Here is a 57,671-nt window from a genome sequence, read left to right as displayed (position 1 = left end):
GGTGTGGTACAATTCGAGCCACAATCCCTGACAGATTTATTGTCTACTCTAAAATCAGCATATAAAATTTATGATGTTTTGGTTGAAGCAGGGGCAACGTTAAGCACTAGTTTTTTACAGGACAATTTGGTGGATGAAGTGATTCAATATATTGCACCAATGTATTTAGGGCAAACAGCCCGAGCATTGAATCAACTGAATTATGAATCCATGCAACAACGATTTCAGTTGAAATTACTTGAGGTAAAACAAATTCATCAAGATATCCGCCTTCGATTACAACCTGTGCAGCATTGCTGTGCAAGCCATATAGAGCCATCATGACCGCAGAAGCCTCCGTATATCATAAACGTCGTCATGCAGCACGCACCACCGATGAATATTTGTTCCATCAACTGGTTCCTTATCTGGGAAACAAACGCCGCCTATTGCACCTTATTTTGGAGGCACTGGAGCAGACCGGTACCTTACAACATAAAAAAGGAAAACCAGCACCAATTTTTGCAGATTTTTTTGCGGGTAGTGGCGTTGTTTCACGATTGGCTCGTCAAAATGGTTATCGAGTCATTGCCAATGACTGGGAACCATATAGTCATGCCTTAAATCATGCGCTTTTAGCCTGTGTTGAAGCACCCGCATTTAAACAGCTTGGTGGTTATCAGGCAGCCATTGATTATTTAAATCGTTTGCCTCCGGTAAAAGGTTGGGTCACACATAATCTTTGCCCTCGGGACGATGATGTTTATGATCCAACCCGTGACAGGCTGTTCTTTAAGCGACGTAATGGTATGCGAATTGATGCGATTCGTCAGCAAATTGCTACATGGCAGACGCAAGGGGCGATTGATTCTGTTGAAATGAGTGCATTGTTGGCGCCATTACTGTACTCGGCAAGTTATGTTAGCAATACCAGCGGTGTATTTAAAAGTTTTCATCATGGTTGGGGTGGAAAAACCAAAGCAGCATTGGAACGAATAGATTCATTACTTTGGCTATCGCCGAATCGATTTTGTGATGTTGGGGATAAAAAAAAGTTACAGGCTGAAATGTGGTGTGTGGATGCCCAGCATCTAGCTGATCAAATGACAGGTTTTGAGGTGGATGTAGCATATCTGGATCCACCTTATAATCAACATGCTTATAGTTCAAATTATCATGTGTTGAATTCATTAACCTTATGGGATCAGGTCGATTTACCTTCTCCAGATACTAAAGGTTTTAAAAGCGGAATTGATCGTGCGTGGCGAAAACAGCGACCAAGTGCTTATAATTCATCTAAATATGCCAAAGAAGCTTATCAAAAATTATTGGCAACGATTAATGCACGTTTTATTCTCACCAGTTATAGTACAGACGGAAATATTTCGCCTACAGACTTGCTTGAAGCAAATCTGGAACGAGGACGAGTGACTTTGCTCACACAGGATGTTCCAAGATATAGAGTCAGTAAACAACGTCAATCCGATCGGGCTCGTGTACTGGAGTTTATAGTGATTACCGATACTCATGCCAAATCAGGTCCGCCTTTACGACAATTATTGGGGCAGCTTTATCATTTTGCGGAATTAGGTGGAGTAGATACTTCAGGTCCCAATACCCAATTAGCATTATGGTAATGCAAAAATATACGCTTATTCATGGCGTGATGTGGAGATGTGATGTTTACAGGAATTATTGAAAGTGTAGGCAAGGTACAAAGCATACAGAATATTGCAGGGGATATTCGCTTGCAAATTCAAAGTGATCTGGATATGTCAGATGTGCATCTGGGAGACTCTATCGCGACCAATGGCATTTGTTTGACAGTTATAGATTTTGGTCATCACTGGTATGCCGCAGATGTATCTAGAGAAAGTTTGAATCGAACGACTGTCGGACAATGGCAGGTAGGGCAAGCGGTAAATGTGGAAAAAGCCATGTTACCAACCACCCGTTTTGGCGGTCATATCGTCAGTGGTCATGTTGATGGTCTGGGAGAAATTACTCATGCCAGTCGTGATGCACGCTCCTTGTACTTTGAAGTTACTGCGCCTATGGAACTGGCAAAATATCTGGCAGAAAAAGGCTCTATTACTGTTGATGGCATTAGTCTGACCATTAACCATTTACGCGGCAATATTGTAAGTTTGAATTTGATTCCTCACACAGCGGATCGAACCAATATCGCAACATGGCAAATTGGTTCTAAAGTGAATCTGGAAGTTGATGTTTTAGCGAGATATATTGAACGGCTATTATTGGGGGATCGAGCCGCTGACATTGCCCAACCTTCAAAACTTAGTCTGGATTTTCTTGCTCAAAATGGATTTTTAAAATAATTTGAATCTTAAACCATTTAGATAGACAAAAGGCTAATTTCTGAAAAGCAACCGATTGCTTAAAGTGTGAGAAATAGGATCTTGCACTGGAAATTTTGCCATAATGAGACGACTCTTATATATCGTCGGTTTTGCTTTACTGCTGTTATTGGGCAGTTTGTTCCTGAGCTTGCGTTTTTCGGAAGCATTGCCCATCGCCTTTATCGGTGGTTGTTTGGGATGGGCTGTTGCAGAATTTAAACGGGAAACCAAACCTACAGAAAGAAGTAATTCTGATTCCAGATAATATTCAAATGTATCAATGTGCAGTATTTAGGCATTGTTGATATTTTCCGGCTTTAAATTGTTCCATCGCCAGATCTTTCTCTTTTTGTTGATCATATTTTTGAACCTGATGTGCCTGATCAACCAGAACCATAAGCATATCACGTTGTTTTCCTTCGGGACTTTTCTTTAAATGTTCGATCGATTGTGCTTTACTGATATCATTTTGGCGATCATACATAATATTAAATGCAGCGCCTTCATAACTTTTACAAAAATTTTGCCATTGTTCTTCAGCAGTTAACGTTTTCTTTTCACCACATGCAGCGAGTAGTAATGTTGTCACAAATATTGTTGTCAGGCTGAAACATTTATTGTATGTCATGGATGACTCCAAAAAATAAGAGATAGAAAAATACCGTGTATTGTAGATGATACAGTGCAAAAAGTATTTAATGATAAAAATTCTTAAAAACCTACTTTATTTGTAATCACATCAGGATATAAAGAATTAAAATTTTCTCAAAAAATTAAATCAGCCTAAACGTGATTGAATTATTACAGTTCAGCGAAAAGTATACCAAAAGATCAGAAACTGCATTCAATTTAAATTTGCATAGATGACCATGTATATGTCTGAAAAATAATAATTTAATTTTTAAAAATGACAAATGACGCAAGCGTCACGCCTTGATACAACTTGATGACTTTTTTTTGGATATAGTTAGCGTAAGATGAGATAAGCAGTCGATGCAATGCATCAGACACTATATTTAATTTGTAGTCCTCCATAACAAAGGAGATCAGGCATGATCCACAATGGCAATGCCATTACCGTCCAATTACTTGAGGATGGAATTGCAGAACTTTGCTTTGACCTACAAGGCGAGTCGGTTAATAAATTTAATCAGGCAACTTTACAAGATTTACAAACCGCTGTTGATGCAATTAAAAATAACAGCGAAATCAAGGGGCTGATAGTCACTAGTGGTAAACCTGTATTTATCGTTGGTGCAGACATTACTGAATTTGGTGATTTTTTCTCGGCCTCACCAGAAGTTATTGCTGAGAAAACTCAGGCAATACACCAGTTATTTAATGGTTTTGAAGATTTAGATATTCCAAAGGTCGTTGCTATTAATGGGCTGGCATTAGGCGGCGGTTTTGAAATTTGTCTGGCGTGTGAATATCGTGTCATGTCAACAACTGCACAAGTGGGCTTACCGGAAATTAAACTGGGAATTTTTCCGGGTTATGGTGGTACAGTTCGCCTAAGCCGTGTGATCGGAATTGATAATGCATTGGAATGGATTGGTACAGGTGCGCAACAAAAAGCTGATGCTGCATTAAAAGCAGGTGCAGTCGACGCAGTGGTTGCACCCGAACTGCTTAAAGATGCTGCAATTGATCTGGTGAAAAAAGCACTTGCCGGACAATTTAATTGGCAGGCCAAACGTCAAGAAAAAATTGATCCTGTAAAACTTAATCAAATTGAACAAATGATGGCATTTAATTCTGCCAAAGGCGTGATTTTTGCCAAAGCCAATCCAGCACAGTATCCTGCACCAAAATTAGCATTGGATGCCTTGCAGATTCACGTTAATCAAACTCGTGATGAAGCAGTAAAAACAGAGTCACAATTCTTTGCTCAAGTCGCTATAACACCTCAGGCTGAAGCTTTAATCGGTTTATTCCTGAATGATCAAATTGTTAAAAAAACGTCCAAAAAACATGAAAAAGGTGCACACCCTGTAAATCAGGCTGCGGTACTTGGCGCGGGTATCATGGGCGGTGGTATTGCCTATCAATCTGCGGTTAAAGGTACACCAATTATCATGAAAGATATTGGTAATCCACAGCTTGCTCTGGGGATGTCTGAAGCCAATAAATTATTGACCAAACAGGTTGAACGCAAAAAATTAACGCCTGTAAAAATGGGTGAAACACTGGCACGAATTCGACCATCTTTAAGTTATGAAGAATTTAAAGAAGTAGACATTGTCATTGAAGCCGTGACAGAGAATCCGAAAGTCAAGGAAATTGTACTGGCTGAAACAGAAAAGCATGTTCGTGATAACACAATTATTGCTTCAAATACCTCCACTATTTCAATTACTCGGTTGTCCAAAGCATTACAACGCCCGGAAAATTTTGTTGGTATGCATTTCTTTAACCCAGTACACATGATGCCATTGGTTGAAGTCATTCGTGGAGAAAAAACTTCTGAGGAAGCCATTGCAACAACAGTGGTATTAGCTCAGAAAATGGGTAAAACCCCAATTGTTGTGAATGATTGCCCAGGATTTTTAGTCAATCGGGTATTATTTCCTTATTTTGGTGCATTTGACCTGTTGTTAAAAGATGGTGCTGATTTTCAGCAAATCGATAAAGTCATGGAAAAGTTTGGCTGGCCAATGGGCCCTGCTTACTTAATTGATGTTGTTGGTATTGATACTGGCGTACATGGTGCAGAAGTGATGGCAGAAGGCTTTCCAGACCGAATGAAGCCAGATTTTAAGGGTGCCATAGAAATTATGTATGAAAATCAGCGTTTGGGGCAAAAAAATGACGTTGGTTTTTATAAATATGAACTGGATAAAAAAGGCAAAAAAGCCAAAGTTACCGACACAACGGCTTATGAACTTGTTGCTTCCGTTGCAACCACAGAAAAGCATGAATACGATCCACAAGAAATTATTGATCGTATGATGTTGGCACTTTGCAATGAAACTGTGCGTTGCCTTGAAGATCATATTGTTGCAACACCGGCTGAAGCAGATATGGCAATGATTATGGGTATTGGTTTCCCACCTTTCCGTGGTGGTCCATGTCGTTATATTGATCAAACAGGTGTGGCAGAATATGTTGCCCTTTGTGATAAATATGCACATTTGGGCAAAGCTTATCACGCGCCACAATCATTGCGTGACATGGCAACAAACAACAAAAAATTCTACGGTTAAGGAGCAACGTGAATGACTACTTTAAATCCACGTGACGTTGTGATTGTTGATGGCGTACGTACAGCCATGGGCAAATCCAGAAATGGTATGTTCCGTAATGTACGTGCCGATAGCATGTCAGCGGAATTGATTCGTGCGCTCGTTGTCCGTAACCAGTTTGATGTCAATGAAGTTGAAGATGTGATCTGGGGCTGCGTAAACCAGACACTGGAACAAGGCTGGAACATTGCTCGTAATGCCAGTTTATTGGCCGATTTACCCAAAACTGTTGCGGGTCAGACAGTAAATCGCCTATGTGGTTCTTCGATGCAAGCCCTTCATACCGCAGCCGCTCAAATTGCAACGAATCAAGGTGATGTTTTTATCATTGGTGGTGTTGAACACATGGGCCATGTCAGCATGATGCATGGTGTTGATATTAACCCAGAAGCATCAAAACATTATGCCAAAGCCTCTAATATGATGGGTTTGACTGCGGAAATGTTAGGACGTATGAATGGCATTACTCGTGATGAACAGGACAAATTTGGTATAGCATCGCATCAAAAAGCTTGGGCAGCAACGCAGGCAGGGCGATTTAACAACGAAATTGTCGGGATTAATGGCCATGATCAAAACGGCTTATTACAACGCTGTGATATTGATGAAGTCATTCGTCCTGATGCAAGTCTTGAGTCATTTCAGGCGCTACGTCCTGTATTCGATCCAAAGGGTGGAACAGTAACCGCAGCAACATCTTCAGCGCTATCTGATGGGGCTTCTGCCATGTTACTAATGTCTGCACAACGTGCCAAAGATCTAGGATTACAGCCTCGAGCAGTGATTCGTTCTATGGCTGTTGCAGGTTGTGATGCTGCAATTATGGGTTATGGCCCTGTACCAGCAACCCAAAAAGCTTTAAAACGTGCAGGTTTAAGCATAGCTGATATTCAAACTATTGAATTAAATGAAGCTTTTGCGGCACAAGGCTTGTCTGTGCTGAAAGGTCTGGGACTTTATGAAAAGCAGGACATTGTGAATTTAAATGGCGGTGCAATTGCTCTGGGTCATCCATTGGGTTGTTCAGGTGCACGTATTACCACCACATTGCTTAATATCATGGAACAACAAGGTACACAAATTGGTTTAGCGACCATGTGTATCGGTTTGGGTCAGGGTATTGCGACAGTGATTGAACGAATTTAAGTTATTTTTTATTAAATTCTAGCTGAATCAGGATTAAGGAAATTTATTTTTCTTAATCCTTTTTTATTTGTTTGCGAAATAAATTTGAATCATCAAACGATTATTAATGGTTACTTTTAAATAAAAATCATTTACATTAATTGCGTTTAATCATAGAATTCTCCATAATTTAACCTAAATTAACTTAATTTTTTACAAAGTAGATACATGATGAATAAAATATGTATTCCTTGTCTAGTAGGCGGTACTTTATTTTTTACGGGTTGTGCAACAACATCAATGCAAGTTTCTCCCGAAGTTTTGCAGCAAAGAGAAATATTAAAAACCGAACTAAAAACAAAATCAGTTGCTCTTCTTTCGGATAGTTGCCTGTTACGCAGTGAATTGGGAACAAGTCATGTTGCTGCACAACAATCCAGACAAACAGCAGAAAAATTGAGTGCTGAAGTAAAAGATCAATTTAATCAATATGGTGTGGATGTCATTGTAAATGCTCATCCATTTTTATGTGGTTATATGCCTGAGCAGCAGTTAAAAAAATATGACATCAAATATGATGTGGATGGAAAACGTCAAGAAATTAAATATCCTGTTTTAAATGACAGTGAGCTTGCTAATAATCAACAGCAAAATCTTGCTATTCTCCATCTTTATCAAGCAGTTAATCTTCAAAATGCCCAACAGTTGGAAAATGCACGTTACCCTAAAAAAGCAAAACCAATTGGCGAACTTAATTTGACCGATGATGAGCAGAATACTTTAAAAACTTTTGCCCAATCACCATATCTGGTTTTAGTGTCATCGGCAGGTGTTGATGTGTCTTTTGGTAAGAATTTTTTGATTACGGGGCTAAGTGCAGGTATTGCTGTTGCAACTTTAGGTGCGGGTTCACCTATGGCGGTTTTTTATATGCCAGCAGAAGGTCAAACTTATACTCTGAACATTGTAGATTTGGACAAAAAGAAAATTGTACATGGATGGTCGGAACATTTACCAAATAAAGTCTTTGCCAAAAACAACCATGATATTGGTGTGATTCATCCACTTTGGGGACTATTTGAAACTGCACCTATTAAAAAATAAAATTCAATGGCATGAATAAGGATGACTATCATTGTTCCATCCTTTTTCCTGAAATGTTTTGAAATGATTATGCGTGTAGATATCCGGTCATCGAATGCGTACCATCATATCAATGACATTAAGAAGTTTTGGAATCGGACGAAAAGAACATTATGCAAATGTAATGGAATTCTAAAGAATTCTTTCCACTTGTTTATTAAAGATGAGAAGTACTGCTTGGCAAGGTTTAGATTTAGCTATGGTCGTTCAAAACAACAGCTAAAACTTTGCAGTTTTGGATTGAAATTTAAACCTTATCTAGTACAGCGCCTAAAATTAACTTAATCTTCGAATTGATTTATGAATTAACTATATTCAGGATTTTTTGTGTAGTAAAAATGAGGATAAACAACATTGCCATGCTAAGCACAATGGTTAGTCCTGTAGATAAATCTAACCAGGCACTGCCCCACAAACCTACAGTGATACAAATTTCTGTACTAATAAAAGCCCATAACACCATTTGTTTTGGAGAGTGTGCCAATAATCGTGCAGTTAGTGCCGGAATCACCAATAATGCACCCATTAATAATGAACCGACCACTTTTAATGCCAATATTGTAAATAATGCCAATACACTCATAAAAATTAAACGTTGTATACCAGCATGAATACCTTCACTTTGTGCAATATCTTCTGCAATGGCAACTCGTAATTGTTTTGACCATGTTAATGCCAAAATTGTAGCGCCAAAGATTACAGTACATGCCAGCACGGGTAAACTTTGCCAGCTTACAGTAAGTAGATCGCCAAATAGATAGCTCAGTAATTCCGGGCGTAGTGCGGGTAAATTTTGAATAAGCAATAAACCGCTACATAATAATGTGGCTGAACATAGCGCCAGTAATGCATCACTGGGTAAGCGCTGATCATGTAAAAACCATAACAGCAGCACCAATAAAAATGCTAAAGCTGTTACACCTAACCATAGTGGTAAAGCCAGTAAACCCGCTACAGCTACGCCAAGTAATGTTCCATGTGCCATGGTGTCGGCAAAAAATGACATACGGCGCCATAACATCAGACAGCCTAATGGTGCCGTCAGAAAAGGTAAAATGCAGCCCATCACCCAAGCTGGACCCAATAGACTCAACCATTCAGACATTATTTTGGCTCCACTTCTGGGTGAATATGCGGGTGTGGCAGATGATCACAGGGTTCAGCATGATCACCATGAATGCAATGATCATGATGATGCTGATAGGGTACACGTTGTCCAAAAATAGCAACATATTCGGGATGTTGTTGAATATTTTCCGGTGTACCAGTACAACAAATATGATGGTTTAAACAAATTACCCGCTTTGTTCCCTGCATAACCCATTGCAAATCATGGGATACCATTAATACTGAGCAGCCCAGACGTTCGGGTAGAGTCCGTACATAAGTATAAAGCTCTTCTTCAGACTGAATATCTAGACCTTGCATAGGTTCATCCAGTACTAAAAGTTGCGGTTGACGTAATAACGCACGAGCCAGTAATACCCGCTGGCGTTCACCACCAGATAAGCGATGTAAATTATAATCTTGTAAACCTTCAATACCGGTATCCCGAATAATATTTTTCTTATAGGCGGGGTCACAGAACTCCAGTGACAAAAGATCTTTAACTCTTAATGGTAAACTGGTTGATGGATGAAATTTTTGCGGCACATACGCCAGTTTTAATCGTGGTTGATAAATGACTTTACCGGAAGGGGCTTTTTCAATGCCCAATAAGATTTTGATCAGGGTTGATTTTCCCGCACCATTAGGACCAATCAACGCGACAATTTCATTGGGCATAATACTTAGATCAATATTCTTTAAAACCTGCCGTTGGTCAAAGGTTATATTAACTTGTTGTAGTTGAACCAAAGGCGATGCAGCGTTTATTGACATTGCTGACAGGTTCCAGAGATTTCGATAATGCTATGCTTCGCTTTGAATTTGCCTTGTGCAGCAATTTGTTCTAATTCATGAAATAAATTATTGGCAGAGGTTTCTTTCACGGTATGGCATTTCTGGCAAATTAAGAATGCGGCTTGATGTCCTTCACGTGGATGGCAACAGGGAATAAATGCATTAATAGAAGTCAGTCGATGTACAAAACCATATTCCAGTAAAAAATCCAGTGTACGATATACTGTTGGTGGTGCTGCTGGACGTTCACTTTTACTTTTTAATTTTGCCAATAAGTCGTAGGCACCGATGGGTGCATTAGCAGCAAGAATTAAACTCAGGACTTCCTTACGTAAAGGTGTTAACCGCGCACCTTCCTGTGAACAAATTTGTTCAGCTTCCTGAATGCGATCATGAATACTATCATGATCATGCACACCATGTAGATGATCATCATGTGATGTATGTGAACATAGAGTCATGATCATTTATCCTTAGATTAAATCAAACGTAATTTTAGCATGTCAGTGGTTAAAAGACTGCACCAAAACAGATTTTCTTGATATAGTGTTACATTATAACATTGAAATTCTGGTGGGAATATATGCGTTTCTTGGTTGTGATGGTAATAATCGCAAGCTTTTCTCAGTTTGCACTGGCTAAAGGATTAGTAGTTTCCACACATCCTTTATATTTAATTGCTCAGGAAGTCACAAAAGGAGTAGAACAACCAGCTTTATTATTGACTCCTCAACAGTCTGGGCATGATATTCAGTTGACACCTAAAGGCAGACAAATGGTTCAGGATGCCGATCTGGTGATTTGGCTGGGAAAACAGCATGAAGCGCCCCTACAAAGTTTATTATCTCAAAAAAGCAATGCAATTGCTTTGTTAAATAGTTCAATTCTAAAAACCTTGCCACAACGGGATGTGAAAGGTCGTGCAATTGCCAATAGCATTGATACACATGTTTGGTTAGAACCCAACAATGCCATTCGTATTGGATTTTTTATTGCCGCATTAAGATCACAACAACAGCCACAATATAAGGCACAATATTGGCAGAATGCTCAAAACTTTGCAAAAGAAATGCTGGCAGTCAGCCGTGTGGTTAATAAAAATAGCCGACCAAAAAATTACTGGGCTTATCATGATGCCTATCAATATGTTGAACGTGCATTAAATTTACAATTCGCTGGTGCTTTAACAACAGACCCAGAAATTCCACCAACAATTGCGCAAATCCAGTATTTAATGGTGAATAAGCCTCAAAAAAATATGTGTATACTGGCAGAATATCATGCAGATGGTCATTTAATACAGCGTTTGGCACCTGTAACAACTGTTACAGTTGATGAGGCCATGGCCAATGAAAATAATTTTGTGATTGGTTGGAAAAAATTAATCAAAAGTATTCAGCAATGCCTACATTAATCAAAACGACACATTGTTCATTTATGTTTTACAACTGTAACCTAGTAAATTAGTCGAAAACGGCACAAATTAGGGAAAAAACACAACTTCAACTTCGGATAAAGATTGCATGTTGAGGGGTGTAACTCTATAATGCCTGCGATTAAAAACAATCCTTTCACAGTATATCTTTAAGTCAAGATTGGAAAAGATGGGACCTGAATGAGTAGACCTCATCGCTTAGTTGATCGCCGATTAGCAAAAGCTTTATTGATTTTACAGTCCATCATGATTCCAGTCGCAGCAGTATTGGCTTGGCTAATACATGATGCTGTTGCTGCAAAAAGTGCAGCTTTGGGGGCTTTGGTATATTTTTTGGCGAGCGCATATTTTGCTTGGCAGGCATTTAAATCTTCTGGGGCTCGAGCTTCCAGACAGATTTTAAGCAATATGTACCTTGGTCTGATCGGTAAGTTTGTGATCGTGGTTGTTGGTTTGATTTTGATTTTAAGCAGTGTTTCACCAGTTTCTATGGTGGCGGTGTTGGGCGGATTTATACTCGTTCAGGCCATGTCTTGGATTGCACCTTTTTGGTTGGCAAGACGTTAAGTCTGTATGTGTAATGTAATACCGTCAGGATTGAAAGATTTTCACAAAGAGCTGATGTCGTGCAGCACGAACATCAAATTTCTCTTTAATTAGTAATTTACATTGACCAGGTGTGATTTATGGCTGCTGAAGAACATGCCCTTACTTCGACAGAGTATATCAAGCATCACTTGACTAACTTGACCTATGGCAAAATGCCAGATGGTACATGGAAGTTGGCTGAGAATGCGACAGAAGCTCAACAGATGGGGTTCAACGCAATTCACTTGGATTCAATGGGTTGGTCAATTGGTCTTGGAATTATTTTCTGTTTGTTATTTTGGATAGTTGCTCGTGCTGCCAACTCTGGCGTACCAACAAAATTCCAATCAGCAATCGAAATGATTATCGAGTTTGTTGACTCTAGCGTACGCGATACATTCCATGGTAAATCACGTTTAATTGCACCACTTTCGTTAACCATCTTTGTATGGATTTTCTTGATGAACTTAATGGATCTAATCCCTGTGGACTGGATTCCTTATGTTGCTCAACAAGTGGGCGCAAGTGTATTTGGTATGGACCCTCATCACATCTACTTCAAGATCGTGCCATCTACAGATCCTAACATTACTTTGGGAATGTCATTGTCTGTATTTGTCCTAATCTTGTTTTACAGTTTTCGTGAGAAAGGCGTGGCTGGTTTTGTTGGCGAATTGGCGCTTAACCCATTTAACCCAAGTAACCCGGTTGCTAAGGCTTTATTGATTCCAGTGAATTTGATACTGGAATTGGTGACATTCCTTGCACGTCCAGTTTCACTGGCACTTCGACTATTTGGTAACATGTATGCAGGTGAGTTGATCTTTATTTTGATCGCTTTACTTCCATTCTGGATCCAATGGGCGTTGTCTGTGCCTTGGGCGATTTTCCATATTCTTGTAATTACATTGCAGGCCTTCATTTTCATGATGTTAACCATCGTGTATCTGAGCATGGCAAGCGAAAAACATTAATGGTAATGCCTGACTACGTGATGTAGTTGGGCACAAGTTTTAATTTAAAATGGTATAACCTAACCTTTGAGGAATTTTTCATGGAACTCACTTTAGGTCTAGTTGCAATTGCATCTGCTATCTTGATCGCTTTCGGTGCTTTAGGTACTGCGATTGGTTTTGGTCTATTGGGCGGTCGTTTCTTAGAAGCTGTTGCTCGTCAACCAGAATTGGCGCCACAACTTCAAACTCGTATGTTCTTGATTGCGGGTCTTCTTGATGCTGTACCTATGATCGGTGTTGGTATTGGCTTGTTCTTCATCTTCGCTAATCCATTTGTAGGTTAATCAGCTTAATTCCGAAATCCACCTTTTGAGGAATAGCTAATGAATATCAACCTCACATTGATTGGCCAAGCAATTGCATTTGCGATTTTTGTCGCATTTTGCATGAAGTTTGTCTGGCCACCACTAATCAATGCGATTAGTGAGCGTCAGCGTAAAATCGCTGATGGCTTAAATGCTGCTGAAAAAGCAAAAGCTGATCTTGCTGATGCACAATCACAAGTAAAGCAGGAAATTGATGCAGCAAAAGCACAAGCGGCACAATTGATCGAACAGGCAAACCGCCGTGCAGCTCAACTCGTGGAAGAAGCACGTGTTCAAGCGGCATCTGAAGGTGAGCGTATTCGTCAACAAGCTCAAGAAGCTGTTGATAATGAGATCAATCAAGCTCGCGAAGCCCTACGTCAACAAGTTGCTGCCTTGGCAGTGGAAGGTGCTGAAAAAATCCTTACTCAACAAGTTGATCAACAAGCTCATGCTGCCATGCTTGAACAGCTGGCTGCGAAACTTTAAGCGAGGCGAAATATGGCTGAACTCTTGACGTTGGCACGCCCTTACGCCAAAGCAGCATTTGCTTATGCTTCTGAGCAAGGTGCTATTGACACATGGTCAAAAGTGCTCGAATTGCTCAGTGCAACGGTGCAAGATGAAGCATTTTCCGCTTACATTCATCGCCCTGAGTTAACACCTAACGAAAAAGTAAAAGCTTTTGTTCAGGTGCTTGGTGCAGATCAAGCGACTGTCGCAACGTCAAACTTTTTGACTTTGCTTGCAGATAATGATCGCTTGGCTTTGTTACCAGAAATCTCAGCAGAGTATGAACTACTTAAAGCACAAAGTAACCAGACAGTTGACGTTGTGATTGAATCAGCATTTCCATTAACTGCTGATCAGGAACAAACATTGGCTAATCGTTTGAAACAACGTTTTGGCAGTGAGCAAGTCAATGTCACTGTTGAAGTTAAACCAGAGTTAATTGCTGGTGTGGTTATTCGTGCAGGCGATCAAGTGATAGATGATTCTGCGCTGAACAAGCTTGAAAAAATGCGGACTCGTCTTCTTGCGCAATAAAAGAAGACTGAACATATAAAGAATTGAGGTAATAGCGCAATGCAACAACTGAATCCAGCCGAGATCAGTGCGCTCATTAAACAGCGTATCAGCGATCTGGACACCAGCGCGACCGCAAAAAACGAAGGTACCATTGTTATGGTATCTGACGGTATCGTGCGTATTCACGGTCTTGCGGATGCAATGTACGGTGAAATGATCGAATTTGAAGGCGGCTTATACGGTATGGCACTGAACCTTGAACAGGATTCAGTAGGTGCCGTAGTGTTAGGTAACTACCTAGGTCTTCAAGAAGGTCAAAAAGCACACTGCACTGGTCGTGTATTAGAAGTACCCGTGGGCCCTGAATTGCTTGGTCGTGTCGTAGACGCACTAGGTAATCCTATTGATGGGAAAGGTCCTCTAAATGCAAAATTAACTGACAAGGTTGAGAAAGTTGCTCCTGGCGTAATTTGGCGTCAAGGTGTAGATCAACCAGTTCAGACTGGTTATAAATCAGTAGATACCATGATCCCTGTTGGTCGTGGTCAGCGTGAATTGATCATCGGTGACCGTCAGACTGGTAAAACAGCAATGGCAATCGATGCAATCATTGCACAAAAAAATTCTGGCATTAAATGTGTATACGTAGCGATTGGTCAAAAACAATCTACAATTGCTAACGTTGTACGCAAGCTGGAAGAAACTGGTGCAATGGCATACACTACAGTTGTCGCTGCTGCTGCTGCTGATCCTGCTGCAATGCAGTATCTAGCACCATACTCAGGTTGTACAATGGGTGAATACTTCCGTGATCGTGGTGAAGATGCGTTAATCATTTATGATGACTTGTCTAAACAAGCAGTTGCATATCGCCAGATTTCATTGCTTCTTCGTCGTCCACCAGGTCGTGAAGCATATCCGGGTGATGTATTCTATCTTCATTCCCGTTTACTTGAGCGTGCTTCTCGTGTATCTGCTGAATATGTTGAGAATTTCACAAATGGTGAAGTTAAAGGCCAGACAGGCTCTTTAACAGCATTACCAATTATTGAAACTCAAGCAGGTGACGTTTCTGCATTCGTACCAACCAACGTAATTTCGATTACTGATGGTCAGATCTTCCTTGAAACTTCACTATTCAATGCGGGTATCCGTCCTGCGGTTAACGCAGGTATTTCGGTATCACGTGTTGGTGGTGCAGCGCAAACTAAGATCATCAAAAAACTATCAGGTGGTATCCGTACTGCATTGGCGCAATATCGTGAATTGGCTGCGTTTGCCCAGTTTGCTTCTGATCTTGATGAAGCAACACGTAAACAACTTGAGCACGGTCAACGTGTGACTGAGTTGATGAAGCAAAAACAATATGCACCTTATTCTATTGCTGATCAGGCAGTATCAGTTTATGCATCTAACGAAGGCTACATGGCTGATGTTCCTGTGAACAAAATTGTAGACTTTGATGCGGCATTAATTGCTTACTTCCGCTCTGAAAAAGCTGCATTCATGCAAAAAATCGATGAAACTGGTGATTTCAACAAAGACATCGAAGCTGAAATTAAAGCAGGTATTGAGAGCTTCAAAGCGACTCAAGCTTACTAATCTTTTTATGAAAGACTGAGTTAAGTTTGAATCACGGATCAACCATCGAAAACCTGAGTGTTTATCAGGTTTTCGAGAATTAGGTTAAGCGTATGGCAAATTTAAAAGAAATTCGCGCCAAAGTAGCAAGTATCAAGTCCACGCAAAAAATTACGCGTGCGATGCAGATGGTTGCTGCTTCTAAAATGCGTCGTGCGCAAGAGCGCATGGCTCAAGGCCGTCCGTATGCCGAAAATATGCACCGTGTAATTGCTCATTTGGTACAAGCAAATCCTGAATATAAACACCGCTATATGGTCGAACGTCCTGTAAAACGTGTCGGCTATATTATTGTGTCATCCGATCGTGGATTGGCCGGTGGTTTGAATATTAACTTGTTCAAAAAAGTAGTTCAGCATGTACAACAACAAACTGAGCAGTCAATTGAAGTTCAATTTGCTTTAATTGGTCAAAAAGCGGTTTCGTTTTTTAAAAATTACGGCGGTAAAGTGCTGGGTGCAACCACACAATTGGGTGATGCACCAAATCTGGAACAACTTACAGGTTCTGTGCAGGTGATGTTGGACGCATTTGATAAAGGCGAAATTGATCGTGTTTATTTAGTGTCAAACAACTTTATTAATGCAATGACACAGAAACCAACTGTGCAACAACTTGTTCCATTGGCACAAGCTGATGAAAGCGAAAATCTACACCGTCAATACGGTTGGGATTATTTATATGAACCTGAAGCAGAAGATTTGCTAAACGGTTTATTGGTTCGCTATATCGAGTCTATGGTCTATCAGGGTGTAATTGAAAATATCGCCTGTGAACAGTCTGCCCGTATGGTTGCAATGAAAGCTGCAACAGATAACGCAGGTCAGCTGATTAAAGATCTACAACTCATCTATAACAAGCTGCGTCAAGCCGCGATTACTCAGGAAATTTCCGAGATCGTTGGCGGTGCCGCTGCCGTTTAACAGTATTTATTTGAATTGAGGAGACAGCAATATGAGTAGCGGTCGTATCATTCAGATCATCGGCGCGGTTATCGACGTCGAGTTTGAACGTAATAGCGTTCCAAAGATCTATGACGCACTTAATGTTGATGGCACTGAAACAACTTTAGAAGTTCAGCAACAACTTGGTGATGGTGTTGTCCGTACGATTGCCATGGGTTCTACAGAAGGTCTTAAACGTGGCCTTCAAGTAACCAATACAGGTGAGCCAATTTCTGTTCCTGTTGGTACAGCAACACTTGGTCGTATCATGGACGTTTTAGGTCGTCCACAAGATGAAGCTGGTCCAGTTGAAACTGCTGAACGCTGGGCGATTCACCGCCAAGCCCCTTCTTATGCAGAACAAGCGGGTTCTACTGATCTTTTGGAAACAGGGATTAAAGTTATTGACTTGCTTTGCCCATTTGCGAAAGGTGGTAAAGTGGGTCTGTTCGGTGGTGCCGGTGTTGGTAAAACCGTAAACATGATGGAATTGATTAACAACATCGCAAAAGCGCATTCAGGTTTATCTGTATTCGCTGGTGTTGGTGAGCGTACTCGTGAAGGGAACGACTTTTATCATGAAATGAAAGATTCCAACGTACTTGATAAAGTTGCGATGGTTTACGGTCAGATGAATGAGCCACCAGGTAACCGTTTACGTGTAGCGTTGACTGGTTTGACCATGGCAGAATATTTCCGTGATGAAAAAGACGAAAATGGTAAAGGCCGTGACGTACTTTTATTTGTGGATAACATCTATCGTTATACATTGGCAGGTACGGAAGTATCAGCATTATTGGGTCGTATGCCATCTGCAGTAGGTTACCAACCGACACTTGCAGAAGAAATGGGTGTTCTTCAGGAACGTATTACGTCAACTAAATCTGGTTCGATTACTTCTATTCAAGCGGTATATGTACCAGCCGATGACTTGACGGATCCATCTCCGGCAACAACATTTGCGCACTTAGATGCAACAGTTGTATTGAGCCGTGATATTGCATCTTCTGGTATTTACCCAGCGATTGACCCACTGGATTCTACTTCTCGTCAATTAGATCCTTTGGTTGTTGGTACTGAGCATTATGAAGTTGCTCGTTCTGTACAGAACGTATTACAACGTTATAAAGAGCTAAAAGACATTATCGCAATTTTGGGTATGGATGAATTAGCAGAAGAAGATAAACTGGTTGTTTACCGTGCACGTAAAATCCAGCGTTTCTTCTCTCAACCATTCCATGTAGCTGAAGTATTTACTGGTGCGCCTGGTAAATATGTACCACTTAAAGAAACAATTCGTGGCTTTAAAGGTATCTTGGCTGGTGAATACGATCACCTTCCTGAACAAGCGTTCTATATGGTGGGTAGTATCGACGAAGCAATTGCTAAGGCTGAGAAACTTTAATCTAACGAGGAACATTCCATGGCTTTGATGCAATGTACAATTGTTTGTAAAGATCGAATGATTTATACAGGAAAAGTACGTGTCATCATTGCCAGAGGCATAGAAGGTGAGGTGGGAATATACCCTAATCATATCCCTTTTATGACAATGCTTAAGGCTGGACCATTACGGTTTGTACTCGAAGATGGTCATGAAAAGATTGGTTTTATTTCAGGTGGATTTTTAGAAGTTCAACCTCAAATGGTCACAGTATTAGCAGATTCTTTTATGCATGTGAATAGTGTGCAAGAAGCGCTTAATCTTGCCAAAAATCAATCTGCCTAGCAGGGATGATCTAATTATTCAGGAGAGTTTTCTCATGTCATTAATGCAATGTGATGTCGTCAGTGTCAAAGAGTCTATTTACTCTGGGCAAATCAAGATGCTAATTGCAAAAGGCGCTGGTGGTGAATTAGGTATTATGCCTGGTCATGCGCCATTAGTGACTTTGTTGCAACCTGGACCGATTCGTGTTCAGCTTGAAAATGGCACAGAAGAAATTGTTTATATATCAGGTGGTGTGCTGGAAGTTCAGCCTCACGTGGTAACAGTTCTTGCAGATACAGCAATTCGTGCTGATAATCTGGATGAGGCTGCTATTCTTGAAGCACGTAAAAATGCTGAACAATTATTAGCTAATCAGAAAAATGAACTGGACTCTGCGGCTGCTTTAGCTGCTTTGGCAGAAACAGCAGCTCAGCTTGAAACCATCCGTAAAATTAAAAATCGTGCGTTATAAATTGACGTATGTAATCAAGCCACCATTATGAACTGCACCCCAAAAGTTGGACACCTAGTCTAATTTGAAGGGTGCTTTTCTATGGCTAAATATTCTCAAGAATTCAAACTTGAGGTTGTTCATCACTATCTATCCAGTAATGATGGATTAAAAAGAACAGCTAAACGCTATGGTGTTGACCATAATAATGTTAAAAAATGGCTATTTTTATATAATGAAATTGGCGAAGCTGGACTCAACTCTTCATCACGCTATAAAAGACATAGTCTTGATTTTAAATTCAAAGTGATTCAGTCTATTTTGAATGATGGTATGAGCTATTCCGAAGCCCTTGTTAAGTTTAAGCTTAATGGAACAGGAATGATTTCACACTGGTTAAAACAATATAAAGAACATGGTATAGATGGCTTAAAACCCAAGCCGAGGGGGCGACCTAATCCCATGCCAAAATCACAGTTTTCAAGAATCAAAGTGTCTCAAGAAGATCGTAATAAAACGCAGGAACAACTACTTGAAGAACTGGCGTATCTACGTGCTGAGAACGCTTATCTAAAAAAGCGGAGAGCCTTGATTCAGAAGCAGAAAGAACAGGAAAAAGTAGAACTGCAACGACTGCAAGATTCATATCTGAATTAAGGCAAACCTATTATTCATTCAGATCAGGGCTGGCAATATCAAATGCGATTTTATCAGCAACAGCTTCAACAACATGGGCTTACCCAAAGCATGTCACGTAAAGGTAATTGTTTGGATAATGCTTCAATGGAAAGCTTCTTTAGTATATTAAAATCTGAGTGTTTCTATGGTGAAGAATTTAAATCAATTGATGAACTGGAGCAAACTGTGAAAGAATATATTCACTATTACAACCATGAAAGAATCAAGGTTAAATTAAAAGGACTGAGTCCTGTACACTACAGAACTCAGTCCCTTAAAACCGCTTAATCAACTGTCCAACTTATTGGGGTCAGATCATCATGGTGGCTTTTTTATTGACTTTGAACTAAAAACTTATACGATTTCTTAAAAAGACAATAAACAAGTTATCTTATCGCGAGATCTAAGCATGAAAACCTTAAAGAAAGATGAAGATACCGCAGATTTATTCATGATGAATAGATTATAGTATTATTTACTCGAATAGAGCTGGTACTGATGTAATCAGGATTGTATGACATGGATCAAGATATGGATAATCGTGTGAATAAGGAGATAAAAATGAAAAGTATTGCACAGACAGTCATTAATAATTTGCAACAACCATGGGCTGGGCAGCTTCAAAGTGGAAAGCATCAATATTTTACTGATGAGCCAGAAGAGTTTGGCGGATGTGATACAGCACCAGCGCCTTATGATTATTTATTGGCCTCACTTGCAGCATGTACGATGATTACTTTAAGAATGTATGCTAAACATAAAAGTACAGATTATGGTAACTTTCAGATTGTACTTAATTTTTATAAAAATAATGATGGCAAGGAATGGATTTCTCGGGAGTTGCATTTTAAACAGGATTTGGATCAGTTAAATCAGAGTAAGATTCTGAATATTTGCCAAAAAACACCTGTGACTAAAACATTATTACGCGGAATAAAAATAGACACTCGTATTTTTATTGATCAATAGTCTTATTTAATCGATTATTTCTTTAATATAAATCTATAAAGATTTCCATAAAATTTGGGATGTTTATTTTTACAAATAAAAGATGATTTATATTTTTAAACTAGATTTTTAGATAAAAAGATAATAATGAATAACATATCTAATAAACGATAATTATTTATCAAAATAATTATAAATATGTATTTAAATGGTTATTAAATCGTAAAAATAACTTAACAAGGTTGTAACAAAAGCTCCTTATTATTTTTTGAGTTCAAACAACTTGGAAAAAGAGATGCGGTCCTGGGGTAATGAAAAGCGAAACAAGCCACACATTGAATTGATACCAATGATCGATGTCATGATGTTCTTATTGGTATTTTTTGTGTTGATCAGTCTGAATGTTATTCCATCACAAGGTTTGAAAACACAATTACCTTCAGCTACGACAGCACAGTTATTGAAGCCACAAAATAAGGCAATCATTACCATTAGTACTGATCAAATGCAATTAGATGGTCAGAATGTTAATTTTGACCAATTAATTTCTCAACTCAATGCACAGAAAAAAGATGGTGTACAAACATCAGTCATTATTAATAGTGACAAAGACGTTTCTGTTGAAAAATTGGTATCTGTAATGGATCAGTTGCGTTCTCATGGTTTCAATTCCATTTCACTTGCTGCACGGAAACTTTGATATGGATCTGGTCTATCGCAATAGGCATGTAATTAGTTATCTTCCTGCGATATTGATAGGTGCTTACTTATTAGTGCTTAGCCAAACAGAAATATTGCATGTTGATTCTAAATATGAAGATAAAGCTATAGAGATTAGTTTGGCTGAACCTATTCCAGAACCAACCCCACCTGAACCTCAGCCACAACCTGAACCACAACCCGTTGCAACTCCGGAACCTCCACCAGTTGAACCGGAAAATGCCATCGAGCAGGTTGATAAGCCTAGAGTGGAAAAGAAAGTTGAAGCCAAAAAGCTTGAACCTAAGAAAGTTGAAGCACAAAAAACTACATCAGTCAAAGAGCAAATCAAAACAGAAACTAAACAGGAACCGCAGCCACAGGCAAAAACTGAAGTAAAAGCAGAGCAAAAACCTGCACCTGAAGTCAAAAAACCTGAGCCTGCTAAACCTGCTGCTTCAGCAAATTCTGCTTCTGTAGAAGCTGCTTATTCAGCAAAAGTTCGTTCAACTGTTGAAGCACAAAAACGCTATCCAACAGGACGAGAAGCCTCACTTGAACGACCTGAAGGCAATGTGGAAGTCTGGCTCGAAATTGACCGTTCAGGTCGGGTATTAAACTCAGGGATCGCTAGCAAAGCTAAAAGTATGTTGTTGAACCGTGCAGCAACTAATAGCTTAAAAAGCATTAAACAGGTTGCACCATTCCCAGCAGATGCTTTTTCTGGTGCAAATAGCAAAAGATTTACAGCCACTTTAGTTTATCAAGCTCCTTAAAATTGGAAATATGAAATGAAATTTTTTGAAAAGAAACACTTATGTATATCTATTTTGTCCTTGATGTCAGCCATGACGGTCTATGCGGCAGATGATGACAGCATAGACGTTGGTACAATCAACGTAAAAGGACAATCTTTGGGCGGTGGTAAAATGGTGGTTGAAGATACACCAAAAGGTCGTTCAACTGTCACACAAGAAGCGCTTGAAAAACAACCAGGAATTGGTAACGCCCTAGACAAAATTAAAAATGTTCCAGGCTTACAAATGACCAGTACCGATTCGACAGGTATTTCTGGATTGAGTTACACCATGCGCGGTATGGATCCTAGTCAGATTGGCTTATCTGCCGATGGTATCCCAGTAAATGATTCGGGTAACTATGCTGTTTATCCAAACTTATTGGGCGACTCTGAAAACCTCGATTCGGTATTTGTAACTCAGGGTTCATCAGAAGCAGATGGTCCTCATATTGGTTCGAGTGGTGGTAATATCGGTTTGACCACTAAACGTCCAAATAAAAAAGCGGGCGGTATGGTGGAGCAAACCTTTGGCTCTAATGGTTTATCAAAATCATTTGTACGTTTGGAAACAGGTAAAATTGGTAATTTCAGTGCTTGGGTTTCTGCATCAAATACTGAAGCCGATAAGTGGAAAGGCGAAGGCGATCTAAAAAATAGAAAGTTTGAAATGGGTGCTTTATATGAAGCAGACAATGGAAATACCAGTAACCTGATTGTTAAGTATAATAAACAGGATAACTATAACTATAATACTATTTCTAAAGCAGATTATGATGCTGATCCAAATGCTTATGGTACAACAGGGCATAAAGCTGATTTTTCTACTGATCCATCCGCGAGCCGCTATTATAAGTTGGCGCGTAACCCCTTTGAAAACTTCACTGTAAGTTTCACCCAGAAATTTATTCTGGCAGATAATCTGAATTTAAGTTTCCAGCCTTACTATTACTGGGGTAATGGTGGTTCAGGTACAGGTCAATCTTATGTGCTTGCAAGTAATGATAAGTCTCTAGGAAATTATGATTTAACGGGTTTCCCAACATCATCATCAGCAGCGGTTAAATATTGGCGCCCATCATGGACACAAACATGGCGTCCAGGAATTACGACCAAACTCAACTGGGATATTAATGACCAACATGCAGCAACTTTAGGGTACTGGTATGAGCGGGCACGTCAACGTCAAACTCAGCCATATATTCCGTTAAATTCTGATAATAGTCCATCAACACTTTGGGCTGATGATGCAAGTAATTTATTAACTGATGCCAATGGCAAAGTTATTCAGGGTCGTAATCAATACACTGTTACACCTGCACAAAAAGTTTGGGTACAGGACACTTGGACGGTTAATCCCAATTTAACATTGGTTGGTGGCTTGGCATATCAATATGTAGAGCGTCAAGGTAATAATTTGGGTGCATTAGGTGTTGCAGCAGAAAAACGACAAGCAACTTATAAAGAATGGTTACCAAATTTTAGTGCAAAATATCAACTGAATAATGAAAATCAGTTGTTCTATAACATATCAAAAAATATGCGTACGCCACAGAACTATGTTTTGTATAACTCTGGTGATTCTATTAATTTGAATCCAGAGATTAGCTGGAATAATGAATTAGGCTATCGTTTCCAAACAAAAGATATGTTGTTGAGTGCAACATTGTTTTATTTAACTTATAAGGATCGTCAATTATCCAGTCGTACCATTGATGGTGATTATGAAATGATTAACGTTGGTAGTGTTGAAACCAAAGGGCTTGAATTAGAGTGGAGTGGTAACCTGCCTTATAACTTTAATTATTACTTATCTTATAGTTATACTGATGCAAAACAGAAAGATAATATCAGTGCTTATGGTGTATCACTGCCTACAGAAGGTAAACTGGTTCCGGGTACTTCCAAAAATGCTGTAACAGCAACCCTAGGCTATGACGATGGACGTTTTTATAGCAACTTTACTGGACGTTACCTCAGTTCATTTTATGGCGACATGACAAATAACGAAGAAATTGGTGGCCGTACTGTATTTGATCTTGCCGCAGGGTATCGTTTCCCATTGAATACTAAATCAGTAAGTGATGTGACACTTAAATTCGGTGTCAATAACGTATTTGACAAAGAATATATTGCGGCGATCAGCTCACCAATTACAGCAGGTAAGATTAATTATACCAATGCAAGTGGTGCATCAAGAACTCAAACCAATACAGCTTATTACACCATTGGTGAAGATCGTACTTACGTTGTTTCACTTTCTGCGAAATTTTGAGGAGAATCAAAATGAATGCTGATTTAGTCCATAATATTATTTTTTACATTATGTATGCTTCCCTGGTTCTGCTTTGCATCATTTTTGTAGAACGTGCGATTTACTTTGCGTATACATTAAAACAAAGCCGTATGATCAATGATGCCGTAGAAAAAAATACGCTAGGCACATTGTCTGAAAATCAGGAAAAAAATCCTGTGTATCAGATGATTGTACCTTTTCTTAAATCTACACCACGCTCTGAAAATGAACGTGCAGATCTTTTGGAAAAACAGTATTTACAAAGCAAAGGCTTGCTAAATCGTGGTATCTGGATTTTGGAAACCATCGTCACTGCTGCACCTTTGCTGGGATTGTTGGGAACAATTTTGGGTATTATTGATACGTTTAGTGCATTGGCTGCATCTGGTGTATCTGATCCAAGTAAAGTTTCCGCAGGAATGGGAACAGCACTTTATGCAACAGGATTAGGTATTGCGATTGCATTGGTTGCGCTGGTTGCAAATAACTTTCTTGGTAGTCGTATGGAAAAAATCACCGAGATGTTTAAAGTCCTACTCATCAATGTTGATAAAGGTCAACAAGCCACTTATAGCAATACTAAAACAAAGATGGCGGATGAAAAGCAATATGCTTAAGTTCTTCACTGTAGGGCGTAATTCATTGCGCCTTACATTATCTTGTTTGTTTGGGTTAAGCATCATTAACCCTGCGTTTGCCAAAGTTGAATCGCAGGGATTTGAGTTGGTTTATAACGCCCCAGTTGAAACCTCATTGCAAAATTCTGATTTGCGTAGTGCTGCACCTGTGTGGCGTGAAATGTTTGATCAGGCAAAATATAAAATCGATATCGCCCAATTTTATGTATATAGTCAGCCAGATTCTAGTCTGGATGATGTGATTGCTGCATTGGAACGGGCAGGACAACGTGGTGTACATATTCGGTTTTTGGTCGATAAAAAGGGCATTGGGATGTCAAATCCTGAAACCCTGAATAGAATCAAATCCATTCCGAATTTACAATTTCGAGTAATGGATTTTTCTAAAATTCAAAATGGCATTATCCATGCCAAATATTTTATTGTGGATGCAAAAGAAGCATTTGTTGGCAGTCAAAACTTTGACTGGCGGGCTTTGACACATATTCAAGAAACCGGATTACGTATTACTGATCTTACTACAGTACAACAGATTCAAAATATCTTTAGTCTGGACTGGAAAAACCAGCAGAAAATTGAACAGCAGCAAGACATTGTCAAAACAACGCAGCATGTACAATTACGGTCGCCACGTACAGGACAATATTTACTAGCAAGTCCATCTATTGTTACACCTGAAAATACCTATGAGACCGAAAAGGTGTTTCCCACATTATTGGCAGAGGCTAAAAGCAGTATAGATATTCAAGTGATGCAATATGCTCCACTACAATACAGTGAAAATGGTGTCAGGGAATTTTATGCTTTGATTGATAACAGTTTACGTGCCGCTGCTGCACGTGGCGTAAAAGTTAAACTCATGGTATCTAACTGGAATCTGAAACAACCGGATTTAGCATGGTTAAAAAGTTTGGCGCTGGTGCCGAATGTGCAAGTAAAGATTGTAACGATTCCGGAAAGTAAGGATGGATTTATTCCATTTGCTCGTGTGGTTCATAGCAAATATATGGTCATTGATCAAAATACTGCATGGGTTGGAACCTCCAATTGGCAAGGCGGATATTTTGATAATTCAAGAAATCTGGAAATTGTTTTGAACAATCCTGTACTTGCCAATCGTCTTCATCAATTGTATCAACAATTATGGCAAAGTACTTATGCTGAAACACTAAAAATTGATCAGCAATATCGTTATGTGAACCCGGGGAAAAAGGAATAAGCGCATGAAATCCGTATTACGCCAGTATCAATTACCAGTATTTACTGGTGTAGTACTGTTGATGACAGGTTGTCAGTCTGTTCATCATCATGAAACTAACAAACGTTATATTCTTTGGGATATTGTAAGTCAGCGTTGTGGTACGGTCCTAGATCGTAAGAAAGATTGTTTGGTTCATCAACCAGATTATGTGGTATTACGTGACATCAATGGTCCTGTGCAAACATTGATTATTCCAACAACAAAGATTACAGGTATTGAAGATCAGCAATTATTGTCTGCTTCAGCTAAAAATTATTTTGCAATTGCATGGCAATATCGACAAATTCTGGATCAGCAAAATCAAATTCCGATATCATCACAGTATTTGTCATTTTCTGTGAACTCTCCTTATGGACGAACACAGGATCAGTTGCATATACACGCTTCCTGTTTAAGACCTGATGTGTATCAAACTATACAAGATCATCGTGAAAGTATAAAAATAGGGCAATGGCAGCAATTGCCAGAAAAAATATTTGGCCATACCTATCTTGCACAAAAAATGCCATTTGAACAGATAATGACAAAAGATCCTTTTAAAGTGTTATCAACTCACGTGATGCAACAAGCCAATGACAGTATGGCACATTATGGAATTGCCATGGTTTCCATAGATCAGAAGAACGTAATTTTACTGGCTACTCGTGAAAACCAGACAGAGAATAATCTCGGATCCATTGAGGAAATTCAGGATACGCATTGTAAAATTACTCGAAAATCATTTTAAAATATTTTTAATGGTCTATTACATCTACAAATTTTGCCTGAAGAACCTGAGCCAGATCCACAGGTTTTAAGCTGATATCCAGTCCACGTTTTCCGCCACTAATATATATTTTCGATAAAGTTTCGGCACTGGCATCAATAATTGTGATTAATCTTTTTTTCTGCCCCAATGGACTGATTCCACCCACTAAATAACCGGTTAAACGTTCAGCATCCTTGATATCTGCCATAGTTATTTTTTTACAATTAAATGCCTGTGCAGCTTTTTTCAGATTAAGCTGATAAGCAACAGGTAATACGGTAACAAAATGTTGTTTACCATCTGTGACCAATAACGTTTTAAACGTTTCTGTGGGTTGTAATCCTAGTTTTTGCACAGCTTCCTGTCCAAAGTTATGATTATCCGGATTATGTTGATATTCGTGGATTGTGTATTCAATTTTTTTTGATTTTAATAATTTACATGCAGGTGTCATGGTCAGAATCCTTGAATATAATCAATCATTTTAACGATTAAATGCCTGAATTGAAAAATAATAAATAAATTTGTTGTTGAGATGATTTTTTATTTGATAAATATTTTCAATTGTGTAACATAAATAGCGATTTTTTAAACAGATAAGTGACATGATGAAACAATTAAAACAATGGATGGCAGTTGCAACCTTAATGACTGGCGCAAGTCTGGCACAGGCACATTCTCCATTTGCTGCACCTCAAACCTATATCGTAGATGGAGACACGGCCGTTGTAATTGCTGGTTTTGCGGAATCACCTTTTGCCTCAGAGTTTGCATTAAGCGGCTTTGATTTTTCGGTTGTACAGCCTACAGGTGAAGTTGTAACACTGGAAGCCAAAGGATCCAAATATTTGACGGCTGCGGATGTTGAAACCAAAGCTGAAGGAACCTACAAGGTGATTGCCAATCGTGAAAATAAACTGGAATATGCTTTGGTGAATAAACAATGGCTGCGTATTATGGACAGTCACGGCCAAGCTTTACCGCCTTTGGCCGAGCGTAGCTTTATTACACCTGAAGAACTTACTGCAAAACATAATAAAATCACCAGTATTCGTCATGAGCAATTGGTGTCTTACTTTAGTAAGGCAAAATTGACAGACCAGGTACTTAAACCGACAGCAAAAGGTTTGGAAGTTAACTTTTCCCAGCATCCAAATCAGTTACAGGCACAGCAGGCTGTAACTTTAACTGTCACGATCGATGGAAAAGTACAGTCAGGGTTTTCAGTTGTTGCATCTCGACAACTGACCAAAGTTGACGAACAGGAAATTGTTATTAAGACAACAACCAATGCACAAGGGCAAATTCAGTTGAACTTCCCTCAGGCAGGACAATATTTTATTGAAGTAAATGCTCCGGAAATTGCAAAAGGTACTAAGCCTGCTGCACAGAATTTCCGTCAGAATATTGCAGTACAAGTAAATTAAACTTACCTGAATCGGGTGGATTAACAATATTATCCACCTTGATCTGGTATCTGATTTTTAATGGTAACTTACTTTGCTGGTTACCATTGCGTGCTGAGAAAAAATATTGCGCTATTAAGTTAGAGTTTTTAGCAATAAATAAAATCTAAATAAAGTTTTTGTATTGATTGATTAACATCAAACCTTAAAAATTTGCTGAGATTGGATGCGTTCTATTCCGGCATCAAGCATATTTTGCCATGCAAGGTTTAAAGAACCATTCAGATCAATTGCACGACAGGCATCTTCAATGACATAGGTTTTAAATCCCAGTTTGATTGCATCCAAAGCAGTCCATGCCACACAAAAATCAGTCGCCAGTCCGGTAATATATACAGTATGAATCTCCCGTTCTTTTAAATAACCAGCTAAACCCGTGGAGGTTTTTTGATCTGCTTCCATGAATGCCGAGTAACTGTCAATATGTTGATGAAATCCTTTACGAATAATTAATTGTGCAGTGGGTAGGCTTAAATCAGGGTGTAATTGTGCATCATAACTATTTTGAATACAGTGAGCAGGCCATAAAATCTGTGTGCCGTAATCTAGTGTAATCTGATCAAAGGGTTGATGATCGGTATGGTTACTGGCAAAGGAAATGTGATTTTCAGGGTGCCAATCCTGTGTAATGATAATATTGTTAAAGTAGAGTGCCAAATGATTGATTACAGGCACAACTTCATCACCATTGGCTACAGCCAAATTGCCATCTGGACAGAATCCATTTTGAACATCGACAACAATTAAAGCACTGTATTGATCTGGTTGCATAGATTTAAGTCTCTTTTTTACTTAAAATTAGCATAAAACATTTGTTGGTCATGCACATTAATTTTTTATAAATGCAAAAATTTATCATTTAGAATAACTTATATTAAAATAGTAATTTTAAATAAAAATTAAGAAACTGCTTGAAATTAATACAAGCTGATTATATTATGTTCTCAGACAGTGAAGTTGTCTGTAATCTCTCTTTATGATTTAAGTTTTCATAGCTTACCCGCCCTCGGGTAAGCTTTTTTTTGTCTATAATTGCATGAAAGTAACTAAAAATAATACGATATAAATCTTTATTGAAATGTCTTATATTGTAGAAAATACCAATTTAAAAGCAAAACCAAAAAACAATGTGCCAACCATTAGAATGCCTGTAACAGAAACTAGCGTATACTGTCGAAAGAAATGAGCCAGATGACTGCCTGCAAAAATCAAACTGCTTAAATAAGTGAAACTACATATTTGTAGAATCAGGCCAAGAATAAAAAAACTTAGCGCAGGATAGGCATAATTTGGATCTACAAATTGAATAAAAAAAGACAAAAAGAATAAAATGGCTTTTGGGTTGAGCAAGCTGATACTTAAAGCTTTTTGAAAAAAATGATCGGTAGGCTGATCGACTGATGTATCTTGTACTTGATGATGATGACGTGTTTTCCAGGTCAACAGCCCAGCCTTGAACAATTGAATACCTAACCAGCCAAGATATAATGCGCCAATGATTTTTAGCATGATAAATAATGCAGGCACAGCTTTTAATAATGATGCTGCGCCAATCACTGTGAGTAGCATTAGAATGGTATCACCCACCAATACTCCTGTGGCGGCTTGATAACCAGATTTTTGTCCATAACGTGATGCTGTTGACATCACATACAGAGAATTGGGACCGGGCAGTAAAATAATTAGAATCGTGCCAATGACATAGGCGCTTAAATGGATAATACCAAACATGGATAAATCTAGACCCGAAAATGAATTCGATACTTTTATAAAATCAATGAAAAAGGAAAGCAGGCTTAGGATTACAGTACGAAATCTTGCCAGCTACTAAGTTGATTATCCCAGTATTGTAATTGAGATTGCTGTAGTAGCGGTAAACTAATCCAGTGATCTTTCCCAGATTTATCATTATAACCGGAACTGATTAATAAAGCTTGTTCATTAATTTCCATGATCCAGCCCTGTATAATTTGTCCATCAGCCAAAATAATTTTTTGTTGATTACCAGATTCGGCAAATTCAATTAGACGTTGTTCCAGACACATGACTGACTCATTATTTTAAATAAGGATAGGGATTAACCGCACCACGTCCCTTACCACTTAGATAAAGCCCATAGTGCAAATGTGGGTGAGTATGTCTGGCATTACCTGTATTGCCAACATACCCAATCAGGTCACCTTTGCGTACAATATTACCTTCTTCCAGACCGCGTTTATGTTTTGAAAGATGAGCATAATAGTGCCATGAGCCTGCCGGACCGATAATCCAGATCACTTTACCACCCAGATTATTGTCTTTTAAGCTAGCGACTACACCATTGGTTGTACTATAAACCTTTGTGCCTTTTTCCGCCATAATATCAATCCCTTCATGACGGCGTCCATGACTGCGTGCAGCTCCCCATGTATCGGTCAATTGGGAACGATTGACGCCTTGTACCGGAACTGGTAGGCGAGAAGCTAAAGTCTGCTGCTGTAAATTTTTTAGCTGTTGTTGCGGCAGAATTGGTTTTTTGACAGTTTTACTGGCGCAACCAGATAAAATCAGAAGTACGGTGATGCATAATAATATTGCAAAATTACGTATGGACAGTGATTGAGTACAGGTATTCAAACTAAAAATATCCTTATTTGTTTTGTAGGGATTGAATGACTTTTTGCATAGCCGTTGGAATACCCAAATGCGCCATCTTTTGTACTGAGAAAAATTCGGCATGGAATAAATCTGCCAAAGCTTGATAATCCTGTGTTTGTAAGGAAAATTTATGACAATTTAATATCCATGTAAAGTGGGTAAATTGATGTTTAATGGTTGTTTGCATATTGGATTCAAGTTGCCATTGTTGTTGCCATTGTACAAATTGCTGTGCATCTTCGATGATAGGTAAACTGTATAAACCACCCCATAACCCTTCATTTTCCCGTTTTTGCCAAAGCCATTGTCCTTCATAATCTAGAATAAGAACATCTGCTGTTTTAATAGGTACGGTCTTTTTGGCTTTTTTTTCAGGATAATCCAGTACATTACCTTGCTGATAGGCCTGACAGTGTTGCTGCATTGGGCAGTACAAACATAATGGTTTTTTAGGTGTGCAAACCGTTGCACCTAAATCCATAATGGCTTGTGTATAATCGGCATGGCGATCTGCTGGAACCAGAGCAGTTGCCAGTTGCCACAGTTGCTTTTCCTGTGCAGGCTTGGCTAAGTCACCAGCAATTGCAAAATAACGTGAAAGCACCCGTTTGACATTGCCATCCAGAATAACACCAAACTTTCCCAGACCCAAAGACATCAATGCCCCAGCTGTAGATGGGCCAATGCCCGAAAGTGCCATCCAACCATCCAGAGTGGATGGAAAATCACCCAGTTGAATCACTTGTTGAGCTGCTTTATGCAGATTTCGAGCGCGAGCATAATAACCTAGTCCTGCCCAATAAGGTGCAACATCTTCCCAGTTTGCATGTGCCAGTGTTTTTACATCAGGAAAACGTTGAATAAAACGGGCGTAGTATTGTAAAACGGTTTTGACTTGAGTTTGCTGGAGCATAATTTCAGAAACCCAGACTTTATAAGGGTCATTCTTGATTTGCCACGGTAAATCATGTCGACCATGAACATCAAACCAATTTAAAAGATTGCTGGCAAAAATTTGGGACGCTGGCATTACTGGCTGTGCAAATATAAAAAGTAAAATTGGGGTAAGCATAGCAGTTTATCTAGGGAAAACCTAACGTTTGAAGCGGATTCAGGTTTCGACGATTCCCGCTAGATCATACATATCTTGATGCTGAAAGTGCTGATGTGCATTATGTGCTGTTTCTTCAATTGTACAATTGGCTGTACTCAGTGGATCTGGATACAACCAGCGAGCGATTTGTTCGGCGACTGCAGAATTACATTGTAACTCCATGTGATTTAAGCCATAAAAAATTGCTTTATTTGCCTCAGGAATATTGAGATTTAATTTGGGATTCGGATGTTCACCTAGTGCGCTAGGTATACTGACCAAATAGTCTCCAATTAGGGACAACGCTTTGGATTGTCCGGGATACATTGCGATACTGCCTGCAATGAGAAAGCAATTGACTTTGGAGGGAATCGGTGCAGGTTTACGGGAATCCTCCTTCCCTCCTGTACGAATACTGGCATACTCCCAGTCATCATCCCGAACACTGCCAAAGCGTAAGTCCAGAATACCATCACTACGGATCGTGGTTAGTTGTCCCAAACGATTAAGCATAGGTAAACGTCCTAAGCGATCTTGCAACATATAACCCAGACGTTCCAGTACAGCACCCTGATGAGGGGAGCCAATACACACAATATTTTTAACCTTATTCATCCATTGCATCAGATCCTGTTTGCCATAAAATAGAGCACTGCGACAAACCAGACCACCCATGGAATGACCAATTAAGTCGATGCTGCTGATACGGGGATGGCGTAAAATCAAATCTTCCAATAATAAAGATAAGGATTTTCCATTAGCAGAAATCCGCCGTCCTGAGTTGTAATTGAGATAGAGCATCAGATTACAATCACGTTGGGCCAGTAGTTTTTCACCGATTCCACCAAAATTTCCTTGTGTCCATGATAAATGGCTCATACATAAGCCATGCACCATAATAATCACTCGTCCTGCAAGTTCTCCATGTTGTGGTTGACCATAATGATCATAAAAAATCATGGGTAGTGCTAAAGGATTTTGTTGTTGAATTAAGAAATTTCCCATCACACCATTTAATGCACCAACCAATGCATGTTGTGTTGGGCTAAGCGGTTTATGTTTCAAATTGGGTAGATGTTGATTGACCAGACGTAATGCTGGTGCAATAAGTTGCTGGCCGGAGGTTTGAATGATGCGATAACCTTGGCGAAAAGTTTTTTGTGCCAATGCATTATTGACCAACCACTGACTTCTTTGCTGATTGAATCCTAAATTCTTCAACAACATTTCACGATGAATCAATTGTACAACATCGTGTATTCCAAGTAAATTCACGGTAACCAGTTGGGCGAGGCCTTCAAATATATCCGCCTGATTAGGTGGTGTTAAATCCCAACGACAATAGGTTTCATGCAATGGTGTCAGAGTTGGCATACGGTTATCCTCACTTTGAAGCGTAGGATCGAGCTGGATAAAAATTGTTATATTGAAGATATTTTATTCAGCCTAAAGATACAAGATGTTAATCGTCCTGTTGACCATAATTCATGATCGATAATAAACGGATAGGAACCTTGACCAACTTTTCAGGACCGTGTGGAATATCTCCTTCAAACGTTAAACTGTCCCCAGGCTGCATGTGAAATAATTCATGGCCATGTCGATAAACAATTTCTCCTTCAAGTAAATGTAGGAATTCAATACCTGAATGTGCAAATGTAGGAAACTCTTCACTGGCATCATCCATAGATACCAAATAGGCTTCAAAAGATTTTTTTGGACCTCTGGAATGGGTAAGTAGGTGGTAGGTATGGCCTTTTTCTGTACCACGGCGAACGACTTCCATACCTTCGCCAGATTTAACCAACATGGCTTCACTTTCTTGCTGATCATATTGGTTAAACAAGGTGGACATTGGAATGCCTAATACTTCACATAAACGACTTAAAGTATCTAAACTGGTGGAAACCTGTGCATTCTCGATTTTACTCAGCATCCCCTGACTAATGCCTGAAATATTTGCAACTTCAGATAATTTTAATCCTTGTTCTTGCCTTTGGCGTTTAATTTGAATGCCAATGTATTGTTCAAGTTTTAAACCTGATTTGGTTTGTTTCATTCTAGGTCGTCCTCCGCACCAAATTGGGTCTGTTATCTTGCTCGTGCGCTACTATAACAGCCTAAAATCAGACATTAGCATATATTCACCATAAGAAAAAAATATATCTAACAGTATTTTAAAGCGAAGTAAGTAAAAACATAAAAATATGCTATTGCGGAAAACAAGTTGGCAAGGGAATTGCATTCTTATTAGTAAATAAAGTTTCTTGTCAGGAAATTAACTCTTCTCCCCGTATAAAGAGTTCGAATCTTGATTAAGTCATCCAAATGACAGCGCAGGAGTACAGCTTTCATGTTGCAAGAAGTCAAGTCATCTATCCTTGAGCTTAATCCATTAGCCTCAGCGACTAGATACCGAAAAGAAGTACAACAGGTGATTGAGCAATATAACCTAAAATATGTACTGGCTCAATTCGTTGATATCCATGGCGCAGCAAAAACCAAATCGGTACCGATCTCTGGTCTGGAGGCGATCGAAAAAGCAGGTGTTGGCTTTGCCGGTTTTGCTATTTCTGGTATGGGCATGCAACCACACGGACCGGATTTTATGGTTAGAGGTGATCTATCTACCCTCATGCCAGTACCATGGCAACCTGGTTATGGTCGAGTGGTTTGTGAGGGCTATGTTAATGGTGAGCCACATCCTTATGACAGCCGTTATGTGCTACGCAAGCAAGTTGAACGACTGGCACAGCGAGGTTGGACATTGAACACTGGACTGGAACCAGAATTTAGCCTGTTTCGCCGTGGAGAAGATGGCAAACTAATTATGGTGGATGATTCTGACACACTGGATAAACCTTGTTATGACTATAAAGGCTTATCCCGTTCACGTAAATTTCTGGAAAATTTAACGGAAGCATTAATTCCGGTAGGTTTTGATATCTATCAGATTGACCATGAAGATGCTAATGGTCAATTCGAAATTAACTATACTTACAGCGATGCGATGAATTCCGCTGATATGTTTACCTTCTTCCGTATGGCGGCCGGGGAAATTGCCAACGATCTGGGCATGATCTGTTCTTTTATGCCGAAACCGGATCCAAAACGTGCTGGTAATGGCATGCATTTTCACCTTTCAATTGCCAGTGAGGAAAACAAAAATCTGTTTCATGATGCAAGTGATTCGAGTGGCATGGGCTTATCACAACTGGCTTATCATTTTATTGCCGGTTTATTGGAACATGGTCCGGCACTGTGTGCTTTCTGCGCACCAACAGTCAATTCCTACAAACGTCTGGTCGTTGGACGCTCATTATCCGGTGCAACGTGGGCGCCGGCATTTATTGCCTATGGTGGTAACAACCGCTCAGCTATGGTTCGAATTCCGTATGGCCGTATCGAATTACGTTTGCCGGATGCTGGCTGTAATCCCTATTTGGTTTCTGCCGCCATCATTGCCGCAGGTCTGGATGGAATCGAACGTCAATTGACACCACCGGCAGCTTGTAATGAAAACCTTTACAGTCTGGGACTGGAAGAAATTGCAGCAAGAGGTATTGCGACTTTACCTCAATCTTTAAAAGAAGCTGTGGATGCATTAAAAGCAGATTTATTGTTTCGTGATCAATTGGGCCATCACATCATTGATGAGTTTATTGAGCAAAAAAGTATGGAATGGGTGGAATACAGCCGACATGTGTCCGACTGGGAAATTCAGCGTTATACCGAATTCTTTTAACAAAGTTTATTTCAAGATCAATAGATCAAAACATAATGACAGGAGCAAAACCATGTGCGGAATTGTTGGCTTATATCTTAAAAACCCTGCACTTGAAAGCAAAATCGGGGAGTTGTTTGAACCGATGTTGGAAGCGATGACCGGTCGTGGTCCGGACAGTGCCGGCTTTGCCATTTATGGTGATGAAGTACAGTCCGGTTGGGTGAAACTGACTTTACAAAGTAGCGATGAGAATTTTAATTGGCAAGGCTTTGCCGAAAAACTTCAGGCACAACTGGATAGTGGCTTTGACTGGTTTCAAAATGCGACAGCAGCCGTTATCAAAGCACAAGCAGATGAAGCAGTCGTTCGCCAGTTAATTAGTGAAATTGCTCCAGAGCTTAAAATTATGAGTGTTGGACAAAGCATCGAAATCCTTAAAGGTATGGGGTTGCCAGCGGAAATTTCTGAACGCTTCGGTCTGGCGAAAATGAAAGGTAGCCATATCATCGGCCATACCCGTATGGCAACAGAAAGTGCAGTGACCATGGAAGGTAGCCATCCATTTTCTACTGGTGCAGATCTATGTCTGGTACACAATGGCTCACTGTCTAACCATGCCCGTTTACGTCAGGAACTTAAACGTGAAGGTATTCAGTTTGAAACCGAAAATGACACCGAAGTTGCAGCAGGTTATCTGACTTGGCGTTTACAGCAAGGCGATACTCTTGCTCAGGCACTGAACCATGCATTAGATGATTTAGATGGCTTTTTTACCTTTGCCATTGGTACTCGCGATGGTTTTGCAGTTATTCGTGATCCAATTGCCTGCAAACCTGCGGTATTGGCTGAAACTGATGACTATGTTGCTATGGCATCGGAATATCAGGCATTGGCTAAACTTCCAAATATTGAAAATGCCAAAGTATGGGAACCGGAACCTGCCACTTTATATGTTTGGGAACGGCCTTCCGCAGCATAAACGCTATTAATTCATTGCATATTAAGGAGTATCACATGACAGGTTTAGCATTGGCAGAACAATTGGAACAACAACACGGTTTAAAACAACATTATGATCTGGCCACAGACAGCATTCGGGAGCTTAATCAGGCATTACATACTCCTGATCTTGCTGCACAACTTCCACATTGCACCATCAGCAACCCTGATGGTCAGCACAATATCGCAGTAGGTTTAAATGCTGCGATCAATATCGACATACAAGGTCATGCTGGTTACTACTGTGCAGGTATGAATCAGCAAGCCGATATCGTGGTGCATGGTAATGTTGGTGTTGGGGTTGCGGAAAACATGATGTCAGGCTCAGTTCGAATCAAAGGGAATGCCTCACAAGCCGCAGGTGCAACAGCACATGGTGGTCTGCTGGTCATCGAAGGTGATGCTGGCGCCCGTTGTGGAATTTCTATGAAAGGCGTAGATATTGTGGTGGGTGGTAGCATTGGTCACATGAGCTGCTTTATGGGACAAGCCGGGCGATTGGTGGTATGTGGTGATGCTGGTGATGCATTGGGCGATTCACTTTATGAAGTTCGTATCTACGTCAAAGGCAATGTGAAATCACTGGGTTCGGATTGTATTGAAAAAGAAATGCGGGAAGAACATATTCAGGAACTTCAGCAACTACTGGACCAGGCAGGTTTTGCCGAAGATGCTGCCAGCTTTAAACGCTATGGCTCGGCTCGCCAGTTGTATAACTTCAAAGTAGATAATGCATCTGCCTACTAAATTGATTACCTGACGAGGGAGCAAACATAATGACACAATCTACAACACATATTGATCCGGTTTTACGTGAGTCAGCAACCTTTGACCGTCTGACCATTCAAGAAATTCAGCGTGCCGCAGCCACAGGGATTTATGACATCCGTGGGGGCGGAACCAAACGCAAATTGCCACACTTTGATGATTTGCTATTATTAGGTGCCAGCATGTCGCGCTACCCACTGGAAGGTTATCGGGAAAAATGTGGAACCGAAGTAGTTTTAGGTACTCGCTTTGCCAAAAAACCGATCCACTTGAAAATTCCTGTCACCATTGCCGGGATGAGTTTCGGTGCATTATCCGCCAATGCCAAGGAAGCACTTGGCCGTGGTGCCAGTGTAGTTGGAACATCTACCACCACAGGTGATGGTGGCATGACTCCGGAAGAACGCGGTCATTCCTCTACATTAGTCTATCAATACCTGCCTTCACGCTATGGCATGAACCCGGATGATTTACGTAAAGCCGATGCCATTGAGGTGGTATTGGGACAAGGTGCCAAACCAGGTGGCGGTGGTATGTTATTGGGTATGAAAGTCACTGAACGTGTTGCTGGCATGCGTACTCTCCCTGTTGGTGTGGATCAGCGCAGTGCTTGTCGGCATCCGGATTGGACGGGTCCTGATGATCTGGCGATTAAAATTGCAGAACTTCGAGAAATTACTGACTGGGAAAAACCAATTTACGTTAAGATCGGTGCTAGCCGCCCATATTATGATGTCAAACTGGCGATCAAAGCCGGGGCAGATGTCATTGTACTGGATGGGATGCAAGGTGGAACAGCTGCAACTCAGGAAGTATTTATTGAGCATGTTGGAATTCCGATTTTATCTGCCATTCCACAGGCGATACAGGCTTTGCAGGAAATGGGAATGCATCGTAAGGTACAACTTATTGTATCCGGTGGGATACGAACCGGTGCTGATGTTGCCAAAGCCATGGCATTAGGTGCTGATGCTGTTGCCATTGGGACTGCTGCACTGATTGCACTGGGAGATAACCATCCTCGTTTAGATGATGAATTGAAAAAAATCGGTTCAGCGGCAGGATACTATGATGACTGGCAAAACGGCCGTGATCCGGCAGGGATTACCACACAGGATCCAGAGTTATCCAGTCATCTGGATCCAATCGAAGGTGGACGACATATTGCCAATTATTTGCGGGTAATGGTTTTGGAGGCACAAACTATGGCACGTGCCTGTGGTAAATCACATTTACACAATCTGGATCCTGAGGATTTGGTGGCATTGACGGTAGAGTCTGCGGCGATGGCCCGGGTTCCTCTTGCTGGAACCAATTGGGTACCGGGACAACTCACTTATTAATTAAAAAAGCGTGTAGGCATAAATCATGTGCTACACGCTTAAAATTTAGATCAGTTATTTTCTTCAAGGATGACTTTATTGCTTGATATGGCATAATATTGCACATCATGTACTGATCAATTTCTGCATCAGTAAATTTTTTGCATGATTTATTGTCTTATTGCAATCAATAAACACAAATTCTTTATTCTCAATGAATTTGTATTGACCGGATCTATCTCATCCTGATCAGTTATGTCTAAACTTTCAACGTATTTTGCCCAACAGCAATTTTGCTTTTCAATTGAATATATTGAAAAACAGAATGCCAAGCCAGAATTGGTTCATCACATTGCCGGTTATCCTGCATGTCTGGCAGTTGCTGATCGTGTACATAGCGATGAAGATCGGGCACCATTGGATATTGCCAAAGATATTGTCCAGTCTGATCTGCTTTTGCATTATTCTGGTAAAGGCCGAGATATAAAAGAGTTAAAAATTTTTTTATTGCAAGCACAACAACGACAACATTTCGATGTCCTGATGCTGACAGGAGATAAATTAAAACAACATCATTTTGGTCTGGATGATCCTACTTTACGCAGTCGCTATCTGGAATCGGTAAATAGTGTGCAGTACGCCAAGAATTATGATCAGCGATTTCATATTGGGGTGGCCTTTAATCCATTTAAATACACCCATAGCGAGCGACAAGCCCAGTATTTAAAATTACATAAAAAAATTCAGGTTGGAGCTGATTTTATCGTTTGTCAGTTAGGATTCGACATTGAGCAATTAAAAAGGCTGATGCAATATCGACAACAGCAAGGTTGGCAAACGCCTGTTATGGCTTGTGTGATGCCATTATCGTATCAACGGGCAAAATTTTTAATTGAACATAAAGTTGCTGGTATTGTGATTGCAACTGATTTATTCGAACAGTTAAAGCAGGAATTTCAACAAGATCCTCAAATTGCAGAGCAACGTATGTATCAACGGGCAGCTTTGCATATATTAATTTGTAAAGCTTTGGGATTTGCAGGAATTCATTTATCAGGGTGTGAGAAAAAAACGCAGATCACAAAGTTGGAACAGGCAATACAGCAATATAAAAATTTGACTTTGCAACAATGCTGGCAAAAATATTTGAACTTGAATCAAGTGAATGGACAATCTGGTCAGATCCCTGAAAATGGTGCCAAAGAAACTGCAAGTGCTGCTCAGATTACCAAATATTATTTTTTATCTAGATTACATGCGGTATTTTTTCACTCTAAATTGGCGATGCGTTTTGGATATTGGTTGTTTTCTGCAAAATTTTGGAAAAAATCTCAGGCTCAGCGTACATTATTAATTTTGGAACATGCCAGTAAACATGCTTTGGTGGGTTGTGAAAGTTGTGGACAATGTCGTTTGGATCAGACGCTGTATATTTGTCCAGAAACGTGTCCAAAAGGTTTGGCGAATGGCCCATGTGGTGGTACAACGCTAGATCGTTGTGAATTTAATGATCGGGAATGTATTCATAGTCAAAAATTCAGAATTGCTGAACAAGTACAACAATTAAATATTCTGAAAGATCAGATTATCCCAACGGTTTCAATTGAATCCAGAGGGCAAAGCTCATGGTTAAACTGGTTTCAATCACAACAATGTTCCAAAGAGCTAACACGCCAGAAATCTTCCGTTTCCTCAGATCATTTACAGTAAATTTTGTCAGGTTGCATTGTTTTGGCAATAACGATCACCAGTCAGAAGCTATCAAGAAAATGCTGTTGTGGTGCATTGTTTATATATGCTGAAATGGTTTTATGATCAGATTTTTTTATAATAACCAAATGACCTTATTTTCCCCTTTTACTGAGGAAAATAAGGTACTTCATCATGTATTAATTATTATAGGCTCGTTCGTTATGATCAGATAAATCCAACCCTTGTTGCTCTTCTTCAATGCTGACACGTAAACCAATGGTTTTATCAATAATTTTCATAATGATCCATGTCATGACACCACAATATACAACCGTCAAAAGAATACCTGCGACTTGAGCAATAAATTGTGTACCAAATGATAAACCTTCGACCAAACCACCAAGAGCAGGTGCAGCAAAAATGCCTGTTAAAATTGCACCCACCATTCCACCGACGCCATGCAAGGCAAACACATCCAAAGAATCATCTATACCAAATTTACGTTTTAATTCGGTTACGGCGAAGAAACAGCAGATTCCTGTAATGAATCCAACGGCAATGGCGCCAAATGGTCCAACAAATGCTGCGGCTGGTGTAATGCCAACCAAACCAGCAATTGCACCGGAAGCAAGTCCAAGTGAAGTCACATGTCCAGTACGAATTTTTTCAATCACCATCCAACCAAAAATACCTGCACAGGTTGCCAGCATTGTTGTCAGTAAAACCAGTCCGGCAGTCGTATTTGCGGCCAATGCTGAACCGACATTAAAGCCAAACCAGCCTGCCCACAGTAAGGCCGCTCCAACCATCGTGTAGACCAGATTGTGTGGTGGCATTGGTGTTGTCGGCCAGCCTTTACGTTTTCCAATTACGATTGCACCGACTAATGCAGCTACACCAGAATTAATATGAACAGCCGTGCCACCAGCAAAATCCAGTACACCCCAAGTATGCATGATGGCACCGGGACCGCCCCAAACCATGTGTGCCAATGGGCCATATACCAAAATTAACCAAAGTGCGCCAAACATTACTGCTGCACCGAATTTGATTCTTTCGGCAAAACCACCCAGTGCAATACAAGGTGTAATCATGGCGAATGTTAGACCAAAAGCAATCAGGACATAGTCCGGTACACCACCAGTTAATGATTGTTCAGTGATTCCGGCAAGAAAAGCTTTGTTTAATCCACCAATAAAACTATTTAAATTGGTTACACCTTCTACCATATTAGTACTATCAGCAGTCAAACTATAAACAAAACTGACCCATAAAATCGCAACCACACCCGAAACAGCAAAAAATTGGGTAAAAATAGACAGCACATTCTTCGTACGTACCATTCCGCCATAAAACAGTGCCAGTCCTGGAATAAACATAATCAGCACTAAAATTGCGGATATCATAATCCACACCGTTGATGCTGGATCAAAAGGTGTTTCCTCTGCAAATGCCAATGCAGGAGAGAAAAACAGCGTGGCAAGCATTAATTTTTTCAACAGATTGGAGATCATATATAACTCCCTGGATAAACAAATGATCTTGATCAACAGTTCACTTGGTTTAAAATAAAAGGATTGATATATTCTTTAAAAGAATATTAATTTCCTTAAGATTAAGCAAAAGCTATACCAAAATTGCTAAAAAATAATCAAAATCAAAAATACGTAAAATTGATGAATGTAATTTCATAATAAATCACGATAAAATTTCAGATATTAAACAGTTGATTAACAGGATTTCTTGCAAAAAGTCTTTATACTGTCTTTTACTTAACGCAGCAAAAATTCCCTTTAATCCAGCTAGGCTGTGATTGATTAAATACAAAGGAACATAAATCACGTGTCGCAATATACTGCTCAATCACTTGAAGTTTTATCAGGTCTGGATCCCGTTCGGCGTCGTCCCGGTATGTACACGGATACAAGTCGCCCAAATCATCTGGCACAGGAAGTGATTGATAATGCAGTAGATGAAGCACTTGCTGGACATGCCAATAAAATTCAGGTGACGGTCCATGCGGATGGTTCACTGTCAGTAGAAGATAATGGACGGGGCATGCCGGTAGATATTCACCCAGAATATGGTCAAAGCGGCATTGAAATTATTTTGACCAAATTACATGCTGGCGGTAAATTCAGTGATAAAAATTACGAGTTTTCAGGTGGTTTGCATGGTGTTGGTATTTCGGTAGTAAATGCATTATCTACCCGTGTTGAAGTCACAGTACAACGTGATGGAAACCTCTACAAAATGCTTTTTGCTGATGGTGAGCCTATTCAATCGATGCAAATTCTGGAAGGAAAAGCACCAAAAAGAGCCACTGGTACAACTGTTCGCTTCTGGCCTAATCCCAAATATTTTGATACAGCTAAATTTGCATTAAAAGCTTTAAAACATAATTTAAAAGCCAAAGCAGTTTTAGCAGCCGGTTTACACATTGATTATTTAGATGAAATTAATCATGAAAAAATCCAGTGGCAATTTGAAAATGGATTATTGGATTATCTAAAAGATGAATTACAAGATCGGGAGATTCTGCCAGAAATCCCATTTGTAACTCAGGGAAAAATTGATAAATCCAGTGCAGAGTTTGCAATTTGCTGGAATGTTGAAGGTGGCGAACAAATTCAGGAAAGTTATGTCAATCTAATTCCAACAGCTCAAGGTGGAACACATGTAAATGGTCTACGTTCCGGAATTACTGAGGCCCTTAGGGAGTTTTGTGAATTACATAATCTGTTACCACGTAATTTAAAATTGTCACCTGAAGATGTTTGGGATGGTGTGAACTTTATTCTTTCTCTGAAATTTCAAGAACCACAATTTTCCGGGCAAACCAAAGAACGTCTATCTAGTCGTGAGGCCGCAGCAATCGTACAGAATATTACCAAAGATGCTTTTGCGCTATGGTTGAACCAATATCCTGAAATTGCAACACAACTGGCTGAAATGGCGATTAGTAAAGCCGGCCGCCGTTTAAAAGCTGCTAAAAAAGTTGAGCGTAAAAAAATTACATCAGGGCCGGCGTTACCCGGAAAATTAGCTGATTGTGCAGGTTTGACTCGCGAAGATTCAGAATTATTTATTGTCGAAGGTGACTCTGCCGGTGGGAGTGCCAAACAGGCTCGAGACAAGAATTTCCAAGCCATTATGCCGATTCGAGGTAAAATTTTAAATACATGGGAAGTCTCTTCGGATGAAGTACTGGCTTCACAGGAAGTACATGACATTGCCATCGCTATAGGCGTAGATCCGGGAAGTGATGACTTATCCGAATTACGCTATGGTAAAATTTGTATTCTGGCCGATGCCGATTCTGATGGCTTACATATTGCTACCTTACTTTGTGCGCTATTTGTTCGGCATTTTCCGGCATTGGTTGCCGATGGGCATTTATACGTGGCAATGCCACCCTTATATCGCATCGATATTGGCAAAGATGTCCACTATGCACTGGATGATGATGAACTTGAGGCTATTCTGAAGAAAGTTAAGGGAAATAAAAATCCACAAATTACCCGGTTTAAAGGATTGGGTGAAATGAATGCAAGCCAGCTCAGAGAAACAACCATGGATCCAGACACACGTCGTTTGGTACAGCTTGATCTGGATGATGTACAATTTACGGCAGGTCTTCTTGATAAATTACTGGCAAAAAAACGTGCCTCAGATCGTAAGCAATGGTTAGAACAAAAAGGTAATTTAGCTGACATTGCAGTTTAATCTACAATGTCTCAGTTCAAAGATATAAGACTAAGATGTCACAGTCTAAGTATAAAATTTGTGATATTGCACAAAATTACTTGGTGTGACCTTTGTCTAATGTTTAAATACAAAAAATCCATGCGCTTGTTTTCTATTATTTGTATATAAAAATAGTATTTTAATTTCTATTCATACTAGGAGAGTTTATGAAAAAACTAGTACTTTTATGGATAAGTACTTTCTTCCTTGCCAGCCTTTCTTTTATCATTGCTGCCAAATTTGTTCTGATTCCTTTATGGTTTGCTAACGTTTTTGTTTCGGTATATCTGATTCGTTTGCGTAAAAAAATTAATAATTACTTTTGTATGTTTTTATATAGCTTCAGTGCTATTTTTTTGGCCTCTTATTTTTTTGATCATTTTCAGCCTTTAAAATATAAAATTCTTTTATCAATGATTGCTGCTTTGCAAGCAATTTTATTTATTTGGGCATATTATTATTTAGCAAAATATATTTTAAGACTAAAGTTCAGGCGAGCAGTTCTACTCACTTTACCCAATACAGCAAGCACTATTGTTGCTGCACTGATATTTGCCTGTGTTTTTCAATATGGTTCTGGATTTAATAATTTTTTGGATTATGCGCTAGAGCAATTATCAACGGGTTTGGCTTTAGTAAGTTTATTATATGGTATTCATAAATATAAGGAAATTAAATGGTATGATTATATCATTCTTCTGGGATTTGTTGTTTTTCAGTTCATTGCTGTAAAAAGTGTGGTTTTGCAAAATGCTTTTTTCTTACCTTTCGCAGCATTATATTTCTGTATCCGATATAATTTTATTCGTTTTTCTTTCGTCCTTGGCTTATTAACATTAGGTTGCTCAATCGTTGTGGCAGTACCCATTATGAATCCAATTTGGTTCGATGAGCAAATTAACAATAATCCTATATTAGGCGATTTTCGGGTAAGGTATATATCTTTAGTTATTATTTTTATATTTTTTAGTGAATTACAGCAGATTAGCAAAAGTTTATATTTATATGTCGCTAATATTGCATATAAGGATTTACTTACAGATTTAAAAAATCGCCATTATATGAAGAAAAAAATTCTAAACTCTGATTATAATCCTAAAAATGGTGCGATCTTATTGATCGATATTGATGATTTCAAAAAAATTAATGACACTCATGGACATTATACTGGAGATATGGTGATTCAACATATTTCCAAAATCTTAAAATCCTGTATCTGTTCTCCAAATATCATCTTTCGTTGGGGCGGAGAAGAATTTCTAATTCTACTTAATCAGGTTGAAGATCAGCGATTAAAGCAAATTTGTCATCAAATTGTGCAAAAAATCCAGCAAACGCCATATTATGATCAAGATATTACTATTGATTGCACCATTAGTGTGGGTGTTGCAAGATTTGAGCAATTACATCTGAAAAATTATGCAGTAATCATTGATGAAGCGGATAAAATGCTGTATCAGGTCAAATCATCAGGAAAGAATAATTTTAAATTATCAGAAACTATGTATAGATAATAGTTTAAAAAAATATTATTTTTCATAAACTTAAGTAACGATGTTTTAGGTGTATCTTTGAATATATCGGAATCAAATAAACTTAAAATCTTCTATCTTAATAATTGGCATAAAAATTGTATTTAAGAAAGTATAGTCAATTCAAGGCTTTTAAGACTATTTTTTGTGATGAAATGATTGATTTTTTAAAAGCTAATCATTAAATCAGGAGAAGTTTATCATTTGTAGCCCACCTACTGCACAGTTTGCGGTAGGTGTTTTTTTATGTAGATGGTGAATTCATTAACCTGTCATGGTCTGCTACTATAGTCTTTAGAAATCAACTATTGATGAGGTATAGATGACCATAAAACTGATTGCTGTCGATATGGATGGCACTTTTCTAGATGATGATAAACAGTACAATAAAAGAAGATTTCTAACACAATATCAACAGCTTAAATTAAGAAATATACATTTTGTTGCGGCAAGTGGTAATCCTTATTATACATTACGACAATATTTCCCTGAAATTGCAGATGAAATTGCTTATGTTGCAGAAAATGGTGCTTATGTTGTCAATGGCCAAACAGAAGTGGCTTTTAAGCATTTTTCTTCTGAGATTGTGATGCAGGTTTTACAATCTTTATTGCCTGCTTATGAATCAGCTTTAATTTTATGTGGAAAGAAGTGGGGCACAATTAGTCAGGCTGCATCATCACAAGCTTTATCTAAAATTCAGAAATATTTTAAACAATTAGATTGTATTGCGGATTTATATCAAGTTAAGGATCCGATTTGTAAAATTACCTTGAACACCGAAGTCTGTGATCCTGTAGCGTTACAGCAATTTTTGTCTAAGCAAGATTATATCCAAAAACAACAGGTTAAAATGGTGTCTAGTGGTTTTGGTTTTATTGATTTGATTATTCCTGGACAACATAAAGCACAAGGTTTACAGATATTGCAACAGAAGTGGAAGGTGTCAAATGAGCAAATGTTGGCAATTGGGGATAATCATAATGATATCGAGATGATTCAAGCTGCAAAATATGGTTTTGCCATGGAAAATGCAGTTCCTGCGCTAAAAGCCATAGCAAAATACCATACTGCCAGTAATGCACAGCAAGGTGTGTTGGATGTTTTGGATTTATTACTCAATGCCGAGCCACCCTTTGATCACCATTCATCATTAGTTTAAAACGATTAAATTTTTTATGAAGTTTTAATTATTGTGGATTTTTTGAACCATTGAAAAACAGCGCATATATATCTACTTCTCTGATCAAAAGAGGCTGAAGGATTTTTAAAGATCCTTTAGCCTCTTTTTAATCATATTAATTATTTTGAGATGCTGCTTGTGGCGTACTGGCTGCTACACCTAGAATTTGTTGAATATGAGCATTTTGAGTGGCAATTTGTTGTTGTAGACCCATTAATTTATCTTGAAGCTGCTGTAATTTTACCTGATCTAGATTTTTGGCATCATCCATTGCTGCAAGCATAAGATCAGAATATTCAAATGCAGCATTACTGGTGGTAATCAGAGTCTGGCGCAGATCAGAAACTTCTTTACTTTTGAGCGTCAACGCATTAAAGCCTTTTTGACTTTCCTGAGCAATGGATTTTCCTTCTGCGACAACAGTTTTGATCAGGGCTTTATCCTGTTTTTTCATCGCATCCTGAACTTTGTTCTGATATGCAGCTTGTGTTGCTTCCTGTGTTCGGCTGTATTGCTGAACAGTATCCAGATCTGATTGAATATCTGCTTTATTGTTAGTGGATAAAGTAACTACAGGATTTGCAGCAACATTTTGTGAGGCAGCATGAGTTTGTGTGTTTTTATTTTGATCTGGTTTTGAGCATGCAGTCAGCGTGGTCAAAATTGTTAGTGTAGTGATTAGGGCGAGTTTGTACATAAAGATTTCATCGGCTGTAATTTTCCGGCATTTAGTATATCGATAAGCTTAATGTTATCAGTATGAATATTATGTAGTAATTTGTTCTAATCAAAAATTAGTTCAGGAAATTGATTTCCCTGAACTAAAGCATGTTATTTATTTAGCAAGTTCAGCTTCGATCGCAGCAAATAGACGAGGATCATCTGCTGCAATATCTGGTGCAAAACGGGCAACAACTTTTCCCTGTTTGTTTATCAGGAATTTTTCAAAATTCCAAAGTACTTCTGGCGGCTCGTTGGGTGTAAGCCCATATTCAATCAGATCCTGACGCCAAGGTCCTTCACCAATACGTTCTGGTTGTGCTGAAATTAATGCCTGATACAGGGGATGTTTGTCATCACCAGCAACTGAAATTTTGGAAAATAAGGGAAAAGTTACATCATAAGTTGATGAGCAAAATTTCTGGATCTCATCATCGCTTCCTGGTTCCTGTTGCAAGAAATTATTTGCTGGAAAACCGAGAATTTCCAAGCCTAGATCATGCTTTTCTTTATAAAGTTTTTCTAGACCTTCATATTGGGGGGTTAATCCACATTTTGAAGCAACATTAACAATCAGTAGCACTTTAGATGGGTAAGCAGCAAGATTGGTCTCTTTACCATCAATGGTTTTAATAGAAATTTGAGTAATTTCTGTCATTTTCAATCCTCTTGCTTATTAAGGCTTTTTATCCGCAGCAACAGGTGCGGAAGCGGCTTGTGGTGGTGCAATTTTACTATGAATATCTTGACTGATAGTCATAAGCTCCTGTTGTGTTGTGACGATTTTTTGTTGTAAAGCCTGTAACGCTTTTTCATCTGGTTTATCTGCCAACATTTTTTCGCTCATTTCCACGCCCAATTGACTACTTTGTGTCATTTTTTCACGTAGTTGTTTTGCTTCACTGCTGATTAAGCTAAGTTTGTTAAATTCAGAGTTACTTTGGCTAACAAATGCTTTGAATTCAGGAAGTAATTTTTTCAATGCTGCTTTGTCTTGTTTTTGAACTGCTGCATTCATTCGTTTTTCAAGATCAGCAGCTTTTTGCTCCTGTGCGGTACCAAATTGTTGAATTTGTACGATATCTGATTTTAATGCAGCATTTGGATCAGTGCTATTGGCTGTCGCAATAGTATTGCTTTGATTTGCTGGAATAACAGCAGATGCTTCAGCACTTGCGGGAGAAATTGCTTTGTCGCCAGATTTAACTTCTGAAACAGGTTTTGAACATGCAGTTAAACCTGTTAAGGCACTTACTAAAGCGACAATCGCTAACTTTTTCATAAAATTGTCCAGAATTGATGTTGTCTGATCAGAATAAAATTAAATGATGAAATCATTTGATAAGTTATACGCTACTATAACGGATCATTACAGTAAAAATCGAATGCTGTTTTGCTAATTTTTTATGATAAATACGTTAACCATGGTGTTTTTTCTTTCATTTTATGGAAAAGTTTCAGTATTTTCTATTCGATAGATTCAAGAATGGAATATTGCCGATTAAAAATCGTATTCTGAGAAAAATATTAGGTAATTATACAAATTTTAGCTAAAATTCTTTGCTTCAAAAATATACTTTGTCTAGGGAAAATCAGTAATGAGTAATCGTGAAAGTTTGAATACGCCAATGTCATGGGGAATTTACTTATTACCGGTACTCACGATCTTGATTTGGGCAATTAATATTGTTGTCACCCGTTATGCTGTAGATTTCATTGCACCAATTAGTATTAGTTTTTATCGTTGGTTGATTGCATGGCTAGTTTTAACGCCTTTTTTGTTTTTTAAGGTGGTGAGACAATGGCATGACATTAAACCATTATTAGGCCAACTGGCGATATTGGGTTTATTGGGAATGGTGTGCTATCAGGGATTGGCCTATAGTGCTGCACATTTTACCACTGCAACCAATATGGGTATTATTAATGGTTGCTTACCGGTTTTTTCTATTCTATTTAGTGTGTTTTTTCTAAAAATTATTCCTAGTCGCCTGGCTGTAGTGGGAACTATTCTGTCAATTTTTGGTTTAATTTATCTCATTACGCAAGGAAATTTTCAGCAATTGCTAAATGGTCAGCATTTGAAAGGCGATTTGCTGATGATTCTGGCGATTGGTTTATATGCATTTTATGGCATTTTTCTACAACGTTGGAAAATTAAGCTGGCTTTGCCGTTGATGCTATATTTGCAAATTTGTTTTGCTGTGGTATTCCATGTGCCATTGTTGATGTATACCGGTTTAGATGCTTTGAATAGCCAAAATATATGGTCAGTTTTGTATGCAGCATTATTACCATCGATTGTTGCGCCATTTGTCTGGATGATTTGTATCCAAAAATTGGGTTCCAACAGTACCAGTATTTATATGAATCTTATTCCTGTTTTTACGGCGATTATTGCATGGGTTTTCTTGGGGGAAAGTTGGACTGTATATCATACAATTGGTGGAATTATGGTGCTGCTTGGCGTATTTTTGGCGCAGCGCAGATAAAAAATTGATCAAGCCTGGTTTAGATTTCATGAAATAATACGCAGGCCTGATATATGCTAGCTAGTGTGGATTATTAATCCCTTTGGCAAAAGTGAAAATCAATAAAATCGAGCATAATACTAAAGGCAGTATACTTAATAGCAGCACATTACCATTAAAATGATCCACGATGATTCCACCTAATCCTGAACCCAAAGCAATTAAAATCAAAAAAGTGAATGTAATCATTGGCATTCCTTTTTCTACGTCTTCAGGTGCATGAATAAACATCCAGATATTGACCGCTGTTGGGATAATCCCCCATGCAAATCCCCAAATTGCTGTTAGCAAAATTGCACCTGCAATATGTATGGCGAAAAAAGGTAAACCAAGAAAACCAATCGCCATGGCAATCGCACTGAAAGCAAAAGTATATCGGATATTGATTTGTCCCATATATCCTGCAAAAGCATTGCCAAGAATGCCTGATGCCCCATAAATCAGCAGTAAACTACTAATGAAACCATCAGAAAAACCAAGTTGAAATTTAAAAAATGGTGCAAAATAACTATACGCAGCAAAATGTGCCAGTCCTATAAAGATAAAAATAATCCAGCCTTTACGCGCAATAGGATGGCGAATTAAAGCAGGTAATTCTTTTAATTTTAATGCGGAAGACGGTTTTAATTGTGGTAAGTAACGTAACTGGATGAAAAAAAGTACAACGCCCATCACCGTAATGACCATAAAGGCTGTACGCCAACTGGCGTAATGCGATAACCATGTACCTATAGGAACACCTAGAACACTGGCTAGGGTTACTCCTGATGCTACCAAGGCAGTGGCTTTTGCAATAGGTAAATTTGCTGGAGCAACCCGACCACTTAATGCAACTGCTGTTGCCCAAAAACCGCCAATAGCAATTCCCAGAATAAAACGGGCAACCAGAACCAAAGCAAAATTAGACGCAAGTGCTGTAAGCAGATTGGCAATAACCATCATTAAAGTCAGTATTAATAACAAATAACGCCGATCTAATGATTTTGCGGACAGGGGAATGAGCAATGAGGCAAACATTCCGGTAATTGCCGTAATGGTAACGGTCCAGCCGGCTGTACCAATAGAAATCCGAAAATCCTGAGCAATTTCATTTAATACACCAACAGCTAGAAACTCTCCCGTGACTAAGGCAAAAGCACTTAAAGTGATAGAGAGAATTGCCAACCAGCTACCCTGATGGGGAACGGAATCTATGCATTGATTTTGATCAGAACAAATAGAATCTGGTGGGGACATAATCTACCTATAAGTAAAATGATTGTGATGGTGCATTCTTTTTATATCGAACGCTATAAAAATATTATGTTATGCTAACGCTGTCAATTATTTTTATAGTGAATGTTATAAAAATGGTTGTGATGATCAGATTTTTTGCAAAATTTTTGATATTTCCCTTTGTGAAGAAGGACAGTCAGGAGAATTTCTCTATCAGAGGATGAGGTCTGGTTATGTTGTTATACTGCAAGATAGGAATAGGTTGAACAATGACAAAAGCCAAACGTGGTCGCCCAAAGTGTTTTGATGAGCAAAAAGCACTTGAACAGGCCATGCTATTATTCTGGCAATATGGCTATGAAGCAACATCTATCAGTGATTTAACGCAGGCTTTGGGAATCACTGCACCAAGTCTATATTGTACTTTTGGTGATAAGACTCAGTTATTTTATCGCTGTCTGGAATATTATCTTGCACATGAGGCCTGTTCATTTACCGTTATTTTTCAACAGGCCAAAACAGCAAAAATTGCCATAGAAATTTATTTGCATGAAAATATTAAACATTTCAATGTGGCGCACAAACCTAAAGGTTGTATGTTCATTACTGCGGCAATCAACTGTCCGGTAGAAAATCAGGATATACAAAATACAGTACAGCACTATCGCCTTAATACCAGAACACAGATGCTAAAACGACTGCAACAGGGAATCACCGAGGGGGATTTGCCTCATGATGCACCTATACAATTAATGGTCGATTTTTATTGTACGTTGTTACAGGGACTCACCTTGCAGGCTCGAGATGGTGCCGAAACACAACAATTACAGGCTGTGGTTGACCAAGCAATAAAACATTGGGATATTTTTTTGCAATAAAGCAATGACTCTTTATGTCAGGCACGAATCAGTTGACCTGTAACCGCATCGAGAATACGGCTAGGTTCAGGACTATGACCTAAATTACCAGATAAAATGCTGATTTGCCCAGAAAAATAATTTGCGACTTGTTGTGCGGTTTTTGCCGGTGTAGATCCTGCAGGATTGGCACTGGTAGATACAACCATACCGTCAAATGCTGCGCACAATTGCTGGCATAACGGATGCTGTGTCACCCGAATAGCGACACGATCATGTTTACCATAAATCCATGTGGGAATGGCAGGCTGAATGGGGAGTAACCATGTGGTTGCACGTTGCTGATCGTTGGAATTTTGCCATGAAGCAACGACCTGTTGACGTATATCTGGATCAAGGATGCTTAATAACGGTTCAATACGTGCAATAGATTCACTGAGTAAAATCACGCCTTTTTCAATTGGGCGTTGTTTGAGTTTTAGAATTTTTTCAAATGCTTGTTGCTGTGCTGGGTCACAGCCTAATCCCCAAACTGCTTCAGTGGGATAAGCCAAGACATTACCTTGCTTTAAACAGGCAATGGCCTGATCAAGGTCTACACTATTCATGAATGGTCCTTATGCGGTGCGAAGATAGCGACCGGCATGCTGAGTACAAAGTCCGAGTAATTCTAACTCAATCAGTGCCACGCTTAGAGTACTGATGTCGTAATTTAAATTTAAGGCCAGCTCGTCAATGGAACGGCCAATCCAGTCAAGATGTTGCCAGACAGGATGTAAATGATCAGGAATATCTGGAAGCTGATGTGTTGTATTGGTATCGGCAAAGCTCGCTTGTACTGTGATATTGTTTGAATTTGAAGAATTATTAGATACAGGTGAACGAAACATGGATAAATCTTCAATGACTTGTGATGGATGATCTACCAGTGTGGCACCTTCCCGAATCAGTTGATGACAACCTTGATGGTATTGACTGTAAATATGTCCAGGGATGGCAAATACCTGTTTTCCCTGATCGGCTGCAAATTGTGCGGTAATTAGGGAGCCGCTATTCAGGCCAGCTTCAACCACCAATGTTCCCAGACTTAAAGCACTAATGAGTCGATTTCTACGTGGGAAATTGCGCTTACTAGGAGGGGTGATAGGTAAAAATTCGGTCACAATGCATCCACCAGTTGCAATGATGTTTTGCCATAAAGGCTGATGGACTTTGGGATAGCATTGATCAAGTCCGGTACCTATTACAGCAATACTACGTCCGGACTGTATTGCGCCATGATGTGCAGCGGCATCAATGCCTAGTGCTAGCCCACTGGTGACAACAAATTTTTGTTCTGCCAGATAATAGGCAAAATCATAAGCAACCTGTGTACCGTGTGGGCTGGGTTGCCGACTACCGACCATTGCAATTTGTGAGGTACTTAAACATTCTATATTGCCCTGAATAAATAAAATTGGTGGACGATCCGAATATGGTTTGAGTTGCTGAGGATAATGGTTATCTTGTTGCAAAATTACGTGGTCACAACATTGCAGAATTTGATCAAGTAATTGTTTAAAAGCTGTTTGGCCTGCTGCACTGTGAAATTGTTCAAAGCGAGATAGGTGATTTTGGTGGAGTTTCAGTTGTTGCCAGATTGGTAAAGCAGATGGGTACAGGGCAGATACAGCATCACCAAAATGCTGTATCAGTTTGTGATAACTGGAGATCGAGTGTTGTACAACATACCACAATGCAATATGGGACTTAACCTGATCTGTGATATGTTGCATCAATCCATAATCCTTTTATTCTTCAGATAATGGTGTGGTCAATTGCGCACCCAGTTTGATAGGTAAACTGCTATCCAGAATGTATGCATAACTGATGTGATCAAAAGTTTTGAAGATTAAAGCATGACCAGCTCGTTGATTAGGTAACTGGATTTTTTCCCCAGTTTTTGGATCAGTGGTTAATTCACCTTTCACATCAAGTGCAAACACTTGCCCTACTTGCACACCATCCAGCGTACCACGATCAACTGTTACAGTACTACGTTTTGCCGCTGTGCCGATAGAACCCATGACGCGGATTACAGTACCACCAGTACGGATATTTTCAGCAGGTGCAGGATAGAATAAAGTTGGCAAATTGGATTCATAAACCGGTAAAACCAGATCGCCTTTACGTACTTCACCATTAAAGACTTTACTTAGCTCAAAAGTGGTGATATCCCCTTGTTGTTGAGTGGCAAAGCCACTACCAACTTGAGTTAATTCAATGGCTGCCACATATTTTTTACCATTCGCATCATTGAAAGTATACGGTTCAGCCTGACGGTAGATATCATAGCGTTGTCCGGTTTGTAAACCATTACCACGAATATAAATCCGGTCAGACTCAGCAGCCAAAACATGATTGGAACTCATTCCCAATACATAAGGCAAATTCTGGATGCTATCAGGCGAAATCACAATGCTACGCTCTAACCAGACTCGGATATCTTCCAGTGCAATTACCGGTATCATATTGTTTAGGGATTCAATACGAACCTGTGGTGATAGATTGCTACTTTTTCCGGCACGGCGAATAATCCCTTCACAGCCATCACCTTCATCTTTACCAATCAGGGGTTGGCCTGCGAGTGAGCAGAGCAGTAGACGATCACCAGGATAAATCCAGTGAGGATTTTTCACATGCTTGTTGCTTGCCCAGATTTCAGGCCAGCGCCAAGGTGTTTTTAAAAATCGTCCGGAGATGTCCCACAGGGTATCGCCTTTTTTGACCACATAAACATGCGGTGCGTCTGCACGTAAAGACGGTGGATTAATATTTTTTGCAGAAACACTTTGAGCGCCCACTAATCCAAGCCCAACACACATTGCCAAAGCAAGTAAATGTTGTTTAAATGTCTGTTTATTGCGGATTGCCTGATGTTGCAACGCATTTGTCATTATCGTAATCCCTAAAACGTGTTTGTAGTATACTATTGTGCTGCTACAAACGCCCCTTGGTTAAGAAATTCAAATTTTTAGGTTTTTACCTGACCATAGGCATCATGAGAGGACCGTATGGCATTATTACCTATTTTAAGTTTTCCCGATCAACGCCTGCGAACCATCGCTAAACCTGTAGAACAGGTCAATGATGAAATTCGTCAACTGGCTGCTGACATGTTAGAAACCATGTATGCTGCGCCGGGTATTGGCTTGGCTGCAACACAAGTTGATCATCATATCCAACTGATCGTGATGGATTTGTCAGAAAGTAAAGATCAACCTATGGTATTCATTAACCCCAAAATCACTGCATTAACGCAAGAAACGCAACCTTATGAAGAAGGCTGTTTATCGGTACCCCAAATATACGATAAAGTTGAGCGTCCGTCACGTGTAAAAATTCAAGCATTGAACCTTGACGGTGAAAAAATTGAAATTGATGCTGATGGCTTGTTAGCAGTGTGTATCCAGCATGAAATGGATCATTTAAATGGTAAATTATTTGTCGATTATTTATCTCCACTTAAACGTCAACGTGCTCGTGAAAAAGTTGAAAAAGTAGTTCGCCAGCGTCAGAAAGAGAAACTTGCTGTCAAACGCTAATATAAGTATAAAAAAACTGCCATCATATTGAGGCAGTTTTTTTATAAAAGTTTTTATTTCAGCTTAGTTTTAATCGGAGGATTTACTAATTCGTACTTTATCGATTTTGTGACCATCCATGGTTAGAATTTCAAAACTAAAACCATCAGCAAGTACTTTTTCACCATCATGCGGTACACGACCAAGATGCCAAAGCAGATAACCAGATAGTGTAGAATATTCATCATTATCATCGACCAGATCTTTTTCAATCAATAACGATACATGACGAATATCACTTGATCCGTCTAATTGCCATGAACCATCGTGCGATTGCTCTGCGTCAAGAGATTGTTGCTCACCCTCATCTGGAAACTCTCCTGCAATTGCCTCCAGAATGTCAATTGGTGTTGCAATACCTTCTATTGAGCCATATTCATTAAGAATAATAGCCATTTGCATTGGTGCATTACGTAATTGTTCCATTAATGTTAGAACTTTTAAATTCTCATGAACCACAAGAGGCTGACGCAAGCTACTATGTACATCAATCTCACCTGTTTCCAGATAGTGATTAAGGATTTTGTGGGTAATAGCAACACCTTCGAGATTATCCAGACTACCACGACCAATCAAAATACGTGAATGACTAATGGATAATAATTTATGCTTGATGTCCTCATGCTCATCAATATCTAGCCACTCTAGATCTGGGCGTGGTGTCATGATGGATTTTACCGGACGATCAGCCAAAGTTAATACACCATGAATCATATCTTTTTCTTCTTCAGAAAAGACGTCATTGACTGAGGATTGGGTCGCCAGAATATCTGCAGTTTCAGATAAATGTTCGCTGGTATGATGTTCAGCTGTTTTGCCGCCAAGCATACGCAATACCGCAGAAGCAGTTCGTGAACGTAAATCAGTTGTGGTAATCAATTTCTCACGATTACGGCGGGTAAGCTGATGAATTGCTTCAATACCCACAGAAAAACCAATGGCAGCATACAAATAGCCTTTTGGAATATGGAAACCAAAACCTTCAACCACTAGAGAGAAGCCGATCATAAATAGGAAAGCCAAACATAGAATAACTACGGTTGGATGCTTATTGACGAAATTCATCAGTGGATTGGATGCCAGTAACATTACACCCATAGCAATCACTACAGCAACCATCATGACGGTTAAATGTGGCACCATACCAACAGCGGTAATGACACTATCCAATGAGAATACGGCATCAAGCACAACAATTTGTGCAATGACTACCCAAAATGCAGCATGAGCAACTTTTTCTTCCTTAACTTCACCTTTCCCGGCAACACGTTCATGAATTTCCATGGTTGCTTTGAATAACAGGAAGATACCACCGAGAATCAGAATGAGATCTCGTCCTGAAAAACCCATGCCAAATACGCTGAATAAATCATCTGTTAATGTCATGACCCACGAAATCGAGGCCAGCAGAATCAAACGCATGATCAGCGCTAAGCTTAATCCAACCAAACGAGCTTTGTTGCGTTGTTCCGGAGGAAGTTTTTCTGCAAGAATTGCAATGAATACAAGGTTGTCGATGCCTAGAACAATTTCTAACACCACTAAAGTTAATAATCCTACCCAAGCTGATGGGTCAGACATCCATTCAAATAACATGAATGATCTCCTCCAAATCAACGTT

Annotated in this window: 59 protein-coding genes and 1 pseudogene (1 of these 60 only partly in view); 39 read left to right on the top strand and 21 right to left on the bottom strand. The window is 39.3% G+C overall.

Annotation, left to right across the window (positions count from 1 at the left end; translation table 11 throughout):
* The 4 genes from ribD to F4V57_RS10975 form a co-directional block, all read left to right on the top strand.
* Positions 1-324: the final stretch of a bifunctional diaminohydroxyphosphoribosylaminopyrimidine deaminase/5-amino-6-(5-phosphoribosylamino)uracil reductase RibD gene (gene ribD, locus F4V57_RS10990; RefSeq protein WP_070069366.1), read on the top strand. It extends 774 nt beyond the left edge of the window; the window shows 324 of its 1,098 coding nt (coding positions 775-1,098); its start codon lies beyond the left edge, outside the window; its stop codon occupies positions 322-324.
* A complete protein-coding gene (locus F4V57_RS10985; RefSeq protein WP_070069365.1) occupies positions 321-1,616 on the top strand; it encodes a DNA adenine methylase in 1,296 nt (431 codons plus the stop codon). The genes ribD and F4V57_RS10985 overlap by 4 nt, the downstream gene beginning before the upstream one ends.
* Before the next feature lie 42 nt (positions 1,617-1,658).
* Positions 1,659-2,318, top strand: a complete 660-nt coding sequence (locus tag F4V57_RS10980) for a riboflavin synthase (protein ID WP_070069364.1) — start codon at positions 1,659-1,661, stop codon at positions 2,316-2,318.
* 103 nt (positions 2,319-2,421) lie between these two features.
* Positions 2,422-2,604 carry a hypothetical protein gene (locus tag F4V57_RS10975; RefSeq protein WP_070069363.1) on the top strand — a complete coding sequence of 61 codons (183 nt, stop codon included), beginning with the start codon at positions 2,422-2,424 and terminating at the stop codon, positions 2,602-2,604.
* A gap of 12 nt (positions 2,605-2,616) precedes the next feature.
* Here F4V57_RS10975 and F4V57_RS10970 read toward each other — a convergent pair whose 3' ends face one another.
* Positions 2,617-2,967, bottom strand: coding sequence for a hypothetical protein (locus F4V57_RS10970; RefSeq protein WP_070069362.1), 351 nt, complete (start codon positions 2,965-2,967; stop codon positions 2,617-2,619).
* A gap of 424 nt (positions 2,968-3,391) precedes the next feature.
* Between F4V57_RS10970 and fadB the strand changes: the two genes are divergently transcribed.
* The 3 genes from fadB to F4V57_RS10955 all read left to right on the top strand — a co-directional run bounded on the left by fadB (position 3,392) and on the right by F4V57_RS10955 (position 7,813).
* Complete coding sequence (gene fadB / locus F4V57_RS10965; protein ID WP_070069361.1) at positions 3,392-5,545, top strand: fatty acid oxidation complex subunit alpha FadB; 2,154 nt, start codon at positions 3,392-3,394, stop codon at positions 5,543-5,545.
* A 12-nt stretch (positions 5,546-5,557) separates the two neighbouring features.
* A complete protein-coding gene (gene fadA, locus F4V57_RS10960) occupies positions 5,558-6,730 on the top strand; it encodes an acetyl-CoA C-acyltransferase FadA (RefSeq protein ID WP_070069360.1) in 1,173 nt (390 codons plus the stop codon).
* A 207-nt stretch (positions 6,731-6,937) separates the two neighbouring features.
* Complete coding sequence (locus F4V57_RS10955; protein WP_070069359.1) at positions 6,938-7,813, top strand: hypothetical protein; 876 nt, start codon at positions 6,938-6,940, stop codon at positions 7,811-7,813.
* Positions 7,814-8,150: 337 nt separating this feature from the next.
* On the opposite strand, the gene F4V57_RS10950 is transcribed toward F4V57_RS10955, so the two are convergent.
* From F4V57_RS10950 to F4V57_RS10940, 3 genes are read right to left on the bottom strand one after another with little or no spacing between them, the layout of a single operon-like run.
* Positions 8,151-8,957 (bottom strand): metal ABC transporter permease, encoded by an 807-nt coding sequence (locus F4V57_RS10950; RefSeq protein ID WP_070069358.1) that lies wholly within the window; start codon positions 8,955-8,957, stop codon positions 8,151-8,153.
* A complete protein-coding gene (locus F4V57_RS10945; protein WP_070069357.1) occupies positions 8,957-9,733 on the bottom strand; it encodes an ATP-binding cassette domain-containing protein in 777 nt (258 codons plus the stop codon). Before F4V57_RS10945 ends, F4V57_RS10950 begins: the two co-directional genes overlap by 1 nt.
* Positions 9,724-10,215 (bottom strand): transcriptional repressor, encoded by a 492-nt coding sequence (locus F4V57_RS10940; protein WP_070069356.1) that lies wholly within the window; start codon positions 10,213-10,215, stop codon positions 9,724-9,726. The genes F4V57_RS10945 and F4V57_RS10940 overlap by 10 nt, the downstream gene beginning before the upstream one ends.
* A gap of 122 nt (positions 10,216-10,337) precedes the next feature.
* Here F4V57_RS10940 and F4V57_RS10935 point away from each other — a divergent pair, with 122 nt between their 5' ends.
* From F4V57_RS10935 to F4V57_RS10845, 20 genes and pseudogenes are all read left to right on the top strand, one after another.
* Positions 10,338-11,168, top strand: coding sequence for a metal ABC transporter solute-binding protein, Zn/Mn family (locus tag F4V57_RS10935; protein WP_070069355.1), 831 nt, complete (start codon positions 10,338-10,340; stop codon positions 11,166-11,168).
* Between the two features lie 201 nt (positions 11,169-11,369).
* Positions 11,370-11,756 carry an ATP synthase subunit I gene (locus F4V57_RS10930; protein ID WP_070069354.1) on the top strand — a complete coding sequence of 129 codons (387 nt, stop codon included), beginning with the start codon at positions 11,370-11,372 and terminating at the stop codon, positions 11,754-11,756.
* 119 nt (positions 11,757-11,875) lie between these two features.
* The gene (gene atpB / locus F4V57_RS10925) at positions 11,876-12,751 is read left to right on the top strand and encodes a F0F1 ATP synthase subunit A (RefSeq protein WP_070069353.1); all 876 of its coding nucleotides are present in this window, start codon (positions 11,876-11,878) and stop codon (positions 12,749-12,751) included.
* Between the two features lie 80 nt (positions 12,752-12,831).
* A complete protein-coding gene (gene atpE, locus F4V57_RS10920) occupies positions 12,832-13,077 on the top strand; it encodes a F0F1 ATP synthase subunit C (RefSeq protein ID WP_000424060.1) in 246 nt (81 codons plus the stop codon).
* A 39-nt stretch (positions 13,078-13,116) separates the two neighbouring features.
* Positions 13,117-13,587 carry a F0F1 ATP synthase subunit B gene (locus F4V57_RS10915; protein ID WP_070069352.1) on the top strand — a complete coding sequence of 157 codons (471 nt, stop codon included), beginning with the start codon at positions 13,117-13,119 and terminating at the stop codon, positions 13,585-13,587.
* A gap of 12 nt (positions 13,588-13,599) precedes the next feature.
* Positions 13,600-14,145: a F0F1 ATP synthase subunit delta gene (locus tag F4V57_RS10910; protein WP_070069351.1), complete on the top strand. Its 546-nt coding sequence runs from the start codon at positions 13,600-13,602 to the stop codon at positions 14,143-14,145.
* Positions 14,146-14,184: 39 nt separating this feature from the next.
* The gene (atpA, locus tag F4V57_RS10905) at positions 14,185-15,729 is read left to right on the top strand and encodes a F0F1 ATP synthase subunit alpha (RefSeq protein WP_070069350.1); all 1,545 of its coding nucleotides are present in this window, start codon (positions 14,185-14,187) and stop codon (positions 15,727-15,729) included.
* A gap of 92 nt (positions 15,730-15,821) precedes the next feature.
* Positions 15,822-16,691 carry a F0F1 ATP synthase subunit gamma gene (gene atpG, locus F4V57_RS10900; RefSeq protein ID WP_070069349.1) on the top strand — a complete coding sequence of 290 codons (870 nt, stop codon included), beginning with the start codon at positions 15,822-15,824 and terminating at the stop codon, positions 16,689-16,691.
* Positions 16,692-16,722: 31 nt separating this feature from the next.
* Positions 16,723-18,117, top strand: a complete 1,395-nt coding sequence (gene atpD / locus F4V57_RS10895) for a F0F1 ATP synthase subunit beta (protein ID WP_070069348.1) — start codon at positions 16,723-16,725, stop codon at positions 18,115-18,117.
* 18 nt (positions 18,118-18,135) lie between these two features.
* Positions 18,136-18,441 (top strand): ATP synthase F1 subunit epsilon, encoded by a 306-nt coding sequence (gene atpC, locus F4V57_RS10890; protein ID WP_070069347.1) that lies wholly within the window; start codon positions 18,136-18,138, stop codon positions 18,439-18,441.
* Between the two features lie 34 nt (positions 18,442-18,475).
* Positions 18,476-18,895, top strand: coding sequence for a F0F1 ATP synthase subunit epsilon (locus F4V57_RS10885; RefSeq protein WP_070069346.1), 420 nt, complete (start codon positions 18,476-18,478; stop codon positions 18,893-18,895).
* An 81-nt stretch (positions 18,896-18,976) separates the two neighbouring features.
* Positions 18,977-19,531, top strand: a complete 555-nt coding sequence (locus F4V57_RS14945) for a helix-turn-helix domain-containing protein (RefSeq protein WP_070069345.1) — start codon at positions 18,977-18,979, stop codon at positions 19,529-19,531.
* A 3-nt stretch (positions 19,532-19,534) separates the two neighbouring features.
* Positions 19,535-19,840: pseudogene (locus F4V57_RS14940) on the top strand (IS3 family transposase); the annotation flags it as partial.
* 273 nt (positions 19,841-20,113) lie between these two features.
* On the top strand, positions 20,114-20,521 hold the full coding sequence (locus F4V57_RS10875; RefSeq protein WP_070069433.1) for an OsmC family protein: 408 nt from the start codon (positions 20,114-20,116) through the stop codon (positions 20,519-20,521).
* Between the two features lie 274 nt (positions 20,522-20,795).
* A complete protein-coding gene (locus F4V57_RS10870; protein ID WP_070069344.1) occupies positions 20,796-21,200 on the top strand; it encodes an ExbD/TolR family protein in 405 nt (134 codons plus the stop codon).
* A 1-nt stretch (position 21,201) separates the two neighbouring features.
* Positions 21,202-21,975, top strand: a complete 774-nt coding sequence (locus F4V57_RS10865) for an energy transducer TonB (protein ID WP_070069343.1) — start codon at positions 21,202-21,204, stop codon at positions 21,973-21,975.
* 15 nt (positions 21,976-21,990) lie between these two features.
* Positions 21,991-24,270: a TonB-dependent receptor family protein gene (locus F4V57_RS10860; RefSeq protein ID WP_070069342.1), complete on the top strand. Its 2,280-nt coding sequence runs from the start codon at positions 21,991-21,993 to the stop codon at positions 24,268-24,270.
* A gap of 11 nt (positions 24,271-24,281) precedes the next feature.
* Complete coding sequence (locus tag F4V57_RS10855; protein WP_070069341.1) at positions 24,282-24,908, top strand: MotA/TolQ/ExbB proton channel family protein; 627 nt, start codon at positions 24,282-24,284, stop codon at positions 24,906-24,908.
* Positions 24,901-26,148 (top strand): phospholipase D-like domain-containing protein, encoded by a 1,248-nt coding sequence (locus tag F4V57_RS10850; protein WP_070069340.1) that lies wholly within the window; start codon positions 24,901-24,903, stop codon positions 26,146-26,148. Before F4V57_RS10855 ends, F4V57_RS10850 begins: the two co-directional genes overlap by 8 nt.
* Before the next feature lie 4 nt (positions 26,149-26,152).
* On the top strand, positions 26,153-26,917 hold the full coding sequence (locus tag F4V57_RS10845) for a CDP-diacylglycerol diphosphatase (RefSeq protein ID WP_070069339.1): 765 nt from the start codon (positions 26,153-26,155) through the stop codon (positions 26,915-26,917).
* Positions 26,918-26,924: 7 nt separating this feature from the next.
* On the opposite strand, the gene ybaK is transcribed toward F4V57_RS10845, so the two are convergent.
* A complete protein-coding gene (gene ybaK, locus F4V57_RS10840; protein ID WP_070069338.1) occupies positions 26,925-27,392 on the bottom strand; it encodes a Cys-tRNA(Pro) deacylase in 468 nt (155 codons plus the stop codon).
* Positions 27,393-27,543: 151 nt separating this feature from the next.
* On the opposite strand from ybaK, the gene F4V57_RS10835 reads away from it, so the two are divergent.
* Complete coding sequence (locus F4V57_RS10835) at positions 27,544-28,365, top strand: DUF4198 domain-containing protein (RefSeq protein WP_081409174.1); 822 nt, start codon at positions 27,544-27,546, stop codon at positions 28,363-28,365.
* A gap of 177 nt (positions 28,366-28,542) precedes the next feature.
* Here F4V57_RS10835 and pncA read toward each other — a convergent pair whose 3' ends face one another.
* From pncA to F4V57_RS10800, 7 genes are all read right to left on the bottom strand, one after another.
* Positions 28,543-29,175 carry a bifunctional nicotinamidase/pyrazinamidase gene (pncA, locus tag F4V57_RS10830; protein ID WP_070069336.1) on the bottom strand — a complete coding sequence of 211 codons (633 nt, stop codon included), beginning with the start codon at positions 29,173-29,175 and terminating at the stop codon, positions 28,543-28,545.
* Positions 29,176-29,487: 312 nt separating this feature from the next.
* Entirely contained in the window at positions 29,488-30,135 is a 648-nt protein-coding gene (gene leuE / locus F4V57_RS10825; RefSeq protein ID WP_070069335.1) for a leucine efflux protein LeuE, read from the bottom strand.
* Between the two features lie 71 nt (positions 30,136-30,206).
* Positions 30,207-30,449 carry a hypothetical protein gene (locus F4V57_RS10820; RefSeq protein ID WP_070069334.1) on the bottom strand — a complete coding sequence of 81 codons (243 nt, stop codon included), beginning with the start codon at positions 30,447-30,449 and terminating at the stop codon, positions 30,207-30,209.
* Positions 30,450-30,459: 10 nt separating this feature from the next.
* Positions 30,460-30,993 (bottom strand): M23 family metallopeptidase, encoded by a 534-nt coding sequence (locus tag F4V57_RS10815; protein ID WP_070069432.1) that lies wholly within the window; start codon positions 30,991-30,993, stop codon positions 30,460-30,462.
* A 40-nt stretch (positions 30,994-31,033) separates the two neighbouring features.
* A complete protein-coding gene (gene mutY / locus F4V57_RS10810) occupies positions 31,034-32,071 on the bottom strand; it encodes an A/G-specific adenine glycosylase (RefSeq protein ID WP_070069431.1) in 1,038 nt (345 codons plus the stop codon).
* A gap of 81 nt (positions 32,072-32,152) precedes the next feature.
* Positions 32,153-33,508, bottom strand: a complete 1,356-nt coding sequence (locus F4V57_RS10805; RefSeq protein ID WP_070069333.1) for a PGAP1-like alpha/beta domain-containing protein — start codon at positions 33,506-33,508, stop codon at positions 32,153-32,155.
* 88 nt (positions 33,509-33,596) lie between these two features.
* A complete protein-coding gene (locus F4V57_RS10800; RefSeq protein ID WP_070069332.1) occupies positions 33,597-34,193 on the bottom strand; it encodes a helix-turn-helix domain-containing protein in 597 nt (198 codons plus the stop codon).
* A gap of 294 nt (positions 34,194-34,487) precedes the next feature.
* Here F4V57_RS10800 and glnT point away from each other — a divergent pair, with 294 nt between their 5' ends.
* The 5 genes from glnT to F4V57_RS10775 all read left to right on the top strand — a co-directional run bounded on the left by glnT (position 34,488) and on the right by F4V57_RS10775 (position 40,660).
* On the top strand, positions 34,488-35,879 hold the full coding sequence (gene glnT, locus F4V57_RS10795) for a type III glutamate--ammonia ligase (RefSeq protein ID WP_081409172.1): 1,392 nt from the start codon (positions 34,488-34,490) through the stop codon (positions 35,877-35,879).
* A 52-nt stretch (positions 35,880-35,931) separates the two neighbouring features.
* A complete protein-coding gene (locus F4V57_RS10790) occupies positions 35,932-36,840 on the top strand; it encodes a class II glutamine amidotransferase (protein ID WP_070069331.1) in 909 nt (302 codons plus the stop codon).
* Between the two features lie 35 nt (positions 36,841-36,875).
* The gene (locus F4V57_RS10785; protein WP_070069330.1) at positions 36,876-37,607 is read left to right on the top strand and encodes a GltB/FmdC/FwdC-like GXGXG domain-containing protein; all 732 of its coding nucleotides are present in this window, start codon (positions 36,876-36,878) and stop codon (positions 37,605-37,607) included.
* A 29-nt stretch (positions 37,608-37,636) separates the two neighbouring features.
* Positions 37,637-38,971 carry an FMN-binding glutamate synthase family protein gene (locus tag F4V57_RS10780; protein WP_070069329.1) on the top strand — a complete coding sequence of 445 codons (1,335 nt, stop codon included), beginning with the start codon at positions 37,637-37,639 and terminating at the stop codon, positions 38,969-38,971.
* 234 nt (positions 38,972-39,205) lie between these two features.
* Positions 39,206-40,660, top strand: coding sequence for a methylenetetrahydrofolate reductase C-terminal domain-containing protein (locus F4V57_RS10775; protein ID WP_070069328.1), 1,455 nt, complete (start codon positions 39,206-39,208; stop codon positions 40,658-40,660).
* A gap of 179 nt (positions 40,661-40,839) precedes the next feature.
* Here F4V57_RS10775 and F4V57_RS10770 read toward each other — a convergent pair whose 3' ends face one another.
* Positions 40,840-42,156: an ammonium transporter gene (locus tag F4V57_RS10770; protein ID WP_070069327.1), complete on the bottom strand. Its 1,317-nt coding sequence runs from the start codon at positions 42,154-42,156 to the stop codon at positions 40,840-40,842.
* A gap of 328 nt (positions 42,157-42,484) precedes the next feature.
* Here F4V57_RS10770 and parE point away from each other — a divergent pair, with 328 nt between their 5' ends.
* From parE to F4V57_RS10755, 3 genes are all read left to right on the top strand, one after another.
* Entirely contained in the window at positions 42,485-44,368 is a 1,884-nt protein-coding gene (parE, locus tag F4V57_RS10765; protein ID WP_070069326.1) for a DNA topoisomerase IV subunit B, read from the top strand.
* A 188-nt stretch (positions 44,369-44,556) separates the two neighbouring features.
* On the top strand, positions 44,557-45,903 hold the full coding sequence (locus F4V57_RS10760) for a GGDEF domain-containing protein (RefSeq protein ID WP_070069325.1): 1,347 nt from the start codon (positions 44,557-44,559) through the stop codon (positions 45,901-45,903).
* Between the two features lie 340 nt (positions 45,904-46,243).
* Positions 46,244-47,083 (top strand): Cof-type HAD-IIB family hydrolase, encoded by an 840-nt coding sequence (locus F4V57_RS10755; RefSeq protein WP_070069324.1) that lies wholly within the window; start codon positions 46,244-46,246, stop codon positions 47,081-47,083.
* 136 nt (positions 47,084-47,219) lie between these two features.
* On the opposite strand, the gene F4V57_RS10750 is transcribed toward F4V57_RS10755, so the two are convergent.
* From F4V57_RS10750 to F4V57_RS10740, 3 genes are all read right to left on the bottom strand, one after another.
* Positions 47,220-47,801, bottom strand: a complete 582-nt coding sequence (locus F4V57_RS10750; protein ID WP_070069323.1) for a hypothetical protein — start codon at positions 47,799-47,801, stop codon at positions 47,220-47,222.
* Between the two features lie 138 nt (positions 47,802-47,939).
* Complete coding sequence (locus tag F4V57_RS10745) at positions 47,940-48,482, bottom strand: glutathione peroxidase (RefSeq protein ID WP_070069322.1); 543 nt, start codon at positions 48,480-48,482, stop codon at positions 47,940-47,942.
* Between the two features lie 18 nt (positions 48,483-48,500).
* The gene (locus tag F4V57_RS10740) at positions 48,501-49,106 is read right to left on the bottom strand and encodes a hypothetical protein (protein WP_070069321.1); all 606 of its coding nucleotides are present in this window, start codon (positions 49,104-49,106) and stop codon (positions 48,501-48,503) included.
* A gap of 316 nt (positions 49,107-49,422) precedes the next feature.
* Here F4V57_RS10740 and F4V57_RS10735 point away from each other — a divergent pair, with 316 nt between their 5' ends.
* Positions 49,423-50,316: a DMT family transporter gene (locus F4V57_RS10735; protein WP_227515666.1), complete on the top strand. Its 894-nt coding sequence runs from the start codon at positions 49,423-49,425 to the stop codon at positions 50,314-50,316.
* A gap of 60 nt (positions 50,317-50,376) precedes the next feature.
* Here the strand turns inward: F4V57_RS10735 and F4V57_RS10730 are convergent, their stop codons facing one another.
* Positions 50,377-51,591 (bottom strand): MFS transporter, encoded by a 1,215-nt coding sequence (locus F4V57_RS10730; RefSeq protein ID WP_070069320.1) that lies wholly within the window; start codon positions 51,589-51,591, stop codon positions 50,377-50,379.
* Between the two features lie 248 nt (positions 51,592-51,839).
* Between F4V57_RS10730 and F4V57_RS10725 the strand changes: the two genes are divergently transcribed.
* Positions 51,840-52,448: a TetR/AcrR family transcriptional regulator gene (locus F4V57_RS10725; protein ID WP_070069319.1), complete on the top strand. Its 609-nt coding sequence runs from the start codon at positions 51,840-51,842 to the stop codon at positions 52,446-52,448.
* A 17-nt stretch (positions 52,449-52,465) separates the two neighbouring features.
* Here the strand turns inward: F4V57_RS10725 and F4V57_RS10720 are convergent, their stop codons facing one another.
* From F4V57_RS10720 to F4V57_RS10710, 3 genes are read right to left on the bottom strand one after another with little or no spacing between them, the layout of a single operon-like run.
* Positions 52,466-53,035, bottom strand: a complete 570-nt coding sequence (locus F4V57_RS10720) for an L-threonylcarbamoyladenylate synthase (protein WP_070069318.1) — start codon at positions 53,033-53,035, stop codon at positions 52,466-52,468.
* 9 nt (positions 53,036-53,044) lie between these two features.
* The gene (dprA, locus tag F4V57_RS10715) at positions 53,045-54,205 is read right to left on the bottom strand and encodes a DNA-processing protein DprA (RefSeq protein ID WP_406564516.1); all 1,161 of its coding nucleotides are present in this window, start codon (positions 54,203-54,205) and stop codon (positions 53,045-53,047) included.
* 12 nt (positions 54,206-54,217) lie between these two features.
* The gene (locus F4V57_RS10710; protein ID WP_070069316.1) at positions 54,218-55,363 is read right to left on the bottom strand and encodes a LysM peptidoglycan-binding domain-containing protein; all 1,146 of its coding nucleotides are present in this window, start codon (positions 55,361-55,363) and stop codon (positions 54,218-54,220) included.
* A 117-nt stretch (positions 55,364-55,480) separates the two neighbouring features.
* Here F4V57_RS10710 and def point away from each other — a divergent pair, with 117 nt between their 5' ends.
* Positions 55,481-56,011 carry a peptide deformylase gene (gene def / locus F4V57_RS10705; RefSeq protein ID WP_070069315.1) on the top strand — a complete coding sequence of 177 codons (531 nt, stop codon included), beginning with the start codon at positions 55,481-55,483 and terminating at the stop codon, positions 56,009-56,011.
* Positions 56,012-56,080: 69 nt separating this feature from the next.
* Here the strand turns inward: def and F4V57_RS10700 are convergent, their stop codons facing one another.
* The gene (locus tag F4V57_RS10700) at positions 56,081-57,646 is read right to left on the bottom strand and encodes a TerC family protein (RefSeq protein ID WP_070069314.1); all 1,566 of its coding nucleotides are present in this window, start codon (positions 57,644-57,646) and stop codon (positions 56,081-56,083) included.
* Positions 57,647-57,671 lie beyond the last annotated feature (25 nt).

The organism is Acinetobacter qingfengensis, from assembly GCF_008693185.1.
In the GTDB taxonomy this organism is placed as follows: domain Bacteria; phylum Pseudomonadota; class Gammaproteobacteria; order Pseudomonadales; family Moraxellaceae; genus Acinetobacter; species Acinetobacter qingfengensis.
This window is presented reverse-complemented; position numbering and strand designations above follow the sequence as displayed.

Bases quoted from the DNA above. Each gene is read 5' to 3' on its own strand.
- F4V57_RS10985 (WP_070069365.1), top strand. From the start codon at position 321: ATGACCGCAGAAGCCTCCGTATATCATAAACGTCGTCATGCAGCACGC.
- F4V57_RS10980 (WP_070069364.1), top strand. From the start codon at position 1,659: ATGTTTACAGGAATTATTGAAAGTGTAGGCAAGGTACAAAGCATACAG.
- F4V57_RS10975 (WP_070069363.1), top strand. From the start codon at position 2,422: ATGAGACGACTCTTATATATCGTCGGTTTTGCTTTACTGCTGTTATTG.
- F4V57_RS10970 (WP_070069362.1), bottom strand. From the start codon at position 2,967: ATGACATACAATAAATGTTTCAGCCTGACAACAATATTTGTGACAACA.
- fadB (WP_070069361.1), top strand. From the start codon at position 3,392: ATGATCCACAATGGCAATGCCATTACCGTCCAATTACTTGAGGATGGA.
- fadA (WP_070069360.1), top strand. From the start codon at position 5,558: ATGACTACTTTAAATCCACGTGACGTTGTGATTGTTGATGGCGTACGT.
- F4V57_RS10955 (WP_070069359.1), top strand. From the start codon at position 6,938: ATGATGAATAAAATATGTATTCCTTGTCTAGTAGGCGGTACTTTATTT.
- F4V57_RS10950 (WP_070069358.1), bottom strand. From the start codon at position 8,957: ATGTCTGAATGGTTGAGTCTATTGGGTCCAGCTTGGGTGATGGGCTGC.
- F4V57_RS10945 (WP_070069357.1), bottom strand. From the start codon at position 9,733: ATGTCAATAAACGCTGCATCGCCTTTGGTTCAACTACAACAAGTTAAT.
- F4V57_RS10940 (WP_070069356.1), bottom strand. From the start codon at position 10,215: ATGACTCTATGTTCACATACATCACATGATGATCATCTACATGGTGTG.
- F4V57_RS10935 (WP_070069355.1), top strand. From the start codon at position 10,338: ATGCGTTTCTTGGTTGTGATGGTAATAATCGCAAGCTTTTCTCAGTTT.
- F4V57_RS10930 (WP_070069354.1), top strand. From the start codon at position 11,370: ATGAGTAGACCTCATCGCTTAGTTGATCGCCGATTAGCAAAAGCTTTA.
- atpB (WP_070069353.1), top strand. From the start codon at position 11,876: ATGGCTGCTGAAGAACATGCCCTTACTTCGACAGAGTATATCAAGCAT.
- atpE (WP_000424060.1), top strand. From the start codon at position 12,832: ATGGAACTCACTTTAGGTCTAGTTGCAATTGCATCTGCTATCTTGATC.
- F4V57_RS10915 (WP_070069352.1), top strand. From the start codon at position 13,117: ATGAATATCAACCTCACATTGATTGGCCAAGCAATTGCATTTGCGATT.
- F4V57_RS10910 (WP_070069351.1), top strand. From the start codon at position 13,600: ATGGCTGAACTCTTGACGTTGGCACGCCCTTACGCCAAAGCAGCATTT.
- atpA (WP_070069350.1), top strand. From the start codon at position 14,185: ATGCAACAACTGAATCCAGCCGAGATCAGTGCGCTCATTAAACAGCGT.
- atpG (WP_070069349.1), top strand. From the start codon at position 15,822: ATGGCAAATTTAAAAGAAATTCGCGCCAAAGTAGCAAGTATCAAGTCC.
- atpD (WP_070069348.1), top strand. From the start codon at position 16,723: ATGAGTAGCGGTCGTATCATTCAGATCATCGGCGCGGTTATCGACGTC.
- atpC (WP_070069347.1), top strand. From the start codon at position 18,136: ATGGCTTTGATGCAATGTACAATTGTTTGTAAAGATCGAATGATTTAT.
- F4V57_RS10885 (WP_070069346.1), top strand. From the start codon at position 18,476: ATGTCATTAATGCAATGTGATGTCGTCAGTGTCAAAGAGTCTATTTAC.
- F4V57_RS14945 (WP_070069345.1), top strand. From the start codon at position 18,977: ATGGCTAAATATTCTCAAGAATTCAAACTTGAGGTTGTTCATCACTAT.
- F4V57_RS10875 (WP_070069433.1), top strand. From the start codon at position 20,114: ATGAAAAGTATTGCACAGACAGTCATTAATAATTTGCAACAACCATGG.
- F4V57_RS10870 (WP_070069344.1), top strand. From the start codon at position 20,796: ATGCGGTCCTGGGGTAATGAAAAGCGAAACAAGCCACACATTGAATTG.
- F4V57_RS10865 (WP_070069343.1), top strand. From the start codon at position 21,202: ATGGATCTGGTCTATCGCAATAGGCATGTAATTAGTTATCTTCCTGCG.
- F4V57_RS10860 (WP_070069342.1), top strand. From the start codon at position 21,991: ATGAAATTTTTTGAAAAGAAACACTTATGTATATCTATTTTGTCCTTG.
- F4V57_RS10855 (WP_070069341.1), top strand. From the start codon at position 24,282: ATGAATGCTGATTTAGTCCATAATATTATTTTTTACATTATGTATGCT.
- F4V57_RS10850 (WP_070069340.1), top strand. From the start codon at position 24,901: ATGCTTAAGTTCTTCACTGTAGGGCGTAATTCATTGCGCCTTACATTA.
- F4V57_RS10845 (WP_070069339.1), top strand. From the start codon at position 26,153: ATGAAATCCGTATTACGCCAGTATCAATTACCAGTATTTACTGGTGTA.
- ybaK (WP_070069338.1), bottom strand. From the start codon at position 27,392: ATGACACCTGCATGTAAATTATTAAAATCAAAAAAAATTGAATACACA.
- F4V57_RS10835 (WP_081409174.1), top strand. From the start codon at position 27,544: ATGATGAAACAATTAAAACAATGGATGGCAGTTGCAACCTTAATGACT.
- pncA (WP_070069336.1), bottom strand. From the start codon at position 29,175: ATGCAACCAGATCAATACAGTGCTTTAATTGTTGTCGATGTTCAAAAT.
- leuE (WP_070069335.1), bottom strand. From the start codon at position 30,135: ATGTTTGGTATTATCCATTTAAGCGCCTATGTCATTGGCACGATTCTA.
- F4V57_RS10820 (WP_070069334.1), bottom strand. From the start codon at position 30,449: ATGTGTCTGGAACAACGTCTAATTGAATTTGCCGAATCTGGTAATCAA.
- mutY (WP_070069431.1), bottom strand. From the start codon at position 32,071: ATGCCAGCGTCCCAAATTTTTGCCAGCAATCTTTTAAATTGGTTTGAT.
- F4V57_RS10805 (WP_070069333.1), bottom strand. From the start codon at position 33,508: ATGCCAACTCTGACACCATTGCATGAAACCTATTGTCGTTGGGATTTA.
- F4V57_RS10800 (WP_070069332.1), bottom strand. From the start codon at position 34,193: ATGAAACAAACCAAATCAGGTTTAAAACTTGAACAATACATTGGCATT.
- glnT (WP_081409172.1), top strand. From the start codon at position 34,488: ATGTTGCAAGAAGTCAAGTCATCTATCCTTGAGCTTAATCCATTAGCC.
- F4V57_RS10790 (WP_070069331.1), top strand. From the start codon at position 35,932: ATGTGCGGAATTGTTGGCTTATATCTTAAAAACCCTGCACTTGAAAGC.
- F4V57_RS10785 (WP_070069330.1), top strand. From the start codon at position 36,876: ATGACAGGTTTAGCATTGGCAGAACAATTGGAACAACAACACGGTTTA.
- F4V57_RS10780 (WP_070069329.1), top strand. From the start codon at position 37,637: ATGACACAATCTACAACACATATTGATCCGGTTTTACGTGAGTCAGCA.
- F4V57_RS10775 (WP_070069328.1), top strand. From the start codon at position 39,206: ATGTCTAAACTTTCAACGTATTTTGCCCAACAGCAATTTTGCTTTTCA.
- F4V57_RS10770 (WP_070069327.1), bottom strand. From the start codon at position 42,156: ATGATCTCCAATCTGTTGAAAAAATTAATGCTTGCCACGCTGTTTTTC.
- F4V57_RS10760 (WP_070069325.1), top strand. From the start codon at position 44,557: ATGAAAAAACTAGTACTTTTATGGATAAGTACTTTCTTCCTTGCCAGC.
- F4V57_RS10755 (WP_070069324.1), top strand. From the start codon at position 46,244: ATGACCATAAAACTGATTGCTGTCGATATGGATGGCACTTTTCTAGAT.
- F4V57_RS10750 (WP_070069323.1), bottom strand. From the start codon at position 47,801: ATGTACAAACTCGCCCTAATCACTACACTAACAATTTTGACCACGCTG.
- F4V57_RS10745 (WP_070069322.1), bottom strand. From the start codon at position 48,482: ATGACAGAAATTACTCAAATTTCTATTAAAACCATTGATGGTAAAGAG.
- F4V57_RS10740 (WP_070069321.1), bottom strand. From the start codon at position 49,106: ATGAAAAAGTTAGCGATTGTCGCTTTAGTAAGTGCCTTAACAGGTTTA.
- F4V57_RS10735 (WP_227515666.1), top strand. From the start codon at position 49,423: ATGAGTAATCGTGAAAGTTTGAATACGCCAATGTCATGGGGAATTTAC.
- F4V57_RS10730 (WP_070069320.1), bottom strand. From the start codon at position 51,591: ATGTCCCCACCAGATTCTATTTGTTCTGATCAAAATCAATGCATAGAT.
- F4V57_RS10725 (WP_070069319.1), top strand. From the start codon at position 51,840: ATGACAAAAGCCAAACGTGGTCGCCCAAAGTGTTTTGATGAGCAAAAA.
- F4V57_RS10720 (WP_070069318.1), bottom strand. From the start codon at position 53,035: ATGAATAGTGTAGACCTTGATCAGGCCATTGCCTGTTTAAAGCAAGGT.
- F4V57_RS10710 (WP_070069316.1), bottom strand. From the start codon at position 55,363: ATGACAAATGCGTTGCAACATCAGGCAATCCGCAATAAACAGACATTT.
- def (WP_070069315.1), top strand. From the start codon at position 55,481: ATGGCATTATTACCTATTTTAAGTTTTCCCGATCAACGCCTGCGAACC.
- F4V57_RS10700 (WP_070069314.1), bottom strand. From the start codon at position 57,646: ATGTTATTTGAATGGATGTCTGACCCATCAGCTTGGGTAGGATTATTA.